Here is a 56,206-nt window from a genome sequence, read left to right as displayed (position 1 = left end):
CCTCGCCGCCGCCGTGGCGCTGAACGGCAGCTACCAGGACGTCCTCGACTTCCTGGCGACCGGCCAGTACGCCGCCCGCGCCGAGGACGAGGACCGCGCCAAGGTCGAGGCCCTGGTGGCCGACCCCAAGACCGGCCCCGGCGTGCGCGAGGGCGCCGAGCAGGCCCTCAAGGGCGGCGCGGCCGACCTGCGGACCTTCCTGACGACCAAGCTGCCCAGGCTGCGCAGCGACGACAACCGGGTCAAGCTCAGCCAGCTCATGGACCAGGGCGGCCCGGGCGTGCGCGAGGCGGCCAGCAAGGCGCTGGACGCCGGCACCGACGCGGCCGTCGAGGCCTTCCTCAACGAGGGCTTCGCCAAGGCCCAGTTCGAGGACGACCGGGTCGAGGTGCTGCGCGTCATCGCCGACAAGGAGACCGGCCCGCACACCGCCGCGGCCGCCCAGAAGGCCATGGACGGCAACGCCGAGGACGTGCGGCGCTTCCTGACCGTCGAGCTGCCGAACCTGCGCTTCAGCGACAACCGGCTGAAGGTCTCCCAGATCATCGAGACCGGCGGCCCCGCGGTGAAGAAGGCCGCCATGGCCGCCTACGAGGGCAGCTACGCGGACCTCCTGGCCTTCCTCAAGGACGGCTGGGCCAAGGCCCAGGCCGAGGACCAGGCCGCGGCGGCCAAGCAGGGCAACGGCGCGGGCAACGGTACGGGGACGGGCGCGGGCACCGGTGGCACCGGGCAGCAGCCGCAGACCGTGCAGCCGGCCGGCCTCACCACCGGCACCGGGATCGGCACCCGTACGGGCGGCGGCACCACCGGCACCACCGGTTCCGGCGCGCTCGCCGCCACCGGCACCGACGGGCTCGGCTGGGAGGCCGGCGGCGCCGCCGCGGCCCTCGCCGCGGGCGCGGCGCTGGTCGTGGCCGCCCGCCGCCGCTCCACCGAGAGCTGACACCCGGGAGCAGAACCCGGGAGCTGAATCCGGAAGCAGAACCCGGGGGCTGACACCCCCTCGCGTTCCCGTCCACCGCCCACCCGGGCGGCGGCCGGGGACGCGCTCGCGTTCAGCGGTCAGGGCCGTCCGATCGCCAGGCAGCCCGGCACCCCGCCCCCGGCCGACGCGGCGGCTGGCGCGCCGCCTCGAAGACGGCCCGGCGCCGGTCCCGCCCGGACGCCGACGGCTCAGTTGCCGTCCCCGCCACCGTCCCCGCCGTTGTCCCCGCCGTTGAAGCCCACCTGGCGGCGCCGGCGGCGCTGTGCGCCGCGCAGCGCCTTCCCGGCGCCGAGGGTGAGGGCGGCGGCCGCCCGGGTCCAGCGCGGCCCGCCGCGGTCGGCCCACACCACGCAGCCGCACCCCGCGACCACCAGGACCAGAATCCCCACCAGAACCGCACCGACCATCACGGCCACCCGCCTTTCCCTCGACGCCCTACTGCCTGGTAGGACGTGCGGACCGTCCCACCCGGTTCGGCCACGAGGCCGGACGCTGTGCCAGGATGCGGGTGCCGAACGGCCCAGGTCACCGTACCGGTCGTACGGGAACCGTACCGACCAGCACCACCCGCCACCCACCCGTCAGCCGTACCCCGAGGAGTCACCGTGGCCACTGCCCGGTTCGCCACCCTGCACACCACGGCGGGCCCGATCCGCCTGGAGCTGTTCCCGTTCCACGCGCCGAAGACGGTCCGCAACTTCGCCGAACTCGCCGAGGGCACCCGGGAGTACACCGATCCGCGCACCGGCGAGCCGGGCCAGGGCCCGTACTACGACGGCACGCTGTTCCACCGGGTGATCAAGGGCTTCATGATCCAGGGCGGTGACCCGACCGGCACCGGCACCGGCGGCCCGGGCTACGCCTTCGCGGACGAGTTCCACCCGGAGCTGTTCTTCACCAAGCCGTACCTGCTCGCGATGGCCAACGCCGGCCCGGGCACCAACGGCTCGCAGTTCTTCATCACGGTGGGCACCCCCGCCCACCTCAACCGCAAGCACAGCATCTTCGGCCAGGTCGCCGACGCCGCCTCCAAGGCCGTGGTCGACGCGATCGCCGCCGCCCCGACCGAGGACGAGCGCCCGGTCGAGGACGTGGTGATCACCTCCGTGGAGATCGAGCAGTCCTGACCCGCAGCCCGCCGGCCCTCCCGTCCGGCCGGCGGAAACGCGAAGCCGCCGCCCGGCGCGGTGCGCGGGCGGCGGCCGTGGAGCGGGCGCGGTGTCAGGAGCAGCTGTTGAACGTCGCGCTGGTGTTGGCGATGTAGAGGGTGGCGCCGCCGTTGGGGTCGGAGGTGACCGGGATGGTGATGGTGTCGTCGGCGGTCCACGGGAAGCCCTGGGCGTCGAAGGTCCAGGTGCCGGTGACCTTGCGGGCGAGCTCGGCGAGCGTCACCCAGCCGTACTGCTGCTGCGGGACGGTGACGGTGACGGAGTTGTTGACGCTGCGCGAGCCGCTCCAGACGTTCTGGAAGCTGATGCCGGTCTTGACCGAGGCCTTGAACACTCCTTCGGCGCCGCCGCCGATGTCGCTGCCCAGCTCGGTGCCGATGGTGTTGGACCAGCCGCTGGTGTCGGTGACCGCGAAGGACTGCTGGACGGTGCTGCTGGTGTTGTTGAACCAGATCGCGGAGGCGCACACCCGCGGCAGCGGCGCGGCGGGGGCCTCGCTCTTCGTGGCCCAGGAGCAGGCGGAGATGTTCTTCTGGCACTGCTTGGCGGCGTGGTCGACGGCCAGGTTACGGGCGGCCTGGGCGAAGCCGGTGGCCCACTGCTGGTTGGCGGTGCCGTTGCAGGCGTACTGGTCGGTCCAGGCATCGTCGTAGTTGCCGCCGAGCAGCAGGTCCAGGCAGGTGTTGTCACCGGCGTGGCGGATCATGAACGCGTCCGCGCCGCCGGCCGCCGCGGGCTGGAAGTACCAGCGCTGGCTGGCCTGCCCGGCACAGCTCTGCTGGCGCAGCGCCGGGGTGAAGAAGGCCAGGTCGATGCACTTGCCGGTGTCGTTGTTGACGATGGTGAAGGTGTAGTCCGAGGGGTCGACGTTCAGCCGCCAGGACTGGTGGTAGCCGGGGGCGGAGTTGGTGACGATGTAGGCGCCGTCGCCCATGTTGCCGTTCTGGACGTCGAGTTGGCGCCCGTTGCTGAGCGACTTGATGGTCAGGCACTGCTGCGGCGAGGCGCAGGCGGCGAGCGGGGCGCCCGGCGCGGGCGCGGCGGCGCGGGCGGGGGCGGCGGCCAGGCCCAGGGCGGCGCAACAGGTCACCAGGAGGGCCGCGAGCAGGCGCAGCCAGGGCGCGGTGCGTCCGAGGGGCAGGGTGGGCAAGGGGTGTCCTTTCGTCGGGGGAGAGGGTGGGGAGAGGAGGTCAGAGGTCAGGAGGCGGCGGCGAAGGCCGCCTCCAGGCGCGGGACGTAGTCCACGAGGTCCTGCGCCCAGCAGCCCGCGGTGTGGCCGCCGTGGCAGTCGGCGCCCCAGCCGGTGCCGTCGCCGTAGTCGGTGAAGCGGTACGGCAGGCCGAGCGCGTCCAGGCGCTGCTTGAGGCGCTTGGCGGTGCCCTCGGCCCAGAACTCCATGTCGCCGGGGCTGTTGTTGCCGTTGCCGGTGTAGACGGCGATGCCGGTGTGGTCGAGCACGGCGGCACGCGCGACGGGGTCGGCGGCGTTCCAGCGCCAGTCGGCGTTGAACACCGGGTACGGGCTGCCGAAGATCGCGTCGCTGGAGACGGTGGGGCCGAAGTCCAGGCCGCAGGGGTGGCCGTCGCTGGGGCCGCAGAGCACGGTGCCGGCGTTGACCAGGGTGGCGACCACGGCACCGCGGATGATCATCTCGTCGGTGGACAGGTCGTTGGCGCCGGACATGGTGAGGACCTGGCCGAACAGGTCGGGGCGGTCCTGGGCGTAGTGCAGGGCGCCGAAACCGCCCATGGACAGCCCGCCGACGGCCCGGTGGGCGCGGTCGGTGCGGGTGCGCAGGTTGGCGTCGACGAACGGGAGGACCTGGGTGAGGTGGAAGGTCTCCCAGTTCTGCGCGCCGGCGGCGGTGCCCTGGTCGAGCCAGTCGGCGTACCAGCCGCGCAGGCCGCCGTCCGGGATGACGGTGATCATCGACTGGGCGGCGGTCAGCGCGGGGTAGGCCAGCGCCGGGTCGCTCGGGTTGTCCGAGGCGCCGTGCAGGAAGTACAGCACCGGGTAGCGCTTGTCCGGCCGGGACGCGTAGTCGGCGGGCAGCAGGATGCGGATGGTGTGCGGTCCGGCGACCTGCGGGGTGGTGACGGTGATGACGAAGTTGGTGGCGCTGCCGGTGGGAGTGCCGACCTGGGTGAGGCCGAAGCCGTCGGTCAGCGGGGGCGGCGCGTCGGCCCCTGCCCCGGCCCGTACGGAGGCGGTTGCCGAGGCGGACGCGGGTGCGGTGGGTGCGGCGAGCGGGAGCAGGCAGGCGGCCAGGGCGGCGAGAGCCGCGCGGGCGCGCCGGAGCCGGGCAGGGGGCATGGGCGTCCTCGGCCTTCCGTCGTGTCTTCCGTCGTATGACTGATCGCCGTCAACTCTTGCCAGGGGCCCCGCCCGGACGCCAGAGCCCCCGGTGGCGCACCTGGGCCACCGGCGCATGTGCGCCGCCGCTGCGGGTAGGCTCCCCCGGCTCCGCCCGGGGCGGGTACGAGGGGCGGAGTACACCGTGACATTGGGGGGTGTCGTGCACGACGTACTGGAACCGGACTCCGAACGCGGCCGCGTCTACCACTGCCTGGTCGGCCGGCCGCGCGCCCGCGTACCCGAACTGGCACGGGAGGCGGGCCTGGACGAGGAGGCCGTCCTCGCCGTGCTCCGCGACCTCGCCGACGAGGGCGTCGCGGTGGCCTTCGACACCACCGACAGCGCCGACGACCGCGACCACGCCTGGGAGGCGCTGCCGCCCGCCCGGGTGGTCGAGGCGGTGCTGCAGCACGACGCGCTGCGCCAGGCCGCCGCCCGCCGGGCCGGCGCCGAACTGGAACGGCTCTACCGCTTCGCCCGCCGCGACACCGGCAGCTACGGCGCGCTGGAGGTCGTCGACGACCCGACCGAGGTGCTGGCCGCCAGCCACCGCCTCCAACTCGCCGCCCGTCACCAGGTGCGGGTCATCGACGTGCCGCCGTACTCCGGCAGCCGCGCCCACTACCTCGACCAGGAGGTGCTGCAACGCCGCCGGATGGCCGCGGGCGTCGTCTACCGCGCCATCTACCAGGGGTGCGCGTTCCAGGACCCGGTGGCCGGGCCCAACATGGCCCGGATGATCGAGGCGGGCGAGCAGGCGCGGACACTGGACGAGCCGCCGCTCAAACTCGCCATCGGGGACGACGACCTGGCCATCGTCACGCTGCGCGCCGACGACGGGCCGGGCGTCGTCTCGCTGCTGATCCGGCCGTCCGGGCTGCTGAACGCGCTGAGCGCGGTCTTCGAGACGCTGTGGCGCCTGGCCGTGCCCGCCTCCATGGCCGGCGTCGACCCGCGCATCGACGAACGCGACCGGCGGATCCTCACGTTGATGGCCGGCGGTGCCACGGACGACGCGATCGCCCGCCGGCTGGGGCTGGGGCGGCGCACGGTGGTGCGGCGGGTCTCCACCCTGCTGGCGCACCTCGGGGCCACCACCCGTTTTCAGGCGGGGGTGCAGGCCGCGCGGAGGGGGTGGCTGTAGGCGGGGCGCCGGCCTGACGTCTGACGCGGCGCGTCGGCGCGGAGGGGCGCGAGAAGTCGGATCGGCCGACTTCTCGCGGTGGGCGGCGACGCGGCCGTCGTCGAAGTGGAGCGGGGAGTGGACGGGCCGGTGCTGAGGCGGCGGTTCGGGCTGGGGGCCGGCCGGGTCTCAGCGCCGGACGTGGTCGATCACGTGGGCTGCTGGGCGGGGTTGGCCCAGCTGATGCGGATCTCGCGGTCGCCGGCGGGGATGACGAGGACGGGTTCGTCGGCGAGGTCGCGGATGATGTCGCGCCGGGCGCAGGGGCCGGTGAGGCGGCGCTCCAGGGCGTAGTGCTGGAAGCGGGACATCGGGCGGTAGCGGACCGAGTCCCAGAACCGGCGGAGGAGGTCGTCGCTGAGGGTGTGGACGGCGGGCGGCTGGTGGTCCGGGATCTCCACGAGGACGTCGTGATCGGCCCTCACGCGGCCACCTCCGACCAGACGATCTTGCCGGTGTGCTCGCGCGGGGAGCAACCCGTGCGGGTGGAGAGGGACTTGACGAGGTGAAGGCCGCGTCCGGCCTCGCCGTCGAGGGTGAGGGCGCGCAGGACCGGTTCGCGGTTCCGCCGGGCGTCGTGCACCTCGATGCGGAGGCGGGCGGGGTCGAGGTCGAGGGAGAGGTAGATGCGGTGGCCGGGCGGCGTGCCGTGGACGAGGGCGTTGGTGACGAGCTCCGAGACGATCAGGAGCCCGGAGTCGCGGTACGGCTCACCGGCGGGGGTGGAGGCGAGGAGCGAGGCGAGGAGGGAGCGCCCCTCGCCGGGGGAGCGGCGGCTGCGCGGCAGCCAGGTGGTGGAGGAGTGGCAGGACATGGCGAATCCACCTTCCAGGTGCGGAGTTTGAAGCCATGTGGAGGCATAGGGATGCCCGGCAGCAGGTCAGGATCAGTCACTCAAGAGACCCGAAGGACTACTCCCTGTAGCATGCTCTGCAATGGCTTCGTTGTGCAAGCGCGCCATCACGCAATTGCGCGGAGTCGCAAGATTCTTGTGACCGCCAAGGGAGGTGGCAGACTGTGACCCGACGTCAACCAAGAGGGAGCGACGAGCGTGGACAGTCCAACCGTGCTGCGCCGTAGGCTCGGCTCCGAGCTGCGACGATTGCGCGAACGGACCGGGCGTCAGGCCAAGTCCGTTGCGGACGAACTCGGCTTCAGTGCAACCAAGGTGTCGCGGATCGAGTCGGGTCAGACGACCCTGAAGGAATCAGACATTCGCGCGATGCTCGAACTGTACGGCGTCAGCGACGAGGCCGAGTTGCGGCAGTTCATCTCGCTGACCCGCCGCAGCACGCAGCGCGGCTGGTGGCACGACTACGCGGACACCCTGCCGGACTGGTTCCAGACCTACGTGGGCCTTGAGGCCGACGCCGCGCGGATTCGCTCCTATGAGTCCGAGTTGATTCCTGGGCTGTTTCAGACCGCCGACTACGCACGCGAGGTATTTCGGGCCTTCCGGTCGGAGCGGAACGGTGACCAAGCCATCGAACGGCGGGTGAAGCTCAGGCTGCAACGCCAAGAGCTCGTCCGGAGTCCAGAACCACTAGCCGTTCACGCTGTGCTCTCCGAGGCCGTCCTTCGACGCGTGGTCGGGGGCGCTCACGTCATGACGGAGCAGGTCAGCCACCTGGTTACGACTTCGCAATTGCCCAACATCACCATCCAGGTGCTTCCGTTCAGCGTGGGTGCTCACGCGGCGATGGGGACGAATTTCCGCATACTTTCCTTCTCGGACGTGCCGGGCGAGGTCGTCTACTGCGAGTCGGTCAGCAGCAGCCTCTACATCGAGAAGGAGGCCGACATCCTTCGGCATGAGACTGTCTTCAACCAGCTAACGTCGTTGGCGATGACTCCGGAGGACTCCGTCTCCTGGATGCAGAAGCTGATGACAGAAGGGTACGGAGTATGAACTGGCACAAGAGCAGCTACAGCAATCCCTCTGGCGGCGACTGCGTCGAGGTGGCCGATGGCGTCACCGGCGTGGTTCCGGTGCGGGACAGCAAGGATCCTCACGGGCCGGCTCTCGCTTTCACCGCTGAGGCGTGGCAGTCCTTCGTTGCGGGCGTCCAGGCCGGCGACTTTCCGGCCGGTTCCTGAAGCGTTTCTTGCCGGGCGGCCTGCGGAGCACGCAGGGCCGCCCGGTCTGCTTGATGCGCTGGGCCAACGTGAGGGCCCTTGGAGCGCCTCGACCTCGCAGCGGGGGGCGGGCGGAAAACCTGAAGCCTCCACGCCTCCGCGCGACTACTGTGCTGCCGGGTAGGCCGCCCCGACCGTTGGAGGCTGATTCGTGCTGACCAATTCGCACCCGCCGTAGGTACCTCTGGAGAGCCCGGAGGGCCCTACGGAGGCCCTGATGTCCCGAACCGTCCGCACGACTCCCCGACAACTCCGCGTCCAAGAAGGCGCATCGCACTCCATGTCCTTGTACGACCTGCGCTACACCCGCGCCGAACTGGCCCGGGCCGCCCGCGAAGGCCGTCGCCCCGCCCCCAAGAAGACGCGTCGCCGGATCACCTCCTGGCAGTGGCAGGTGCTCGACTGCAGGACGGGGTACTTCTCCACCGAGATCGCCACGGCCGAAGCCCGGGCCCGCCTTCAGGGCCGGCTCGCCGCCCAGCGGATCCGCGGACTGCACCGCGCCGGCCACGACCTCGACGGCGCGGACATCCCCCCGGTCCGCCACCGCCACGACGCACTCTGGCACGCCTGGTAGCCACGAAGCACCCTCTGCGGCCCGCTCCTCGGCTTCGCCCCGGATGCGTCGCGGTCCTTCGTCGAGGGCGTCCGGGTGGATGGCTTCCCGGTGGTCGGCTGGCCCAGTACCGTGGGCTGCCCCGCGCCGCGCGGGGCAGCCCACCACCGACTGAGGGCCCAGGAGGTCATCCGCGTGACAGCTGGCCTGGCATGGCGCAAGAGCAGCTACAGCGGCGGCGAAGGCGGCGACTGCGTCGAGGTCGCCAGCGGGCTTCTGGACTCCATCCCCGTCCGCGACAGCAAGGACCCCCACGGCCCGGCTCTCACCTTCGCTCCCGAGGCGTGGCGGTCCTTCGTCGCCGGTGTCCGGGCGGGCGATTTTCCGGCCGGTTCCTGAAGCGTCCTTGCCGGGCGGCCCTGCGGAGCACGCAGGGCCGCCCGGTCTGCCGTGGTGTGCGCAGGAAGTCGGCGGGTCGACTCTGCTGGCGAAGTCGGTTGGGTTGGGCGTGGGACGGTAAGTGTCTGCCGGTCGGGGCGGGTTGGCTGTCTGTGGGGGTGGGTCGTGTTGCGTCCTGGTGGTGTGTCGGGGATTCCGGCGGAGACGGTGGCGCTGGCTCGCCGGGTTCATCCGCGGGGGACGGACGAGATGCGGGTTCGGGACGCGCTGGGTCCGTTGTTCAGCGATGAGGACTTCACCACGGGTGAGTTCGAGGAGATGTACGCGGGCCTGGGACGGCCCGGGATCTCGCCGGCCCTGCTGGCGATGGTCACGGTCCTGCAGTTCCTGCACAACCTCTCCGACCGGGACGCCGCGGTGGCGGTGGCCGACCGGATCTCCTGGAAGTACGCGCTGGGACTGGAGCTGGAGTACACCGGTTTCGATGCCAGCGTGCTGTGCGAGTTCCGGGCCCGCCTGGCAGCCGGGAACCGGGCGGATGCCCTGCTCTCGCTGATGCTGGAACGTCTGAAGGCCGCCGGCCTGGTGCGGGCCGGCGGCCGTCAGCGCACCGACTCCACCCACGTGCTGGCCTGCGTGCGCGCACTGAACCGCGTCGAGTGCCTGGGCGAGGCCCTGCGCGCGGCCCTGGAGGAGATCGCCCGCACCGACCCGGGCCTGGTCGTGCCGCTGCTCGGGCCCGGCTGGGACGAACGCTACGGCCGCAAGGTCGAGACCGGCAGGCTCCTGCGCCGCAGAGGCGCCTCCGCCCTCAAGCTCGCCGAGCAGATCGGCGCCGACGGGCAGAGCCTGATCGCCGCCATCGACACGGACCCCGACGCCGTGCGGATGAACGGCCTCCCGCAGGTCAGAATCCTGCGCGAGCTGTGGGACCAGCACTTCGAGGCCACCGCCACCGGCCGACTGCGCTACCGGGACACCGAGGAACTGCCGCCCTCCGCACAGCGCGTGCGCTCACCCCACGACCCTGACGCCCGCTACAGCACCAAAGGCGCGCCCGGCGCCGCACGCATGGAATGGACCGGTTCCAAGGGCCACCTGACCGAGTCCTGCGACGAGGGCCTGCCGCACGTGGTCACCGACGTCCACACCACCCCCGCCACCGAACCCGACGTCACGGCCACCACCCCCGTCCAGGACAAACTCATCGCCCGGGACCTGAAACCCGGCGAGCACCTGCTCGACTCCGGCTACCCCAGCGGGCCCGGCATCGGCGCGTCCCTGGAACGCGGCATCTCCCTTGTCGCCCCCGTCACGGTCCAGACCGGCCGGGGCGCCCGGGGCGGCACGTTCACCCCCAAGGACTTCCACGTCGACTGGCACAGCGGCGTCACCCACTGCCCCGCCGGGGCCACCAGCATCTCCATGCGGCCGAAGAAGGACGGCCTGATCCGCGTCGCCTTCTCCCGCGCGGACTGCCGCCCCTGCCCGATCCGCGCCCAGTGCACCACCGGCGCCCCTCACCTCGGCCGGGTCCTGGAGATCCATCCCGAACCGATCCATACCGCCCGGACACGGATGCAGGCCGAACAGGACACCCCCCGATGGCGCGAGGCCTACCGGGCCCGCGCCGGCATCGAGGGCACCGTCTCACAAGCGGTCCGAGGCCCCGGCCTGCGACGATCCCGCTACCGGGGCCTCGCCAAAACCCACCTCCAGAACGTCCTCATCGGCATGGCCGTCAACATCCGCCGACTCGGCGCCCACTTCGACACCACCACCAGACCAAGCCGCCGCCCCACCCGCATCCACACACTCTGCACCCAACACGGCATCGCAACAACGGCCTGAGCCTGACCTAGATCGAATACTTCGCCAGCAGAGTCGCGGGGCCGACTTCCTGTGCAGGAGCGGCCCGTCGCCGCTTCGGCCAGGCTGGAGCGGCGACGGATGATGGGGTGAAGCGAGTGCTGCTCGGCGGTGGTTTCGGCGGCCCCGGCCATGCGTGGCCGGGGCCGCCGTTGCTCTTGCGGGTTCCTGAAAGGGACGGAAAGCGGGTAGCTTCCTTCGCCTTCTCTTGTCGTCGGGCGGGCCCGCCCGACGACATTGATCGGTCACCGGGCCCGCCCGGCGGGTCGCCTCGCCGCGCGCAGGAAGTCGGCCCGGCCGACTTCCTGCGCAGCGGTAGCGGCGCTGCGTGGTGGGGTGAAGCGCTATTCGGCTGTCGACCATCACCGTCCCCGAGATCCCGCAGGCCGTGGGGGACTTGGCCGCCGTCGGCATCCGTTCGGTGGAGGTGTTCGCCAACAGTCTGCGCCGCGACGAGCGGGCCGCCGGTGCCGTCGCGTCGGACAGCCTGATGGTGCGGGCCATCCGCGCCGTCAAGGACACCGAGCCCGGCATGGCCGTGATGACGGAGAACTGCCTGTGCGGCCACACCGACACCGGCGAGTGCCACCTGACCGTCGGCGCCCGGATCAATCTGGAAACGACGGCCGCGCTGACCGCCGCCCAGGCCGTCATCCAGGCCGGGGCCGGCGCCGACATCGTCGGCCTTGCCGCGATGACCCGGGGTACCACCCGGGCCGTGCGGCAGGCGCTGGACGAGGCCGGTCACCGGGACGTGGCGACCATGCCGCACCTGATCTTCGACTCCGCCCTCTACGAGGGCTACCGCACCACCATGCGGGCCGTCCCCGCCCCCGGCGCCCGCCGCCCGTTCCGGATCAGCCCTCGCAGCCCGCAGACCGCCGTCGACACCGGACTCGCCTTCCTCGGCGAGGGGGCGGACATGCTGCTGCTGGAGCCGGGGATGCCGTCAGTTCAAGCGCCTGCGCATCCGCTACGAACGCCGCGCGGATCTCCACCAGGGCCTACTCGAACCGGCCTGCAGTCTCATCTGCCTCCGACGACTCCGTGCAGCTTGAGTAGCTACGCATCCAGACCGCGTCAGCTTGGGACCACGCTCGTCGCCCACGTCCGATACCAGTCCCCGAAGGCTGGGCCGGGGGTCAACCTGTCGTCTATCCCCAGGGTGTCGAACCAGACCTGGCCACTGGCCGCTCCGGTGACCACCAGTCGGACGAACGCGCCGCACCCCATGTCCGAGATGATCATTGACCCCGGAACGATCCCGTCCTCGTCGTAGTCGTCTTCGAGGTCGTCCGGGCCCACCGCCCGGGTGAACGGAAACGGCGTCGAAAGGTATCCCGGCCACCAGGCTTCGTCCTTCGGGCCGTACGACCTGCTCAGCGCCCAGATGCCGTGGTAGGGCCCCGGGCCACCGTCGCCGATGGTCATCAAGAACGTTCGGTAATCCGCAGGGAGGGCCACCCCGTAGTCACGCTCGAAGGACCGAACTTCCGCCTCCGAAAGGACACTCCTCAGCGGACCACCAGGCACACGGTCCATCTCGTCCCCCATCACCCAGTTCTGCCGTCTCCGCGAGCATAGGGCTCCCACGACAAGTGAACAGGTGCCTCCACCCGGGACATCGAGCAGGCCGGGCCTCACTTTGAAACGATCAGTAAGCGGCGGCAGTGGGCCGGACCTCCGCCAGGATGCCCTCCGCGCCCTGGTCCAGCAGGAGGCCGGCTACGAGCACTCCCAGCTTCTCCGGCTCGCTCACCGGGCCGGAGAGCCGGGCCTCCACCTGCCGCCCGCCGTCCACGGAGGTGACCTGCCCGTGCAGGGTCAGCACGCCGCCGTCGGCCTTGCCGAACGCACCGACCGGCACCGAGCATCCGCCGTGGAGCTCCCCCAGCATCGCCCGCTCGGCCCGCACTTCCACGTCGGTCACGAGGTCACCGGCCCCGGCCAGGACCTCGCGGGCCCACTCGTTGTCCTCCCGGATCTGGATGCCCAGCGCGCCCTGCCCGGGAGACGGCGGAAACAGCCCGACCGGCAGGATCTCGCTAATCTCGTCGCCGCGGCCGAGCCGCTTGATCCCGGCGGCCGCCAGGACGACAGCGTCCAGCTGTTGGGTCCTGAGCTTGCCGAGCCTGGTCGGGACGTTCCCCCGGATCTCCACCGGCACCAAGTCCGGACGGACGTGCAGCAGCTGGGCGATCCGGCGCGACGCCGACGTCCCGATCCTGCCCCCGTACGGAAGGTCCGCCAGCGTCGAGCCGCACAGGGCGTCGTGCACGTCCGCACGGGTGGGTGGGGGCAGGAGGATCAGGCCGGGCGGGTTCGCGGTGGGCAGGTCCTTGAGCGAGTGCACGATCACGTCGACCTCACCGGATACCAGCGCGTTCACCTGGTTCACCGAGAACGCCGAGCCGCCGCCACGCTCCGAGACGTCCCTCAGGGCCGACCTGCGGTCCTGATCACCGGCCTCCGTGATCACTCGCCGGCGGAACACCACGCCGGGGAAGCGCTCCCGCAGCGGCGCCAGGAACTCCCTGACCTGAGCCCGCGCCAGGTGACTGGCCCGCGACCCCACCACCAGTGTGCTCATAAGCCAACTTCCAGCATCAGACGAGGCGTTGACCGCATGCTATCCGCGTCAAACACGCCTGGTTTCCGACGTTATGTCGGAAACCGGGAAAGAGTCACGGGGGACGTACACCACCCGAACCGTCGTCGGCCCAGTGCCGCATCAAGCAACGTTCGCCCTGTGTGACGCGCCGTCCGGATGGTGATCCGGGCGGCGCGTCGTGCGTCATGCCGAGTCTCGTGATCAGGGCCAACGCAGCCCGACTGTCGACGATTTCTCGAAGACCGGCTCTCCACGCCCCGGTACGGAGCATCGCTGAAATCGCGGTCGCGGACAGCCGGGGCTGATGGTCCCCTCCAGAGCGCGTGCTTCGCTCTGGCAGGATGCGCCGGTGATCAACTACAGCACCGATCTCTCCGGTCTTGCGGAGCAGGACCTTTCCGGGTTCTTCGTAGGCTGGCCCGCACCGCCGACGGCCGCGCAGCACCTTGCCGTGCTCAAGGGCAGTTACCGGGTCGTGGTTGCCCTGGATGCCGGGACGGGGCGCGTCGTGGGCTTCGTCAACATGATCAGCGACGGGGTCCTCACGGGCTTCATCCCGTGGCTGGAGGTCTTGCCCGAATACCAGGGGCAAGGCATCGGCGGGCAGTTGGTCCGGCGGGTCCTCGCCGAGGCGGAACATCTGTACTCCGTGGACCTGACCTGCGACGAGCCGCTGCGCGCGTATTACGAGAAGCTCGGAATGCTGCCGCTGAGAGGCATGGCCGTCCGACGGTGGCAGGTACTGGCCCCGGAGCGCCGAGTTCCGGCGGAGTCCTGAAAGCCACGCCCCGCCGACTTCCTGCGCAGGTGTGGCCCGTCGCCGCTTCGGCCTGGCTGCCGTTGCCTTTTGTGGTTCCTGGAAGGTGCGGGCGGGTGGGGCGCAGCCGTTGCCTGTATTCCGACCTGCTCTCTTCGGGCGGCCCCGCCGGCCGCTCCCCTCCTTCCCCGGGCCGGATCCGTCAGCGGTGTGAGAATGCCGGGACGGGGAAGGCGAGCCAGGGGAGGGCGAGCATGCTGACCGAGTCGGTGTACCGGACCGAGGACGTGGAACCGCGGGACCGCTTCGAGTACTGGCAGCAGCAACTCGTCCGGCTGATCGCACCGTTCGACGTCCGCACCGAGCACAGGGCCGACTTCCGGTCCGAGGTGCACATCCTGCCGCTCGGCGGCGTGACGCTCTGGACGATGGAGCACCCGCCGCTCGCCGCGAGGCGGTCACCACGCCTGATCCGCTCGTCCACCGACCCCGAGCTGTACCTGTTCTCGCTCCCGTTCGGCGACTCCGCCACCGCGGTCCGCTCCGACGGCCTCGGCGCCTACCGCCCGCACGACGTGGTCCTGCAGGACAGCGCCCGGCCCCTCCTCCTCCAGGCGAGCACCGACGATCCGCGCCAGCGGGTCCGCGGGGGCTGGCTGACCGTGCCCCGGCAGGCGCTGCCGCTGTCGCCGGACCGGATCGGCACGCTCACGGCCCGCCGGATGCCCGGGGGCACGGGCGTGGGCGCCCTGCTCGTCCAACTGCTCGCCGGCATCGCCGCCGACCCCGGCGCCTACCGGGCCGGCGACGCACCCCGACTGGGCACCGTCGCCCTCGACCTGGTGTCGGCGCTGCTCGCCCACCACCTCGACGCCGAGGACGCCGTACCGCCGGAGAGCCGGCGCCGGGCGCTGGTCCAACGGATCCGGGCCTTCATCCGCTCCCACCTGCACGAGCCGGACCTCGACCCCGGCGCCGTCGCCGCCGCGCACCACATCTCGGTCAGCTACCTGCACCGCCTCTTCGAGGGCGAGGAGGAGACCGTCGCCGCCTGGATCCGCCACCAGCGCCTTGAACGGGCCCGCCGCGACCTCGCCGACCCGGCCCTGGCCGCCACCCCCGTCCACGTCATCGCGGCCCGCTGCGGGTTCCCCCGCGCCGCCGACTTCAGCCGCGCCTTCCGCGGCGCGTACGGGCTGCCGCCCCGCGACTTCCGGCACGGCGCCGCCGCGACGGCCGCGGGTGGACGCTGAGCGAAGCGGACGTGGACCGGCTGCTAACGACAACCCCCTTGGGGCCTCGGCAAGCTGATGCTGTGTTCACCGCGGGGGATCAGGTGGTGGACGCGAACACACCGACACCCTCGAAGGGGGACCATCCATGTCCAGCAACGGACTCCGCAGGAACCCGCGCTCCGCCGCCGTCATCGGCCTCGCCGCCCTGGCGCTCGGGCTCACCGTCCTCGGCGGCGGTCAGGCCGTCGCCGCGCCGCAGGACGACCCGCGCACGATCGGGACGCCCGTCACCATGTCGGAGTCCGCGATCACGGCGGCCAGCCTGCCGTGCATCACCAGCCCCGGGGTCAAGACCTGCTTCGACAAGGCCGGCGACAAGGTGCTCGTGCTCGACACCGCAAAGGACGGCTTCTCCGCCGTCGGCCGGTGGAGCACCGACTACGGCCGCACCGGCGCGTGCCGCAACGCCCTCGGCGTCGGCCAGTGGGCGGAGTGCAACTACGACATGCGCGAGACGGGGCACATCCAGCTGAACAACGCCCTCTACGACGGCGACACCGGGCTGTTGGTGCTGACCGACACGTACTCGGGCTGGCTGTCGATCGGCTGACCTGCCGACGGCCCGGCCCGCTCCCCGCCCGTCGTCTCGCGGGCGGGGAGCGGGCCGACCGTCTACGCGTGGTCGGCCAGCACCTCGGCGATGACGTGGCGGGCGATGGCGGTCATCCTCGGGTCGCTGTCCCGGTAGTAGGCCACTTCCGACAGGGCGACGGACAGGGCCCAGCCGCGGGCGCGGTCCCAGGCCGCGTCGTCGGGGGCCGCGGCCTCGCGGAACGTCGCACGGGCGGCGGCGGGCAGGACGTACCAGGCGGGGATCAGGTCGACGGCCGGTTCGCCGAGGCCCGCGCAGCCGAAGTCGATGACGGCGCTCAGCCGACCGTCCGGGGACACCAGCAGGTTGCCGGGCTGGAGGTCCCCGTGGAGCCAGACCGGCGGGCCGTCGGGAGCCGGGGCCGCCAGGGCCCGCTCCCAGGCGGCGGTCGCGGCGGGGGCGTCGACGAGGTCCGCCACGGCCGCGATCGAGCTCCTGGTCCCGGCGTCCCGCGAGGCCAGCGACTCGCTGCGGTGGGCGGCCGGGGCACCGGTCGGGTCGATCCGGCGGATGGCCGTCACGAAGTCGGCCAAGTCCCCGGCCAGCGCCCCGGGTTCGGCGATCCGACCGGGCACCGGTGTGGTGCCGTCGAGCCAGCGCAGCACCGACCAGGGCCAAGGGCAGCCGTCGACCGGTCCGCCCACGGCCAGCGGGACCGGGACCGGGACCGGCAGCCGCGGGGCCAGCCGCCGCAGCCAGACGTCCTCCTTGGCGATCTCCTCGACCACCCCGGGGATCCGCGGGACGCGCACCACCAGCTCCGCCCCGAGCCGGTACATCGCGTTGCTGGTCCCGGCCGGTTCCACCGGCTCGACCGGCAGGCCGGCCCACTGCGGGAAGCACTCGGCGACCATCCGGCGCACCAGCGCCTCGTCGATGTCCAGTTCGTCGGCGTGCAACTTGTGGGAGGTGGCCATAGCGACCGACCCTGCCAGCCACGGGCCGCGCCCGGCAACCGAATTGCCGACGGACCGACGGCCGCCCGGAGGGCGGCCGCTAGCCCTGGCGGACCGCGCCCGCCGCGATCAGGGCGGGCAGCTCGCGCATGTCGTCGAAGACCACGGTGCCCGGCCCGGCCAGCCGTTCCGCGGCGGTGACGCCGCCCGCGTAGCCGAGTGCGCGCATCCCGGCGGCGCGGGCGGCCTCGACGCCGGGGCGGCTGTCCTCGACCACCACACAGGCGGCCGGGTCGACGCCCATCGAGCGGGCGGCGTGCAGGAAGAGGTCCGGTGCGGGCTTGCCGCGCTCGACCTCGGTGGCGCTGAAGATCCGCCCGGCGAAGTGGTCGTGGAGGCCGGTCCGGCCCAGGGTGTGGCGCATCTTCTCGTGGGTGCCGCTGGAGGCCACGCAGGTGGGCAGGGTGATCGCGGCCAGCGCCTCCGGCAGGCCGTCCACGGGGGTCAGTCCGGCGTCCACCGCCTCGGCGTGCAGTTCGACGAAGCGCTTGCTCCACACCGTCGCCGTCTCGCCGCCGAGCCGTTCGGTGACCGTGGCCCGGTTGGCCGCCTCGGACCGTCCGACGAAGAGCTCGATCGCCTCCGCCTCGGTCAGCGGCCAGCCGTACTCCTCGCCGAGCCGCACCAGCACCCGGACGGCGATCACCTCGCTGTCCACCAGGACGCCGTCGCAGTCGAAAATCACCAGCTCAATCGGCTTGATCATCCCACCAGCATAGGCCGGTGCCCGTGCCCGGGGGCCGGTGGCCGTCGAACTGGCCACCGGCGCCCGGGCGTTGGCGTCAGCTGGTCTGGATGGAGGTGTCGTCGATCACGAAGCTGGTCTGGAGCGAGGCGTCCTCGGTCCCGGCGAACTTCACGGTGACCGACTGGCCCGCGTAGGCCGACAGGTCGAAGGTGCGCTGCTGGTAGCCGGCCGCGGCGTCCACGTTGGAGTAGGTCTTCAGCGCGGTGCCGTTCACCGACAGAGTCAGCTTGTCGTACGCGGTGGTGCCCGACTCGGCGGTGTCGATGTGCAGCCAGAAGCTCAGCGTCGCCTTGCAGCCGGCCGGGATGCTCACCGTCTGCGACAGCGAGTCCGAGTGGGTGGAGCCGTAGCCGTTCAGCCACGCCTTCCAGGAGCCGCTGTGGGCCGCCTGCGAGGCGCTGCTGTCCACCACGCCGCTCGACGTCGTCCACGGCGTGGCCGTGCCCGACTCGAAGCCCTCGTTGCCCAGCAGCTGGGCCGGGGTGCAGCCGCCACCACCGGTGGAGACGGCCCAGGTGAAGCTGGTGGAGGCCGACTTGCCGGCGGCGTCCGTCACGGTGACGGTGACGGTGGAGCTGCCCGCCGTGGAGACGGTGCCCGTGATCGCGCCGGTGGAGGCGTTGATCGACAGCCCGGCGGGCAGGCCGCTCGCGGCGTAGGACAGCGGGGCGGTGCCACCGGAGGCGTTGATCTGGAGGTTGACCGCGCCGCCGACGGCGGTGGACTGGTTGCCCGGGTTGGTCACCGAGACGGCGCTGCCGGCCGGCTTGGTGAGCAGGCAGCCGGCCACGTTGAGGTCGATGGCCCGGGTCGAGGAGTTCAGGCAGGTGGTGAACCAGTACGTCTCCTCACCGTAGCTCTGGCCCTTGTAGGCCTTGGTGGTGCCGTCGGCGGCCACCTCGCACGGGTTGTTGAGGGTGCACATGCCGCCATCGTCGTTGCCGGTGTTGTTGATGCCGACGATCCGGCCGCTGGCGGAGTCGACGATCGGCGAGCCGGAGGTGCCGTGCGTGGTGTTGCAGCCGGAGCTGTAGCGCAGCGAGTCGTGCCAGGTCCAGGCGTCCTCGCGCAGGGTCGGCACGAAGCCGTTGACGGAGCAGTTCCAGACCTGCTTCCAGTACGACGAGGGTATGTACATCGACGCGCCGTCGGTCGGGTGGGCGTCGCTGATCGTCAGCGCGGTGGCGCCGTACTTGGAGCTGATCGACCCGTAGGTGTCGGTGAGTTGGTAGAGGGCGACGTCGGTGCCGGTCATGGTCGCGTAGAGCAGCTTGTCGGCCTGGACGGTGCCCAGGCTGTTGCCCGCGCCGTCCAGCAGGGTGCCGCTGCGGCTGGCGGTGGTGTTCTGGATGACCTGGCCGGCCGAGGGCATGGTCGGCAGGCAGTGTCCGTTGGTGAGCATCAGCGCCCGGTCGCCGGCCGCCGAGGTGGGGTAACGGACCAGCGAGGCCGAGCAGTTGCTCAGGGCGATGGTGGACGTCAGGTCGGCCGCCTGGACGGCGTGCGCGGGGGCGGCGGCGAAGGCCAGCCCGCCCGCGACGACGGCACTCGTACCGGCCACCGCGACAAGTCTCTTGAACATGGCTCTCCTTGTGGGGGATCGCGGGGTGTACGACTGGTCGCCGACGCCCGCGCCGCATGAAAGTGCCATGGCCACTTCAAGAGGTCAAGGAGTGTGACCGAACTCGCCACTGCCCGGCACGAGCCGTGCCATCCGACGGCAACGACCCGTCCCGGTATGCCCGTTACGGGCCGGGGCAGTGGATACGGCTGCGGCTGCGGTCGCGGTCGCGGTCGCGGTCGCGGCTACGGCTACGGCTACGGCTACGGCTGCGGGAAGGCGTTCGGGTCCACGTCGTTGGTCTTGGCGTTGCCGTCGGCCACCGGCTGGAGGGTGATCTCCCAGGAGGTCGCGGTCCGGCCGGTCTCGAACGGGAAGGTGTCCTCGAACTTGGTGAACTGGCAGTTCTGGGTGAAGCCCTTGGCATCGGAGTCCCAGTCCGCACCGCCGGAGACATAGACCTCGTACGTCCCGTCCTCCACGCCGTCGACACTGGCGTGCTGCCCCTTGCCGACGAACACCGAGTGCACGGCCTTGCCGTTCAGCGCGAGCGACACCACGGCGTCCACCTTGCCGCCGTTCTCGACCTTGAACACGCCCTCGCCGCGCAGCTTCCCCTTGCGGACCATGGTGCCGTTGTCCAGCGCGCGGGACTGCTGCTGGGGCAGCGACGGGACGGCGAAGGTGGTCTGGTAGCCGGCCGCGGTCATCGTGACGAGGGCCGCCGACACCGCCGCCAGCCCCTGGGAGGCGCCCAGTTCGGCCTCGGCCGAGCTCAACGCGCAGACGTCGTGGAACTTGATGTCGCTGCGGACCTTGCCGGCGTCGGTGGCGAGCGAGGTCAGCGCCGCCACCAGTTCCTTCCGCGCCGCCGTCACCCCGGGCGGCTCGTCCGCCACGCTCAGGGACTTGGCGGCGCCCTGCGCGCTGGTGACGATGCCGCCGAGCACGGTGTCGAGGTCGCCCAGGTCCTTGGCGCCGGCCACCTGGGCGAGCGCGACGGTGACCGGGTCGACGCTCGCGCTGAGCACCGGGCCGTACGGCGCCCGGGTCGGGGTCGGCGTCGGCGTCGCGGTCGGCTTCGCCGAGACCCCCGTCCCCGCCGCCCCGGGCGCGGACGAGCCGCCCGCCGAACCACCGCCCCCGCCGCCGGAGCAGGCAGCCAGCACCAGCGCCGTGCCGACGGCCAGACCGGCCTTCCCCACGAACCCCTCGGACCCCGTGAACCTCATGCCCCACCCCCGGGTAGCCGGACCGCGCGCACACCGCGCAGCCGTGCGGTCACACATGGTCCCGAGCACGAACGACCCCGTCAACCCATTACCCGGCGGTCACCTCCGAGGGGCCCTCCGAGGCCGTCTCCGGAGGTCAACTACGATCGGGCCCGTGCTCAGTCTCACCGGACTCCCCCTCCAGATCATCGCCTCGCTCCTCGCGATCGCCGTCTTCGCCGCCACCATGTGGCTCTGGCCGCGGTTCGGCGGGAAGGGCTGGAAGGCGTGGCTGGGCCGGCTCGGGGCGTTCCTGGCCACCCAGGTGTCGGTGCTGGCCGCGATGGGCCTGATCGCCAACAGCTACTTCGGCTTCTACAGCTCCTGGACGGACCTGCTCGGCACCAGCGGCGGGCTCGGCACGGTGGTCGACCACCAGCCCAACGCCTCCGGGGTGGCCGTCACCGGCGAGCAGAAGTTCTACTCCGCGCAGGGCTCGGACCCGGAGCGCTCCGGCCTGATCCAGAAGGTCGACGTCAAAGGAGCCGGCAGCGGCCTGACCACCGAGGCGTACGTCTACCTGCCGCCGCAGTACTTCCAGCCGGACTACGCCAAGCAGCGCTTCCCGATGGCCCTGGTGCTCACCGGCTACCCGGGCACCCCGGAGAAGCTGATCTCGCTGATGCAGTACCCGGCATCCACGCTGAACGCGATCGAGCAGAAGAAGCTGCCGCCGACCGTCCTGGTGATGACCCGGCCCACCCTGGTCGGCGACCGGGACACCGAGTGCGTGGACGTGCCGAACGGCCCCCAGGTGGAGACCTTCTTCACCAGCGACCTGCCCAAGGCCCTCGCCACCACCTACCGGATCGGCACCGACCCGGCCAGCCGGGCGGTGATCGGCAACTCCACCGGCGGCTACTGCGCGCTCAAGTTCGCGCTGCGCAAGCCCGACGCCTACCGCTCGGCGGTCGCGCTCTCCGGCTACTACGACGCGGCCCACGACGCGACCACCGGCGACCTGTTCGGCGGCAACGACCGGCTGAAGCAGGAGAACGACCTGCTGTGGCGGCTGAAGAACCAGCCGCCCGCCCCGGTCAACCTGCTGCTGACCACCGCGTACGACGAGAACAACTACGACGAGACCAAGGCCATGATCGCGGCCTTCAAGGCCCCCACCACGATGTCCTCCATCACCCTGGACACCGCCGGCCACAACTTCCACACCTGGACCAGGGAGATCCCCCCGGCCCTGGAGTGGCTGGGCAAGCACCTCGCCGTACCGCCATCCGCCTGACGTTCCAGATCACACGCGCCTCACACTCCCGTCTCACGGTTCTCTCAGGCACGCCACCGACGGTATGGCGCATGACCACGAGCAGCTACTCCCCTCCGGCCGGCGAACCGTGGCCCGAGGCCGCGCACTACCCGCCGCCGGAGGTGCCGCGGCCGGACCCGGTCCGGCCGGACCCGGCGCCGCTCTTCCCCGAACAGCCCCTGCCGCCCGCCGGCCCCAAGGGGTTCGCCAGCTGGCCCGACCGGCTGCGCACCCTCCCCGCCCGCGCCTGGCGCGGGCGCGCTGACGACCCTCGCTGGGTGCGCCCGGCCCTGCTGGCGCTGCTGGCCGCGACCGCCGTCCTCTACCTGTGGGGCCTGAGCGCCTCCGGCTGGGCCAACTCCTTCTACTCGGCCGCCGTGCAGGCCGGCTCGCAGAGCTGGAAGGCCTTCTTCTTCGGCTCCTCGGACGCGGCGAACTTCATCACCGTCGACAAGCCCCCGGCCTCGCTGTGGCCGATGGCGCTCTCGGCGCGGATCTTCGGCCTCTCCTCCTGGTCGGTGCTGGCCCCGCAGGCGCTGATGGGCGCGGCCACCGTCGGCGTGCTGTACGCGACGGTGCGCCGGCGCTTCTCCCCGCTCGGCGGCCTGCTGGCGGGCGCCGCGCTGGCGCTCACCCCGGTCGCGGCGCTGATGTTCCGCTTCAACAACCCGGACGCGCTGCTGGTGCTGCTGCTGACGCTGGCCGCGTACGGGATGGTCCGGGCCGTCGAGGCGGCGGGCACCCGGTGGCTGGTGTTCACCGGGGTGATGTTCGGCCTCGCCTTCCTCACCAAGACCCTGGCGGCCTTCCTGGTGCTGCCCGCCTTCGCGGTGATCTACCTGGTGGTGGCGCCCACCGGCCTCTGGCGGCGGGTGCGGCAGACCCTGCTCGCGGGCGTGGCACTGCTGGTCTCGGGCGGCTGGTGGGTGGCGGTCGTCGAGCTGATGCCCGCCTCGGCCCGCCCGTACATCGGCGGCTCGCAGGACAACAGCTTCCTCTCGCTCACCTTCGGCTACAACGGCCTCGGCCGGGTCGACGGCAACGAGCGCGGCAGCGTGGGCGGCGGCGCCCGGATGCCGGCCGGGGTCGACCTGCCGGGCGGCGCGGCGCCCGGCGGCCGCGGCTGGGGGCAGACCGGCCTGACCCGGATGTTCGGCACCGACATCGGCGGGCAGATCGCCTGGCTGCTGCCGGCCGCGCTGATCCTGCTGCTGGCCGGTCTCTGGGCGACCCGCCGCTACGGCCGCGCCGACACCGCCCGCGCGGCCTTCCTGGTCTGGGGCGGCTGGCTGCTCTCCACCGCGCTGGTCTTCAGCTTCATGTCCGGGATCTTCCACCAGTACTACACGGTGGCGCTGGCCCCGGCCGTCGCGGCGCTGGTCGGCATGGGAGTGGACGGGCTGTGGCGGGCCCGGCACCGGGTGCCCTGGGCGCTGGTGCTGGCCGGGACGCTCGCGGTGACGGCGGTCTGGGCGTTCGTGCTGCTCGGCCGCAGCTCCGGCTTCCTGCCGTGGCTTCGCTGGGCGGTGCTGGTGGGCGGACTGCTCGCGGCGGCCGCGCTGGCGGCCGGGCCGTTCGTCGGGCGGGTCTCCGGCCGGACCGGCGCGCGGATCGCCTCGGTGGCGGGCCTGGTGGGCCTGGCGGCGGCGCTCGGCGGTCCGGCCGCGTACGCGGTGGACACCGTGGACTCCCCGCACACCGGCTCGATCGTGACCGCCGGGCCGGGCGTGAAGGGCGGGTCCGGGCCGGGCGGCATGGGGCACCGGGGCGGCAAGGGCTTCCCGGGCGGCACCGGCAACGGCAACGGGCACTGGTTCGGCCAGGGCGGCCCGGGTGCTCCGGGTGGCCAGGGGGGCTTCGCGGGCGGTCAGGGCTTCGCGCCCGGGCAGGGCTTCCCGGGCGGCGGCACCGGCAACGGCGGCGACCGCGCCAACGGCCGCCACGAGCGCGGCACCGGCGGCGGCACCGGCCTCCCCGGCACCCAGGACCCCGAGGGCACCGGCACCGACGGCACGAACAGCACCGGCGGCACGGCCGGCGGCCCGCCCCCCGGCGGCATGGGCGGCCTGCTCGACGGCCCCAAGGTGACCGACGAGGTCGCCGCCATGCTCAAGGAGAACGCCGACCACTACACCTGGGCGGCCGCCGCGATCGGCTCGCAGACCGCGGCCGGCTACCAACTCGCCACCGGCGAACCGGTGATGGCCCTCGGCGGCTTCAACGGCACCGACCCCTCGCTGACCCTGGCCGGCTTCCAGAAGTACGTCCAGGAGGGCAAGGTGCACTGGTTCATCGGTGCGGGCGGCTCCCGCCGCGGCTTCGGCGGCGGCGCGGGCGGCGAGGGCGGGCAGCAGAGCGAGTCCGCCCAGATCGAGTCCTGGGTGACCGCCCACTTCACCGCGAAGACCATCGGCTCGACCACCTTCTACGACCTGACGGCCCCCACCTCCTGACCGGGGGGGCCGCGACCCCGGAGGGGGCGTGCCGCGCGAAAGTGGCACGCCCCCTCCGCGCTGTCCCCGGCCGACCCCCGCCGAGCTCATCCGGACCCTGGCGCCCTCAGTCCGACCCGCAATGGGTGCCCGCCGCCGGCAGCCGCCCGTCCACCAGGAACGCCGTCACGGCCGCCCGGACGCAGCCGCTCTTGTCGTACGCGGTGTGCCCGTCGCCCTCCCTGGTGAGCAGCACGCCGTGCTCCAGCCCGGCGGAGAGCCGCTCGGCCCAGGCGTACGGGGTGACCGGGTCGGCGGTGGAGCCGATCACCAGGAGCGGGGCGCTGCCCGGCGCCCGGACCGGTCGCGGCGGCTCGGCCGGACGGTACGGCCAGGGGCGGCAGTCCGCTTCGAGCAGGGTGCCGACCGGGTCGTGCCCGCTGGTCAGCGGGGCGCGGGCGGCGAGTTCGGCGAGGGCCGGGCGCAGTTCCGCCTCGGTGGGCGGCGGCGGGCCGTCCGCGCAGGAGATGGCGGCGAAGGCGTCGGCCGGGGTCCGGTAGCGGCCGTCCTCGCCCCGGCCGTCGGCGCCGTCGGCGAGGGCGAGCAGGCCGTCGGCGTCGCCCCGGGTGACGGCCGGTTCGAGGGCCTCGCGCAGCCGGGGCCAGGAGCGGCGGCCGTCGGAGAGCACGTCCAGGGCGGCGACCCAGCCGAGCGCGGCGGTGAGGGTCCGGCCGTCGGCGGCGCGCAGCGGGTGGTCGCGCAGGCCGTCGAGGAAGCGGGCGAGGCGCTGCGGGGCGGCGGCCGGGTCGGCGCCGAGCGGGCAGGCCGGCCCGTCCTCGGTGGCGCAGGCGGCGGCGAAGGCCCGGAGCCCGGTCTCGGCGGCGACGGCGGCTTCGATGCCGAGCCGCGCCGCGGGGGCGCTGTGGTCGACGGCGCCGTCGAGGACGAGCCGGCCGGTGCGCTCGGGGAACTCCTCGGCGTAGCGGGCGCCGAGGTGGGTGCCGTAGGAGAAGCCGAGGAAGTCCAGCCGGCGTTCGCCGAGGGCGCCGCGCAGCACGTCGAGGTCGCGGGCGGTGTCGCGGGTGCCGAGGTGCGGGAGCAGGTCGGCGTACCGGGCGCGGCAGGCCTCGGCGAGGATCCGGGCGTGGTCGTAGGCCGGGTCGTCGGTGGCGTTCCACTGGTCGCGGGTGCGGTCGTCCAGGCAGTGGACGGGGGTGGTGTCGCCGGCGCCGCGCGGGTCGAAGCCGACCAGGTCGTACCGGTCGTGCAGCGGCCCCTGGTAGCTCTGCCAGCCCCAACGGACCATGTCGACACCGGAGTTGCCGGGGCCGCCGGGGTTGAGCAGCAGGGCGCCGAGCCGCCGCTTCGGGTCGGCGGCGGGCACCTTGGCGAGGGCGACGTCGACGGTGCGGCCGCCCGGGTCGGCGTAGTCCAGCGGGACCTTGAGGGTGGCGCACCGCACGGCGGCCGCGTCCTGGTCGCCGTCGTCCTCGCCGGGGCAGTTCCGCCAGTCGATCCGCTGGTCGTAGAGCGCGCGCAGGGCGGGGGCCGCGGTGGCGGCGACCCGTTCGTCCAGCGGCGGGCGGACGGCCGGGCGGGCGGCGCCCGTGCAGCCGCTCGACAGGGCGAGGGCGAGGGCGGCGGCGAGGGCGGGCACGGCGCGCCCGGCCGACCGGGGGAGCGGGGAGATCATCGGGGCCACCGCCCACGAATACCACCCGGCCCGCGCCCGGCCGTCACCGGGGGCACACCGCGCCCGCCCTTCGACGGCGGGGATTGACGTTTCGTCAGCCGCCGCACAGCTGGAGCATGGTCTTCTTGTCGGCCTCGGTGACGGGCAGCTGGTACTTCAGCGAGACCTGGGCGAAGCGCACCGCGTAGGAGCAGCGGATCTCGGTGTTGGCGGGCAGCCAGGAGGCCGGGCCGGAGTCGCCCTTGGAGGCGTTCTGCGAGCCGTCGGCGGGGATCAGGTTCAGCGGGTCGTTGGCGATCTGGACGCGCTTGGCCTTGTCCCACTTGCTGGCGCCCATCTGCCAGTCGTAGGAGAGCGGCATCACGTGGTCGATCTGGATCTTGGAGGCCTGCTGCTTGGTCCACTGGACGCTCTTGCCGGTGTACGGGTCCCAGATGGTCATCGCGGTGACCGTGCAGTCCGAGCCGTCCTTGTGCTCGACGGCGGTGCCGTCGCGGGCCAGCAGGTCGTTGCGGGTGTCGCACTTGTTGCCGCCGAACGGGACGCCCTCGACGTTGTCCGTCCAGGCGGGGCCGAACTCGTTGCGGTCGTAGCCGTCCTTGGTGCCGACGGCGGCGGTGGTGACCTTGGCGATGACGTCCCGGCCGGCCTTCTGCTCCTCGGGGGTGGCCAGCGGCGCCAGGCCGGGCTTGGTGCCGTCCGGGTTCTGCAGCGGGCTGGTGCCGGTGGCCCCGGCGGCGGCGGTGCCGCCGTTGGCCTTGGGGCCGGTCGACTTGTGGTCGCGGCCGCCGATCAGCCAGCCGACCAGCGCGAGCGCGCATATCAGGAACACGGTGGCGGCGGACAGGGTGGAGCGGCGGGCGGGCACGGGGAACTCCGGAGGTCAGGGGCGGGTTGACGGCAAGCCAGCAGACCAGCCGCCCGGGGGCAGGTCAAGCCGACGCCACGCGATCCCGCCGAGCATGTCGAAGCTCACACCCGCTCACCCCCTGGTCCGGGCCCCAGCCCCGGCCGCGCCGTCAGCCGCCGATGGCGGACATCGGGCGGTCGGGCCGGACGAACTCCGCGCTGCCGACGGCGTGTCCGGGCCCCTTGCCCGCCACCGCGGCCCGCCAGGCCGCCTCGATCGCCGCGTCGTCCGCCCCGCCGCGCAGCAGCGCCCGCAGGTCCGACTCCTCCGTCGCGAACAGACAGGCGCGCAGCTGCCCGTCCGCCGTCAGCCGCACCCGGTCGCAGCCGCCGCAGAACGGCCGGGTGACGGAGGCGATCACGCCGACGACCGCGTCCGTACCGGCGATCCGCCACTCCTCCGCCGGGGCGTTGCCGGACCGGCCGACGGGGACGAGGTCGAACCGCTCCCCCAGCGCCGCCAGGACCTCCGCCGCCGTCACCATCGCCGAACGGTCCCACGCCCCTTGCGCGTCCAGCGGCATGGACTCGATGAACCGCATCCGGTACCCGTGCCCGACGGCGAACTCCACCAGCTCCACGATCTCGTCGTCGTTGACCCCGCGCACCGGCACCGCGTTCACCTTCACCGGCCCCAGCCCGACCGCCCTCGCCGCCGCCAGCCCCGCGAGCACGTCACCGATGCGGTCCCGCCGGGTGATCGCGGCGAAGCGCTCCGGACGCAGCGTGTCCAGGCTGACGTTCACCCGCCCCAGCCCCGCCGCCGCCAGCCCGGCCGCCGCGCGCGCCAGCCCGATCCCGTTCGTGGTCAACGACAACTCGGCCCCCAGCGGGGCGATCCGCCCGACCAGCCCCGCCAACCCCCGCCGCAGCAACGGCTCCCCGCCCGTCAGCCGGACCGACCGCACCCCCAGCCGCTCCACCGCGATCCGCACCAGCCGGACCACCTCGTCGTCCCCCAGCAGCCCGGCGCGCCCCAGCCAGGGCAGCCCCTCCGCCGGCATGCAGTAGGTGCAGCGCAGGTTGCAGCGGTCGGTCAGCGAGACCCGCAGATCGGTGTGGACCCGGCCGAAGCGGTCCACCAGCGGGGGCGGGGCGGGGTCGCGGGCCTCGGTGTCGTGCGGTCGCGTGTCGTACGGAGGCGCGGTGCGCGGGGCGGGGCTGTGCGGGGCGGTGTTGTACGGGGCGGTGTTCATCGGCCCAGTACAGGCGGGCCGGGCCCGCCCCGGCCAGCGGCCGAACCGCCGGTGCGCGGCCGCCGCGCACCGCCTCCGCTTGTGGCTTCCCACAATGCGCGCCCCGGCCCCGACCGGGCAGGCTGGCCCCATGCAGACAGCGCCGACACCCGCCGGACCGGGCCCGGTCGCCGCCCTGGTCCTCGCCGCCGGCGGCGGGCGGCGCCTCGGCGGGCGGCCCAAGGCGCTGCTCCGGTACCGGGGCCGGCCGCTGGTGGAGCACGCGGTGGCGGTGGTCCGGGCCGGCGGCTGCACGGAGGTCACGGTCGTGCTGGGCGCGGCGGGCGAACGGGTCCGGGCCACCGCGCACCTGCCGGGCTGCCGACTGGTCGGCAACCCGGACTGGGCGCAGGGCATGGGCTCCTCGCTGCGGGCCGGCCTGGCCGCGCTGCCGCCGCACGCCTCGGCGGCACTGGTGATGCTGGTGGACACCCCCGGCGTCACCCCGGCCGCGGTGGCCCGGCTGCTGGCCGCCCACCGGGCGGGCGCCGAACTGGCCGCGGCGGCCTACCAGGGGCGGCGCGGACACCCGGTGCTGATCGGCGCCCGGCACTTCGCCGAGGCGGCGGCGGGCGCCCTCGGCGACGCCGGGGCCCGCGCCCTGCTGGCGGCGCACGCGGCGGAGCTCGTCCTGGTCGAGTGCGCCGACGTCGCCGCCCCGGACGACCTCGACACCCCCGCCGACCTGGCCCGCTGGTCCGCCGGCTGAACGTCCCGGTCCGCCGCGCCGGGCATCCCCCTCCGGAAGGATTCCTTCCCTACCCGAGCAGGCAGGATCCCCTGATCCGTCCCTGAGGATTGCCCCATTCCGCGTCCTGCGCCGGACATTTCGGGGAGCATGGGAGACGTCCCACCCACCCGACACCGACGGACGGAGCCCGCGATGGCCGGACTGCCCGACGACTTCACCGGACACGACCCCGCTCGGACGGGGCCCGGCGGTGGCGCCCGGGCGATCCGCTGCCCCGCCTGCCGCCGCGAGCACCTCTACGAACCGCCCTCCCTCCCCTGTCCGTGCGGGGCCTCGCTCAAGGTGCCGCTGCTGCGCGGCGGAGTGCCGGTGCAGGTGCGCTTCCGGTCCTGGGAGGACTCCTGGCTGAGCATGCGCTGCCCGCACTGCGGCCGCTCCGACCAGTGGCCGCAGCCCGAGTTCACCTGCAACTGCGGCGCCACCGTCCGGCTGCCGGTGGACCGCGCCACCCGCCTGGGCACCGGCACCGCCGCCCCGCTCGCCGCCCCCGGCCCGCAGGCCGCCCGCCCGCTCCCGGCCCACCCGGCGAACGCCCCCGCCCCGGCCCCGCCCGCACCGTCCCCGACCGGCCGCTCCCGCCCGTTCCGCCACCGCGCGCCGTTCCGCCCGCACCCGGTGCGCACCTCGCAGGACGCGGTGTTCACCGCCGCCCGCTACCTGGAGTGGCTCGGCTTCGACGACCTGGAGCTCACCGAGTCCCAGGAGCGCGACGGGGTCACCCTGCTGGGCGGCCGGATGGTCGCCCAGGTGGACACCTGGACCGAGCCCGCCGACGTGAAGTCGGTCGAGTGCCTCTGGCTCCAGACCCTGCACGCCGAGGAGATGGCCGCCGCGATGTTCACCCTCGCGGGCTATTCGCACCAGGCCACCGTGCGCGGCGAACAGCTGCTGGTGGCCCTGTTCAGCCTGGACCTGGCGGGCGTGCCGCAGCCCGCGAACGGCGCCGCCGAGGCCCTGATGGAGACCGGCTGGACCTCCTGACCCACCGGGCGGCCCCGCCGGGCCGCCCCACCGGCCCCCTCCGGCCCCTTTCCCTCGCGCACCCCTAGATCATTTCTCTTCCAAAAGCAACAACCTTCGCTCGTGATCTGGTGCACAAGCTCACCCCCGTGTTGAATTGCCGCCACAGCGCGGGCCTTTCGCCCTGTCGTCGCCATGCGTGCGGGTCGTGGCGACAGGGCCTCAGGGGCAGGTCCGTGCCCATGCCGGATGGCGCACACAAGGAGGTGGCGTTGTCGGAGCACGGATGGGACCCGAGCAACCCGGAGGGGCGGGGGCGGGCGGCAGCGGAGGAGCCGGGTGACACCGTGTGGCGGCTGAGGTCCCGGGGGTGCTGGCAGGAGGCCGCCGAACTACTGCGACCGACCGCCGAGCACGACCCGGACGCGGCCCTGGGGCGGGCCGAACTCCTCATCGAGCAGTGCCTGTTCACCGCCGCGAACTGGACCCAGGCGGAACAGGCGCTGCGCCTGGCGGAGGCCCTGGCCTCCGGCACCGAGCAGCGCGCGGCCGCCGCCTGCGCCCGCGGCTTCCTCGCGTACGTGGCGAGCGTCCTCGGCCCGCGCGACCGGCTGGACGAGGCACAGGCGGCGCTCGGCCGCACCTCGGCCCTGCTGCCGCCGGACGCCCCGGGCCGCCCGCTGCTGGACTTCCGGCGCGGACTGGTCGCCGAGAACCTGCTGCGCGACCGCAGCGCCGCCTGGATCGCCTACCGGCGGGCGCACGAGGGCGCCGGCGAGCGCGGGGACGAACTGCTGCGCTCGTACACCTGGCGGCACCTGGCCGCGCTGGCGCTCTCGCGCGGGGAGCGCGGGAACGCCCGGGAGGGCTTCGACGCCTCCCTGCGGCTGCGCGAGCAACTCGGCTTCACGGTGGGGGTGGCGCCGGCGCTCGCGGCGCTCGCCGAGGTGTCCGAGCCGCCCGAGGCCGCGCGGCTGCGGGCCGAGGCGACCCGACTGGTGGACGCCCTGGGCGGCGTGCCGGTCTGGCTCGCGCGCCAGCTGAACGCCCTCCGCACAACCGGTGCTCCCCCGGACGGGCGCATCACCAGCGAGACCGGGGGGACGATCAGCTAAGGTGAGGCTAACCTGGCTGGGGGGAGCAGTACCCCGGCCAGGTCGCCTTGCCGTTCCCCGGGCACCGCCATGCCCCGGTCCGGCCGCGTCCGGCGCCGCCACCACCCGGCCGGGCACCGCCGGGCGGACCATGGGCGCCCCGGTCGACCCGATGGGGCCGTCCATGACCGCGAGCAGCACCCGGCCCGGCCCCAGGCCGCGCGTCCCCCGCGCCACCGGGGCGCGCACCCCCGCCCCCACCGCCCCGGGCGCCCCCTCGTACCACCGGCTGTCCGGGCTCACCCCCGTCCTGACGGTGCGCTGCGCCCCGCCCCGGCGCGGCGGCGGCTGGCTGCCCGTCGCCGACCTCGCCGCCCGCCCCGAGGCGGTGCGCGAGCTGATCGCCCACGACGCCCGGCAGGGCCTCGCCCGCTACGGGCAGCCGCTGCGCCCGGACGTCGCGGCCGGCTTCGGGCTGCACCGCTTCGTCTGGCCGGTCTCGCTGCTGTTCACGCTGCCGTGGTTCCTGGAGCGGCGCGTCCCGCTGCTCAGCCTCGGGGACGTCGCGCTGCGCCGGCGCCCCGACGCGGTCGAACTGACCGTCCGCCCGGCGGAGTTCGCCTGCCTTCCGGACGACCCGGCGGCCGGGTCGGGGGCGGGTTCGAAGCCCGGGACGGCCGTCGGCCCGGAGTGGGCCCGGACGGTGCCGGACGAGGCGGCGCTGGCCGCCACCCTGCGGTCCGCGCTGGGCGCCTTCCTGGCCCCGGTGCTCACCGCCTTCGGCCCGGAGGCGCGGCGCGGGCCCCGGGTGCTGTGGGCGATGGCCACCGACGCGGTGGTGGAGGGGCTCTGCTACGCGGGCGGGCTGCTCGGGGAGCGGGAGCGGGCGCGCGCCGAACTGTCCGCGCTGCTGGCGCCCGGCGGGCCCCCCGACCCCGCGCGCACGCCCGGCGCGGGCGACCGCCCCGCTCCGGCCCCCTTCATCCCGGGCGCCGGATTCACGCCCCCGGCGCCCGGGGGCGGCGGCGCTCCGGCCCTGGAGCGCTCCCGGGCCAGCTGCTGCCTCGTCTACACCGCCGATCCGAAGGGCATGTGCGGCGGCTGTCCGCGCGTCACGCGGCGTTGACGAAAACCTGTCCGATATCAGGTCCGAAAAGCCCGCGATTCCGGGAAAAGCCCGCTTCATATTCGCATGACAATGCGATGGCAACCGGGTCAGAAATCCCTCTCCTCAGCGCATTGACGGCGAATCGGCCATTTCCTCGCCGCGCGTCCGCCATGATGGTCCCCGCCGTCACGACGCAGAAAAGCGACGCAGGAAAGCGAGGCTGGTTTCGGCGATGAAATTGTCCGACATACCGCTCGGATGGGCGATCACCGTGGTCGTGGGGCTGCTGGTCAGCGCACTCCTGGTGGCCCTGCTCCGCAGCCGGGGGTCCGCCTCCTCCACCGCCGGCACGGATTCCTGGGAGCGCTCCGAGGAACGGCGCCGCCGCAAGGAATCCCTGTACGGCGGCGCCTCCTACACCCTGTTGTTCTGCTGCGCGGGCGTCGCGGCCGCCCTCTCCTTCCACGGCCTGGTCGGCTTCGGCGTGCAGAACCTGGGCCTGTCCGGCGGCTGGGAGTACCTCGTCCCGTTCGGCCTGGACGGCGCCGCGATGTTCTGCTCGGTGCTCGCCGTCCGCGAGGCCAGCCACGGCGACGCCGCGCTCGGCTCCCGGCTGCTGGTCTGGCTCTTCGCCGGCGCCTCGGCCTGGTTCAACTGGGTGCACGCCCCGCGCGGCCTGACCCACGCCGGCGCCCCGCAGTTCTTCTCCGGCATGTCCCTCTCCGCGGCGATCCTGTTCGACCGGGCGCTCAAGCAGACCCGCCGGGCCGCGCTGCGCGAGCAAGGCCTGGTGCCGCGCCCGCTGCCGCAGATCCGCATCGTCCGCTGGCTGCGCGCCCCGCGCGAGACCTACGCGGCCTGGTCGCTGATGCTGCTGGAGAACGTCCGCAGCCTGGACGAGGCGGTCGAGGAGGTGCGCGACGACAAGCGGGAGCGCGCCGACGAGAAGCAGCGCCGCAAGCTGGCCGGGCGCCGGGAACGGGCCGAGATCCGGGCGATCAACCGCTCCCACAGCGCCTGGCGGCGCGGTGGCGGCACGGCGCGGCGGCTGGGGTCCGGCGCGGAGCCCGCGACGGCCGCCGCGACGGACCGCCCCGGGGTGGAACGCGTCTCGACGGAGCGGGTGTCGACGGAGCGGGTGCCGGCTGAGCGCGTCGGGGCCGAGCGTCCCGAGGTGGAGCGCCCCGCCGGTCCGCGCGAGGTGGAACCGGCCGAGGGCACGGTCGTCCAGCCGGGCCTGCCGGCCCGTCCGGAGCGGCGCACCATCGACCTCACCCTGGAGGAGGACACCGTCACGCTGCCCCGGCTGGACGAGATGGAACGCAAACTGAAGGACCTGGAGCAGCAGTTCGGCTGACCGCTCCCCCGTCGACGCCCCGGGAGCCCAGGCCCCGGGCCGGCGCTCAGGCCGCCGACGTCCCGCTGAGCTCGAACCACATCCGCTTGCCGGAGCCGCGCGGCTCCACGCCCCAGGAGTCCGCGAGTGCCTCGACCAGCATCAGACCCCGCCCGGAGGAGGCCTGCTCCCCCGGCGTCCGGCGGGTCGGCCAGAGGTCCGACTCGTCCTCCACCTCGACCCGCAGCCGGGCCCGGCCACCGTCCGCCTCCGGCTCCCGGTAGAGCCGGGCGGTGAACATGGCGTCCCGGTCGGTGTGCCGGATGGCGTTGGTGACCAGCTCGGAGGAGAGCAGCTCGGCGGTGTCGATGAACTCGGCCACGCCCCAGCGGCGCAGCGCGTCGCGCAGCTCGGCCCGGACCTCGGCGACCCGCGCCAGGTCGGCCTGGCCGATCCGGCGGCGCAGCTGCTGGGCGGCCAGCCCGCCGGCCGGGCCGTCCCAGCGCAGGAGCAGCAGCGCTATGTCGTCCTCGCGCTCGCTGGAGTCGGCGGCCTGGGAGGCGATCCGCTCAGCCAGCTCCTCCAGCGGGTCGCGGGCGGCCTGCCCGGCGTCCGGCAGCGGGCGGGCGAGCGCCCGGGCGAGCCGGGCGATGCCCTCGTCCAGGTCCATGCCGCGCGCCTCGACCAGGCCGTCGGTGCAGAGCAGCACGGTCTCGCCCGGGTCCAGGCTGAACCGGGTGACCCGGTACTCCTGGTCCGGGTCGATGCCCAGCGGCAGCCCGCCGGCCACCGGCACCACGGCGGCGGTGCCGTCCGCGCGGCGCACCAGCGGGTCGAGGTGACCGGCCCGGACGGCGTAGACCACGCCGTAGTCCACGTTGACCTCGGCGTAGGTGCAGGTCGCGAAGTGGTCGGTGTCGAGGTCGGCGAGGAAGCGGGAGGCGCGGGCCATCACGGCGGCGGGCGGGTGGCCCTCGGCCGCGTAGGCGCGCAGCGCGATCCGCAGCTGGCCCATGATCCCGGCGGCGTGCACGTCGTGGCCCTGGACGTCGCCGATCACCAGGCCGACGTGTCCGCCGGGCAGCGGCACCACGTCGTACCAGTCGCCGCCGATCTGGAGGCCGGAGCCGGCCGCGATGTAGCGCACGGCGGTGGTCACGCCCGGGACGGACGGGACGGTGCGCGGCAGCATCACCCGCTGGAGGCCGGCCGCGAGCTCGTGCTCGGCGTCGTGCAGCCGGGCCCGGGCCAGCGACTGGGCGACCAGCCCGCCCAGGGTGGTCAGCAGGGTGCGCTCGTCGGCGTCCAGCTCGCGCTCGTCGTCGAAGCTGACCACGCAGACGCCGATCGCCCGGCCGCTGGCCACCAGCGGCAGGTACGCCCAGGAGCCCCGGCCGGTGCGGCTGGTCTGCTCCCACACCTCGGGGTAGCCGTCGCGGAAGTCCTCGCGGGTCGAGACGAAGACCGGCGCGCGGTGGCGCAGCGCCTCGGCGGCCGGGTGGCCGGGCGGCAGCACGGTGCGGTCCCAGACCGCCAGCGAGTCGGAGCGGTAGCCGGAGGCGCCGAGGATCTGCGCCCGTCCGGCCTCGAAGGAGGCCAGTACCAGGCCGTCCGGCGGCAGTCCGGGCAGCGGCAGTTCGGTGAACACCCGGGCCACGTCACGCACGGTGACGGCTTCGGAGAGGGCGCGCGCCGCCTCCTTGATGAACCGGGAGCGCTCCTCGCGCAGCAGGGCCATCCGGTCGGCGTGGTCCCGCTTGTGCAGCTCGACGGTGGCGTCCCAGACGAAGCCGACCATCCGGGAGGCCCGGCCGAAGGCGTCGGCGAGCACCCGGCCGCGGAAGCGCACCGCGCGCATGCCGCCGTTCGCCCCGACCGTCCGGTAGTAGGCGCCGCACTGGCCCAGCTCGGACACCGCGCGCTCGACCCGGCGGCGCACCACGGGCGCGTCCTCGGGGTGCAGCATGGCCAGGAAGGAGGCGGCCGTGCGGTCGAAGCGGCTCTGCCCCAGGGCGTCCAGTCCGACGATCGCACAGGCCCGCTGGTCGCCCTCCAGGACGTCGCGGCGGATGTCCCAGTCGAAGGAGCCGATGCCGTTGGCCGCCATCGCGGGCTCCAGCCAGTCCGGCATGGTGTCCGCGGAGGACGGCGGCAGGCCGCCCGACAGCACGGGCGCCAGCCGGGCGGCGGCGAGGCTCGGGGACGGGCGCACCGCGGAGCCGCGGCGCGAGGACTGGGCGGGCGGCCGGGCCCGGCCCGTCCCGGTGGTGGTGGGGCCGGCGGCGGGCTGCCCGGAGGTGCGCGGCTCCGGGGCGCCCGGCTGCTCGGCGACACGCGGCTCGACGGCTCTCGGCCGGGCGGTGCGCGGCTCCACGGTCCTCGGCTCTACGGCTCGCGGCGCCACCGTCCGCGGCTCGACGACGGGCGCCGCGCCGGGAGGAAGCGCCGGCCCCGGCGACTCGGGCTCAGTGGGCATGCTGCTCCTGCCGCTGCCGTGGCGGACCGCGCCGACCGTCCGGACGGGCCGCGTGGCGTTGTGATGGGTCGTGCTGGATAGGACGGTGCGACGGACGGTCGCCAGTCGAGGTTCGGTCTCCCCGCTGCTTCCCGCACGTGGACACACATTCCCACCATCCTGGCCAATGTTCGGCCGAGCGGCAATGCCAACGGGCCGGAAATCTTCCGTTCCGCCTTCTGTTCTGGGCTTCCTTCGACAGCGAATCAATCGACGGCGAACAATCGTACGTCCTGCCGCCGACCCGGAACACACGGCCCGGAACGCACGGCCCGGAGCACGCCGCCCGGAGGCGGGACTCAGGGCATGGCGAGCTCGAACCAGGTGACCTTGCCGTCGCCGCGCAGCTGCACGCCCCAGGAGTCCGCGAGCGCCTCCACCAGCAGCAGGCCGCGCCCCGAGGTCGCGTACTCGCCCTCCGGATCGCGCCGCCGCCCGGGCAGTCTGCTGGTGCCGTCCTGCACCTCGATGCGCAGCCGGTGGTCCGAGCCGAGCTCCGCGTCGAACACCGCGCCCTTGCCCGTGTGCAGCAGCGCGTTGGTGACCAGCTCGGAGGAGAGCAGCTCGGCGGTGTCGGACAGCTCCGGCACCCCCCAGTGGCTCAGCGCCGAGCGCAACCGCCGCCGCACCGCGCCCACCCCGACGAGATCCGCCGGATCGAGCGTGAGGTGCAGTCTCCGGTGCACGGCACACCCCGGTGCCGGCGCACCCGGCAGGGTCGTCCCGGTGCCGGCGACCGGCGCCTGGACCGGCCCGGACCGGTAGGCGTCGCCGGAACTCGTCCGCTGCCGCGGGAATCGCGACTGACCGTCCATCAACACATGCCCCCGCCCTGAAATCCGGGCCCCCGCCTCCGGATCCCCCGCCGGCCGGGTGGCCCCCTCGTTCTGACCACTCATCCTCATGCCCAGTTGACGGCGTTTGCAACAGTGTGCGTCCGATCACGTGGGGTGAAAGGGGCACGGGGTGGTTCGCGTGATCCAACTGCCCGCGCCGGACAGGTTTGCGAAGCGCAGAGGCTGTTTTCGAAGAAGCCCCCACCCGATCCCGCGCACACCCGGCGCCCGTACCGACCGTGCGCCCGACCACGCGCCCCCCGCCCCGCTCCCGCCGCGCGCCGGGGTCCGGGCACCGGCCCACCCGGTCCTCTTCGCCCCCGCCCCCACTCCCGCCCGCTCACCCCCGTCCCCCGCCCGGCGGGCCGAACGCCCGCGGAACGGCAACGCTGGACAGGGCGGCCCGCTGCGGGTTCAATGACCCCGAGATGTTTGAACGCCGTTCTAACATCGACCCCGACAGCCCCGAGGCCCCGAGCAGACCCCCGTCCCCGGCGACCGCGAGCGAGGAACCGTGCGACTGACCCCCACCGAGCGGGACCGGCTGCTGATCTTCACGGCAGCCGAACTGGCCCGCGCCCGCCGCGCCCGGGGCGTGCGCCTCAACATCCCCGAGGCCACCGCCCTGATCGCGGACACCGTCTGCGAGGCCGCCCGCGACGGCCGCCGCCTCGCCGAGGCCATCGAGGCCGGCCGCTCCGTGCTCACCGCCGACGAGGTGCTGCCCGGCGTGCCGGACGTGGTCACCGTCGTCCAGGTCGAGGCGGTCTTCGAGGACGGCACCCGCCTCGCCGTCGTCACCGACCCGTTCAAGGGCGCCGGCTCGCTCGGCGACGACGCCCCCGGCGGCGCGCTGATCGGCGACGGCGCCGGCTACGACCCGGTCGAGGAGACGCTGCTGCTCCCCGTGCACAACACCTCCGGGGTGCCGATCTCGGTCACCTCGCACTTCCACTTCTTCGAGGCCAACCCCCGGCTGGCCTTCGACCGGGCCGCCGCCTACGGCACCCACCTGGCCGTGCCGGCCGGCTCCTCGGTGCGCTTCGACCCGGGCGCCACCGTCGAGGTCGGCCTGGTGCCGATCGGCGGAGAGCGGGTCGCGATCGGCTTCGCGGGGCTCGTGGACGGGCCGCTGGACGCGCCCGGCGCGAAGGAGGCCGCCCTGGCGAAGGCCCGCGCGACCGGCTACCTGACCGGCTTCGACGACGCGGAGGTGCCCTCGTGAGCGCGATCACCCCGCACGACTACATCGCCGTGCACGGCCCGCGCGCCGGGGACCGGGTCCGGCTCGGCGACAGCGGACTGATCGTCCGGGTCGAGTCCGACTCCCAGGCGCCCGGCGACGAGTTCCTGGCCGGCTTCGGCAAGACCGCCCGGGACGGCCTGCACCTCAAGCCCGCCGCCGTCCGCGACACCTGCGACGTGGTGATCAGCAACGTGCTGGTGATCGACGCGGTCCAGGGCGTCCGCAAGACCTCGATCGGCCTGATCGGCGGCCGGATCGCCTCGATCGGGCGGGCCGGCAACCCCGACACCCTCGACGGCGTCGACGTGGTCGTCGGCACCGGCACCACGATCGTCTCCGGCGAGGGCCTGATCGCCACCGCCGGCGCCGTCGACACCCACGTCCACCTGCTCTCGCCGCGGATCATGGAGGCCTCGCTGGCCTCCGGCGTCACCACCATCATCGGCCAGGAGTTCGGCCCGGTCTGGGGCGTCGGCGTCAACTCCCCCTGGGCGCTGCGGCACGCCTTCAACTCCTTCGACGCCTGGCCCGTCAACATCGGCTTCCTGGGCCGCGGTTCGTCCTCCGACGAGGCCCCGCTGATCGAGGCGCTGGCCGAGGGCGGCGCGTCCGGCTTCAAGGTGCACGAGGACATGGGCGCGCACACCCGCGCCCTGGACACCGCGCTTCGGGTCGCCGAGGAGTACGACGTCCAGGTCGCCCTGCACACCGACGGGTTGAACGAGTGCCTCTCGGTCGAGGACACCCTGAAGGTCCTCGACGGCCGGACCATCCACGCCTTCCACATCGAGGGCTGCGGCGGCGGACACGTCCCCAACGTGCTGAAGATGGCGGGCGTGCCGAACGTCATCGGCTCCTCCACCAACCCGACGCTGCCGTTCGGGCGGGACGCGCTCGGCGAGCACTACGACATGATCGTCTCCGCCCACGACCTCAAGCCCGACCTGCCCGGCGACGCCGCGATGGCCCGCGACCGCATCCGGGCCGGCACCATGGGCGCCGAGGACGTGCTGCACGACCTCGGAGTCATCGGCATCACCTCCTCCGACGCCCAGGGCATGGGCCGGGCCGGCGAGACCGTGCGCCGCACCTTCGCCATGGCCGGGAAGATGAAGGCCGAACGCGGCCCGCTCGACGGCGCCGGCTCGTACGGGACGACGGAGAGCGGCGACGACAACGAGCGCGTGCTGCGCTACATCGCCAAGCTCACCATCAACCCGGCCATCGCCCACGGCCTCTCCCACGAGGTCGGCTCCATCGAGATCGGCAAGCTCGCCGACATCGTGCTGTGGCGCCCCGACCACTTCGGCGCCAAGCCGCAGCTGGTCCTCAAGGCCGGCTTCCCCGCCTACGGCGTGGTCGGCGACCCCAACGCCTCCACCGACCGCTGCGAACCGCTCGTCCTGGGACCGCAGTTCGGCGCCCACGGCGCGACCGCCGCCGACATCTCGGTGGCCTTCGTCGCCCAGGCCGCCGCCGACGGCGCCTACCTCGACCAGGCCGCCGACGGGCTGCCCACCCGCCGCCGCCGGGTCGGCGTACGGAACACCCGCGGCATCGGACCGCGCGACATGGTGCGCAACGCCCGCATCGGCCACGTCGAGGTCACCGAGACCGGGCTGGTCTCCCTGGACGGCTCGCCGCTGCGCTCCGAACCCGCCGACAGCGTCTCCCTCAGCCGCCTCTACTTCCTCTGACCGCTTAGGACTTCACGATGACCACCGCCACGCCCGCCTCCCTCGGCTACCGGATGCCCGCCGAGTGGCACCCGCACGACCGCACCTGGATGGCCTTCCCCACCACCAACCCCACCTTCGACGGCCCCGAGCAGCTGCACGCCGCCCGCCAGGCCTGGGCCGCCGTCGCCGACACCATCGTCCGGTACGAGCCGGTGACGCTGATCGTCAACACCGGCGAGACCGAGCAGGCGCGCACGTACGTCTCCGAGAAGGTCGAGATCGTCGAGCGCCCGCTGAACGACGCGTGGATGCGCGACATCGGCCCCTCCTTCCTGATCGACGGCAAGGGCTCGCTGGCCGCCACCGACTGGATCTTCAACGGCTGGGGCGCCCAGTCCTGGGCCCGCTGGGACAAGGACCAACACATCGCCGAGCACATCAGCGAACTGACGGACGTCCAGCGCTTCGCCTCCCGGCTGATCAACGAGGGCGGCGGCATCCACGTCGACGGCGAGGGCACGGTCCTCGTCACCGAGACCGTCCAGCTCGGCGAGGGCCGCAACGCGACCTGGACCAAGGAGGAGGTCGAGGCCGAGCTGCACGCCTTCCTCGGCACCACCAAGGCGATCTGGCTGCCGCGCGGACTCACCCGCGACTACGACGAGTTCGGCACCCGCGGGCACATCGACATCGTCGCCTCCTTCGTGCGCCCCGGCGTCGTGGTCGCCCACGTCCAGCCCGACCCCTCGCACCCGGACCACGAGGTCTGCCGCGAACTGGTCGCCGTGCTGCGCGCCTCCACCGACGCCCAGGGCCGGCCGCTGGAGGTCCTCGAACTGCCCGCCCCCACCGTCCTGCTGGACGAGGACGGCGAGCCGGTCGACTACTCCTACATCAACCACTACGTGGCCAACGGCGCCGTCGTCCTGTGCGCCTTCGACGACCCGCGCGACCAGGAGGCCGCCGCGATCCTCGCCGAGGCCTACCCGGGCCGCACCGTCGAACTCGTCGACGCCCGCGAGATCTTCGCCAACGGCGGCGGCATCCACTGCATCACCCAGCAGCAGCCGAAGGCGCTCTGACGCCCCGCCCGGGTGGGGGCCGTACGCCCCCGCCCGGGCCGCCTTCCCGCGTTCCGCGCCGCCTTCCCGCGTTCCGGCCCACCGAGGAGAACCCCACATGGCCGACCCCCGCCCGCGCCGGCCGGCCCGCCCCCGCGAGGAGGTCTTCGCCACCGCCCGGGCCGCGATCGCCGAACACGGGCTCGCCAAGCTCACCATGGCCGGGCTCGGCAAACAGCTCCAGATGAGCGCCGGACACCTGCTCTACTACTTCGGCAGCAAGGACCAGCTGCTGCTGGAGACCCTCCGCTGGAGCGAGGACCAGCTCGGCGCCCGCCGCCGCGAGGCCCTCGCCGACCACACCCTCGACCCCTGGCAGCGCCTCGACGCCTACCTGCGCCTCTACCTGCCGGAGGGCGCGGGCGACCCGCGCTGGATCCTCTGGGTCGAGGTGTGGGGCCGCTCCCCCGCGAGCGCCGAGATCCGCCAGGGCCAGCAGGAGATCGAGGCCCCCTGGCAGGCCGACCTGGTCGCCCTCGTCGAGGAGGGCACCGCCACCGGCCGCTTCACCCCCGGCCCCGCCGCCGACCGCGCGGCCCAGATCCGCGCCCTGCTCGACGGCCTCGCCGTCCCCGTCGCCATCGGCCTCCCCGACGCCCACCGCGACACCGCCCTCACCCAGGCCACCGCCGTCACCGGCATCCTCCTGCGCACCTGAGCGGCCCCGCGGCCTGACCGGCTCCGGTTCCGACCCCGGCCCCGGCCCCGGCCCCGGATCCGGCTTCGGCTTCGGCTTCGGCTTCGGCTTCGGCTCAACCACCGGGTGGAGAACGGCGGGTGGAGAACCGGCCGCCGACCTCCACCCCCGCTCCGAAGCCGGGGCCGCCGAGCCGACCTACCGTCAGAGCATGACCGCGATCCTGCGCCGCACGGCCGCGACCGGTGGCCTGCTGCTCTCCCTCCTGCTCCTGCCCGCGGCCGTCGCCCCGCCGACGGCCGACGCCGACGCCGCGCCCACCGCCCTCCGTTGGGGGCCCTGCCCGGCCCCGACCCCCAACGCCAACGGCACGCCCTTCCCCCGCGACCCGCGCCAGCGGTGCACGACGCTGCGCGTCCCCCGCGACTACCGCCACCCCGGCGCCGGGACCCTCACGCTCACCGTCTCCCGGATCCGCACCGCCGACCCGGCCCACCGCCGCGGCGACCTCGTGGTGGTCCCCGGCGGACCGGGCGGCTCCGGCCTCGACTACCCCGGGGAGGCCACCGCCTTCCTGCCGCCCGACGTCCTGCGCTCCTACGACCTGATCGGCTTCGACGAGCGCGGCGTCGGGAACAGCACCCCCGTGCACTGCGATCTGCCCGCCGAGGAGCGCGCCGCCGAACTCAACTACCCCTTCCCCGCCCCCGACGGCTCGATCACCGCCAACCTCGACCTGGCCCGGCGGATCGCCGACGCCTGCGCCGCCGCGAGCGGCCCGTACCTCGCCGACATCACCACCGCCGACTCCGCCCGGGACCTCGACCGGATCCGGGCCGCCCTCGGCGTCCACCGGATCTCCTACCTGGGCTCCTCCTACGCCACCTACCTCGGCCAGGTCTACGCGAGCCTCTTCCCCACCCGCGCCGAGCACCTGGTGCTGGACAGCACGGTCGCCCCCGGCGGGGAGCAGCAGGCGATCGGCCTGTTCAGCGAGGGCACCGAGGAGGCCTTCCCGGCCCTCGCCCGGTACCTCGCCGCCCGCGACGACACCCTCCACCTGGGCGCCACCCCCGAAGCCGTACGGGCCGCCTACCTGCGGCTCGCCGAGGAGCTCGACCGCGCGCCGTTCGGCCTGCCCGACGGCCGGACCCTCACCGGCAACACCCTTCGGGCCGTCGTCTACGCCTCGCTCACCAAACCTCGCTACTACCCGCTGGCCGCCACGGTGCTGCGGATGGCCGCCACCCGCACCGCCCCGCCGCCGGGAGGCTCCCCCGGCAGCGGCCTCCCGTCGGTCATCCCGGACAACTTCGTCGCCGCCCAGTCCGCGGTGATCTGCGGCGACTCCGCCTGGCCCCGCGACCCCGCCGTCTACGCCGCCCGCACCGCGGCCGACCGGCAGCGCTACCCGCTCACCGCCGGCATGTCCGGCAACGTCTGGCCCTGCGCGTTCTGGCACTACCGCCCCGAGGAACCGCCGGTGCGCCCGAACCCGGACGGGCCGCGGAACATCCTGATGCTCCAGAACCGCTACGACGCCTCGACGCCGTACTCCGGGGCCCGTCAGGCCCGGTCGGCCTTCGGCCACCGGGCGGCGATGGTCACGGTGGACGCCACCGGGCACGGCGTCGACTTCACCGACCCCCGGATCCGCGACCCGCTCACCGCCTTCCTCCTCGACGGCCGGCTGCCGGCCTGACCGGCCCGGGACCGCACCCCGCCGCTCCGCATCCCGCCGCCGCCCTCCCCGGTCACTCGGTCCAGACGGCGGCGGCGGTGCGGTCGTCGGCGTAGCCCTTGGCGCGGACCTGGACCTGGCGGAGGAAGTCGACGGTGCCCGGGGGGTGGGGGTGGGTCCAGTGGGTGGAGAGGAAGTGGGCGACGGCCGGCTCGTCGGCGATGGGGCGGGCGAGACCGGGGGTGCAGAGCAGGAGGATGTCGCCCGGCGTCACGGGGACGAGCCGGAAGCGGAACGGGCGCGGACCGGGCACCGGGGCCTCGGGGACCGGCGGCTGGCCGTCCGGGTGGTGCAGCAGGCGGGCCGCGTAGGCGTCGATCCAGTGGCCGGAGCGCAGCAGGTAGAGCCCGCCCGGGCCGACGCCGAAGGCCGCCCGGTAGCCGGCCTCCGGGTCCAGCGACACCAGCAGGCAGTGCAGCAGCGCCGGGGACGGCGCGTCCTCCTCCTCCCGGGGCACCAGGGCGCGCAGCGGGGCGGCGGCACCGGTGGCCAAGCGCTGGAGGCCGTAGCGGAGCCGGTCGCGGGCGCCGGCGCGCAGGTCGGCGGCCAGGCCGGCCCGGCTGCGCCCGATCGCGGCCGCGAGCTGGTGGCACGCCTCCCCGGTGGCGGCCGCGACCGCCTCGGCGGTGAGCGCCTCCTCCTCGGGGCCGCCCGTACGGTCGAAGCCGCCGAGGACGGCGAGCAGCAGGCCGTCGGGGCCCTCGCCGAACCGGGTGACCAGCAGGGCGTCGCGGCGCGGCTCGCCCCGGTAGCGCGCGGAGTCACCCCGGACGGAGGCGGCGCGCAGCACGGACGGCCCGTACTGGGCGCCGTCCAGCACGGTGTCCGGTACGAGCGCGCGCAGTGCGCCCGGGTCCGCCTCGGGTACGGCCGTCGGCTCGGGTCCGTAGGTCGGCGGGCGCTCGCCGACGTGCGGGACGGCGGCGCCGCCGTCGGCGAGCGGTGCGCGGATGGCCAGGCGGGGATCGGGGACGGGCGCGGGGGCTTCCGGCTCCTCCGCCGTCTCCGGCTCGGCCGGCGCCTCGGCAGCGGGCTCCGGCTCCGGCTCCGGCTTGGGCTCCGGTTCGGGGGCGGGCGGCGGGGTGGGCTTCTCCAGCGAGACCGGGTCCGGGACCGGTACGGTCTCCGGCTCAGGTACCGGCTCGGGCTCGGGTACCGGCTCCGGCTGTACCTCCGGCTCCGGCGCGGGCTCCGGCGCGTCCTCGGCGAAGGCGGGGGCCGGGACGTGGTGGGTCTCGGAGGAGGTCCGCTGTCGCCCGATCCCCTCCGCCCCGCCGATCACGCCGACCGCGGTGTCGAACCAGTCGTCGATGCTGTCCCGGTTGTCCGCGCCCTCCGACCCGTCAGGCTCCGCGGGAGCCCCGGCCCCGACCTCCGGCACAGCCGCCGCAGCCGCCACCTCCGGCTCCGGCTCCGGCCGCACCTCCGGCTCCGCCGACCGCTGCTGCCCGATGAGCCCGACCGCCGTGTCGAACCAGTCGTCCACGCTGCCGTCCCCCGGGTCGGCGTGCGGGGTGTCCGGGAGGGTGCCCGCCGGACCGTCGTAGACGGCGTCCCACCAGCCGTCGTCCGGCCGGTGCGGCTGTGCCGGTGCACCCTGCTTGCTCATCTGGCGGCTCCTGGTCGTTCCGTGGTCGCGCCGCCCCCGGGCGGGCCGGGCTGACGACATTGTTCTCCACCCGCGAGGACCCTGTCCGGGTTTCGGCGACAACCGGTCACCCACCGGAAAGTCCCGGCCACCGCGCTCACCTGCCGGTTCGCGAGCCCGGTCCCGGGCGCGTCATCCGTTCGTCCGCTTCCGTTCCGTCCGTGCTTGCCGGATGTGTCCGGAGCAGGGTGTTTCCTGGTCATCCGGGCGTACGGGCCGCCGAAAATGGGGGCCGGTGGGGGGCATCGCATCACTCGTTCGGCTGATTAAATGTGCGCATGACCGCGTCGGCCCCCAGTTCGCCCCGACCGGGGAGGGCCGCATCCGCGGGCCGCCCGGCAGGTGGGCTGTTGGTCCTGCTGCTCGTCGCGCTGCTGACGCTGCTGCCGTGCGCGGGCCAGGCGAAGGCGGTGGACGGCTCCGGCCATCCGACGGCGGCCGCGGCCCCGGCCGGCTCCGTCACCGTGGTCAGCGTGGTCAGCGTCCAGGTCGCCACCGGGCACGCCTCCTACACCGGCCGTGCCGCGAAGGTCGCCAAGTCCGCGAACCCCTCGGACCACCACCGGACGGCCGAGGAGCAGGGGCACTGGATCCTCTGCACCGCCGACGGCCAGCCGCCGCGCAACAACGGCTGCTCCAGCCACCCGTACTGCCCGCAGGACGCCCAGCTGCCGAACCCGCCGCCGCAGCCGCAGCCCGCCGTGTCACCGCTGACCCCGACCGCGCCCGACGCGCAGCCCCGGGTGGTGCCCGCCGGCCTGCTGGACGGCGCGCACCCGGTTCCCGACCTGCACGAACTCCAGGTCCACCGGTCCTGAGCGGAACCCACCGCCGGCGCAGCCGCCGACGGATCCGTCCCTCCTCTCACTCCACCTGACCGCCGCCACCGACCGGTGCGGCGGGGACAAGGACGACCACCATGGGTTCCTCCTCCAAGCAGTCCAACAAGCCCGGCGGCAAGCAGGACGGCCTCGACCGCCGTGCCCGGATCGCCGAGCTGCGCGCCGCCGAGCAGCGCCGCGACCGCCGCAACAAGATCGTCGCCTCGGTGGTGGCCGGTGTGCTGGTGGTCGGTGCGATCGCCACCGGCACCTGGATCGTCATGGACCAGAACCAGAAGAAGAAGGACAAGCAGGCCGCCGCCAACGCGGACATCCCGGGCGTGAAGACCTTCGGCGAGCTGAGCCGCACCCACGTCAAGGACAAGGTCACCTACCCGATGACCCCGCCGGTCGGCGGCGACCACAACGCCATCTGGGCGGACTGCATGGCCCACGTCTACGACCAGCCGCTCGAGAACGAGCGCGCCGTCCACTCGCTGGAGCACGGCGCGGTCTGGGTGACGTACAACAGCAAGGCCACCCCGGACGACATCAAGACCCTCTCCGACAAGGTCAAGAAGACCCCGTACTCGATGATGAGCCCGTACCCGGACGAGCAGGGCACCATCACCCTGAACGCCTGGAGCACCCAGCTGACCGTGGACAGCGCCAGCGACCCGCGGGTGGAGGAGTTCTTCACCAAGTACGTCCAGGGCAAGCAGACCCAGGAGCCGGGCGCCTCCTGCACCATGGGGCAGATGTGACCGCCGACGCGGACCGCCCGGACGACCTGGACGGTACGGAGGAGGGCGCGGCCCCGCGCCGCCGCCGCCTGTGGTGGCCGGCCGCGCTGGCCGCCGCCGTGGCGCTGGCGCTCGGGGTGCCGGCCCTGGTGGCGAGCGGGACCTCGGCGTCCGGCTCCTCCACGCTGTCCGTCCCGGCCGACGACTCCCCCGAGGCCGGGTTCGCCCGCGACATGGCGACCCACCACCAGCAGGCGGTGGACCTGTCGTTCGTCGTCCGGGACCGCACCGCCGACGAGCCGACCCGCACCCTGGCCTTCGACATCATCAACACCCAGGCCAACCAGCGCGGGATGATGATGGGCTGGCTGGACCAGTGGGGGCTGTCCCAGCACTCGACCGCCACGCCGATGGCGTGGATGAAGATGGGCCACGAGTACCAGGCCCACGACGGTTCGCTGATGCCCGGCATGGCCACCAACACCCAGATCGCGAAGCTGCGCACGCTCAGCGGGCGGGACGCCGAGGTGTTCTACCTCCAGCTGATGATCGAGCACCACAAGGGTGGCGTCGAGATGGCCCAGGGCTACGTCGACAAGGCCCGGAACGACACCGAGAAGCGGCTGGCGCAGTCGATGGTGGTCGCCCAGACCTCCGAGCTCCAGCTGATGACCGACATGCTCAAGGAGCGCGGCGCCGAACCCGGCGTGCCCGCCTCCTGAGCGGTCGCCCCGCTCGGCCTGTCCGGTCTCTTCCAGCTGTTCCACCTGTTCCGCGCGTTCCGCGCGTTCCCCGGACGGCCGGGGCGCCGGCGGGGACGGTCCCGTACCGTCCCGGCCGCGCCCCGGCCGTCCGCCGTTCTTCCCCGCCCCCTTCAGAACCCCCTTCGGAGCACCCCCGCATGACCCCCGACGCCCCCTGGCTGATCGCCGGACTCGGCAACCCCGGCCCCTGGTTCCGGCTCACCCGCCACAACGCGGGCTTCCTCGCCGTGGACCGGCTCGCCGAACAGCACGGCGCCCGCTTCCGCCGGAGCGGGCTCGCCGGCCTGACCGCCGAGATCGGCATCGACGGCCACCGGGTGCTGCTGGCCAAGCCGCTGTGGTGGTCCATCAACCTGTCCGGACGCCCGGTGGCCGCGCTGCTGCGCCGCCACGGCGTCTCGGTCGAACGGCTGGTGGTCGTACAGGACGACCTGGACTTTCCCTTCGGCTCCGCCCGGCTCAAGCGCGGCGGCGGCCCCGGCGGCCACAACGGCGTGCGCTCGGTGGGCGAGGTGCTCGGCACCCGGGACTTCGTCCGGCTGCGCTTCGGCATCGGCCGCCCCCCGAAGGGCCAGAGCGTCGGGGACTTCGTGCTGAAGAAGTTCTCGGAGGAGGAACTGGCCGCCATGCCAGATGAGTTGGACCGCTGCGCGGACGCCCTGGAGACCCTGGTCCGGCGCGGCCTCAACCGCGCCCAGGACACCCTGAACGCCCGTACGGACGCCTAGGGTCCGGCCCTTCGGGTGCGGACGGGCCGGGTGAGCAGTGCGGCGGCGGCCGCGACGGCGGCGAGGGCGAGCAGCACCGTCCGCCCACCGGACGCGGCGCCCGCCAGGTGGACACCGAGGACGGACAACGCCATGCCGAGCGCCGTACCGAGGCTGCGGGCCATGTTCACCATGCCGCCGCCGACCGCCGAGCACTGGGCCGGGATCGCCCGCATCACCAGGGCGTTGTTGGCGGGCAGCAGCAGGCCCAGCCCGTAACCGGCGACCAGCAGCGGGAACGCCACCGCGTCCGAGGCCGGCAGCACGGCGAACAGCAGCAGCCCGACGGCCGTGAGCAGCGCGCCGAAGCGGCACCTGGTCACGTCCGACCAGCCCCGGGGCAGCCACCCGCCGCCGACGGTCGCGGCGAAGGCGAACGCGGCGGGCAGCAGGGTGACCACCAGGCCCGCGTGGGCCGTCGACACGCCCGCGCCGGTGAGCAGCACCGGGCCCAGCACCAGCGGGCAGAACAGCAGCAGGTAGCCGATCAGCGCCACCACCAGGCCGGAGCGCACGCCCGGGGTGTTGACCAGCCCGGGCGCCAGGATCGGCCGGGCGGCCCGCCGCTCCTGGCGCACCAGCGCCAGGGCCAGGACGGCGGAGGCGAGCAGCAGGGCGGCCACCGCCCAGCCGGGCAGGGGCAGTCCGGAGGCGGTGGACAGGGCGAGCAGCAGCGTGGTGGTCGCCCCGGTGAGCAGCAGCAGGCCGGGCAGGTCGAAGCGGGCGGCCTCGCGGGGGGCTGTCCGGTGGGTGCCGGTCCGACCCTCGCGGGGGCCCGGTACGGCGGCCGGGGCATCGGTCGGGGCATCGGTCGGGGCGCCAGCCGTCCGGGTGCGGGGCAGCAGGTACCAGCCGGCCAGGATGCCGAACACCGCGATCGGCACGTTGACCCAGAAAACCCAGCGCCACGAGGCGTGTTCGACCAGCATCCCGCCGAGGATGGGCCCGAGCGCCAGGCCGAGGCCCTGGGCGGAGGCCTGGATGCCGAGCGCGCGCCGCATCGCGTGCCCGGGGACGCCGCGCGCGACCAGGGCGACGCTGTTGGCCTGCATCATCGCGGCGCCGACCGCCTGGACGGCGCGGAGGCCGACCAGGACCCAGAGGCCGCCGGCGAATCCGGCGCCCAGCGAGGAGAGGCCGAAGACCGCGAAGCCGCCGATGTACATCGTCTTGCGGCCGACCAGGTCGGAGAGCCAGCCGATCGGGGCCAGCAGGGCGACCAGGACCAGCAGGTAGGCCAGGGCGACCCACTCGACGGCGGCGAAGCCCGCGCCGAAGTGGCGGCCGAGGGCGGGGAAGACCAGGGCGATGACGCTGGCGTCGAGCTGGCCGAGGAAGGCTCCGAGACAGACCGTGCCGACGGCGAGCCAGTGGGCGTGGCGCCAGCCGGCTATGCCACGCGGCCGGGGCCGCTCGGTGAGCAGCCTCGTGGCAAGGGCAGTGGCATTCATGACACGAATATATCGGATACAGATATGTTCTTTCTACGAGCAGCTCGCTCTGCGACAGGAGGCGTCCCACGGTACGGACGGTGCCGGAGGGACCCCCGCCGCGAGGCCCGCAACAGAGCCGCAACACCGTGCGGCCCCGAGGCCCGAACCGGCCGCCGAACCGCCCCGTACCAGGCGATACGCTGTCCGCCATGCCGTCGTCACCACACGTTCCCGACCCCGCCACCGGAAGTCCCGACCCGGCGGTCGAGCACGCCCGGCGGCTGACCGACACCGTCACCCGGCTGCGCCGCGCGCTGCGCAGCAGCATCCGCACCGACTACCCGTGGGAGTCCCTGCCGATGGCGCAGGTCGAACTCCTCCAGACGCTGGCCGCCGCACCGCTGCGGGTCGGCGAACTGGCCGCGCGGCAGCGGCTCGCGCCCAACACCGTCAGCGGACTGGTCGGCAAACTGCTCGACGCTGGCTTCGTCGACCGCCAGGCCGACCCCGGCGACCGCCGCACCGCCCGGATCGCCCTCACCCCGGCCGGGCGCCGACAGCTGGACGACTGGCAGCACGCCCACGAACGCCGGATCGCCGCCGCGCTCGGCACCCTCGACCCGGCCGACCGCACGGCGGTCGTCGACGCGCTGCCCGCGCTGGAACAGCTCGCCCGCGCCCTCGCCCAGCCGGGCACCGGGCCCGAGCAGGGGCCCGCCGCCGGCTAGGAAGCCACCGACGGGAAACCGGCCTGCGGGAAACCGCCCTGCGGGAAGCCGGCCGGCCGGAAATCACTGGTCGCCGGGGCCCGTCCGGCGCTACCGTCCCCGGCATGACCACCGCGGACGTACGCATCGAGCCCTGGACGGACGACGACCTCGCACTGCTGCGCCGGGTCAACACACCGGAGATGAAGAAGCACGTCGGCGGGCCGGAGAGCGAGGAGCGGCTGCTCGTACGGCACCGGCGCTATCTGGACTTCGTCCCGTCCGGACTCGGCTGCATGCACCGGATCACGCTGCTGCCCGAGGGCGAGGCGGTCGGGACGGTCGGCTACGGCACCCGGACGTGGGAGGGTCGGACCGTCCATGAGATGGGGTGGAACGTGCTGCCCGGCTTCCAGGGCCGGGGCATCGCGGTTGCCGCCACCCGCGCGGCGGTCGCGGCCGCCCGCCGCGAGGCCGCGCACCCCCACCTGCACGCCTTCCCCTCGGTGGACAACCCCGCCTCCAACGCGGTCTGCGCGAAGGCGGGGTTCACACTGCTCGGCGAGACGGACTTCGAGTTCCCGCCCGGGCGGTTCATGCGGAGCAACAACTGGCGGGTGGACCTTCGGAGTTGAGCCCTCGGGGTCTACTGGGGCAGGGGCCCTGGGGCGTCGGCGGTCAGAACAGGGTGCCGCCCTCCAGATCCAGCAGCCAGCGCTTGCGGTCCACGCCGGCGGCGAAGCCGGTGAGCGCGCCACCGGCGCCGAGCACCCGGTGGCAGGGCCTGACGATCAGCAGCGGGTTGGCGCCCACCGCGCCGCCGACCGCGCGGACCATGCGCGGCTCCTGCCCGGCCAGCTCGGCGAGTTCGCCGTAGGTGACGGTGGTGCCGTACGGGATCTCGTCCAGCGCGGCCCAGATCCTGCGGCGGAACTCGGTGCCCTCGGGCGCGAGCGGGAGGTCGAAGCCGGTGCGCTTGCCGGCGAAGTAGTCGGTCAGCTGGGCGACCGGCTCGGCGAGCGCCTCGGGGTCGCGCACCCAGTCGTCGGCGGGCTCGGCCAGCGCGTACTTCTGGCCGGGCACGGTGACGGTGGCCAGCGCGGCCGGTCCGCCGTCCTCCGGCAGCACCCCGCTGAGCAGCAGCCGGCCGAAGGGGCTCTCCATGGTGGTGTAGACGGTGGTGCTCATGCTCGTCCGATCTCCGTTCCGGTGCTGGTGCTACTGGTGTCGCTGGTACTGATGCTGGTGCTCATGTCGGTGTCGGTCCCGGTGTCGGTCCCGGTGCCTGCGGGGCCGGTGTCTGCGGTCCCGGTGTCTGCGGGGCCGGTGGTCGCGGGGCCGGCCCACAGCCGGTGGACGGCGTAGGAGCGCCACGGGGCCCAGGACTCGGCGGCGCGGGCGGCGGACTTCGGATCCCCGGCGGCGCCGAGGCGGAGCAGGCCGTGCTTGACGCCCACGTCGCTCGGGAGGAAGACATCGGGGTCGGCCAGGGCCCGCATCCGCAGGTAGCCGACCGTCCAGGGGCCGATGCCGGGCAGGTCCAGCAGGCCGGCCGCGGCCTCCTCGCGGTCGACCCCGCTGTCGAGCCGGACCGTGCCCTCGGACAGCGCGCCGCACAGGCCGATGAGCGCGCGACGGCGGGCGGCGGGCATCGCGAAGTCCTCCGGATCGGCGGCGGCCAGGGCCGCCGCGGTCGGGAAGAGCAGGCGCAGGCCACCACTGGGCTCGGGCAGCGCGGTGCCGTACTTCTCGGCGAGCCGTCCCGCCAGGGTACGGGCGGCGACGACGGTGATCTGCTGGCCGAGAACGGCGCGGACGGCGAGCTCGTGCGGATCCACGTGACCGGGCGAGCGCAGCCCGGGGCGCTCGCGGACCAGCGGGCCGAGCAACGGGTCGGCGCCGAGCTGCTCGTCGACCGCGAGCGGGTCGGCGTCCAGGTCGAAGAGGATGCGCAGGCGCTGGACGGCGGTCGGCAGGTCGCGCAGGTCGGCGAGCAGCAGGCGGCAGTCCAGCCAGCCCCGGGTGGGCGGCTCGCCCGGCGCCAGGCCCTCGACCTCGGCGATGCCGTGGCCGTACGGGAGCGCGAGGGTGCGACGGTACACGCGCACGCCGGGGCGCGCGCCGGGGACGACCTCCTCCACGCCGGGGACGGCGCGCAGGGCGAGGAAGTCGATCAGGTGCTCGCTGTCCAGCGCACCGCGGTAGGCCAGGCGCAGGGTGAGACCGCCGGCCGGAGTCGCGATGCGGCGACCGGCGGCGACCTCGGCGCGCAGGCCGCTGGGAGTGCGGTCGTAGACCTCGCGCACGGTGTCGTTGAACTGGCGGACGGAGGCGAAGCCGGCCGCGAACGCGATGTCGGTGACGGGCAGTTCGGTGGTCTGGAGGAGCAGGCGGGCGGTCTGCGCGCGACGGGCGCGGGCAAGCGCGATCGGGCCGGCGCCCAGCTCGGCGGTCAGCTGGCGCTGCAGTTGGCGGGAGCTGTAGCCGAGGCGGTCGGCCAGGCCGGCGACGCCCTCGCGGTCCACCACGCCGTCGCCGATCAGGCGCATCGCCCGGCCGACCAGGTCGGCGCGCTGGTTCCACTCGGGCGAGCCCGGCACGGAGTCGGGGCGGCAGCGGCGGCAGGCGCGGAAGCCGGCCCCCTGGGCGGCCGCGGCGCTGGGGTAGAAGACGCAGTTGACCCGCTTGGGGGTCACGGCGGGGCAGCTCGGACGGCAGTAGATGCCGGTGGAGGTGACCGCCGTGAAGAAGACCCCGTCGAAGCGGGAGTCGCGGCTGTCCACGGCTCGGTACCGGATGTCGTCGTCGATCACGTTGTCCAGTTTGCGGCACTGGGCGGGGGGTGACTGGCGGAAATCGGACATCACCGTTGATCGTCGCCGATCCCTGCTTCGGGGGCCCTCCCCCTCCCCCCGCCCCCACCCTCCCCCCATGGCCCATCGGCCCATGGCGCCTTGGCCCGGAGGCCTGCCGGCCTGCCCATTCGCCGGCCCGCGCCCGAGACCACCCGCACGGCACGGCACCCCTGCAAGCCCCGGGCCTGGGCACCTGGCACCTGACACCTGGGCTCCGGGCGCCAGGCACCGGGCACCTGTCACCTGGGCTCCGGGCGCCAGCGGCCGGGCACCGGGAGCCTGGGCTCCTAGGCTCCTAGGCTCCTGGCCCCCGGGCTCCAGCGGCCGGGCACCGGGCGCCGAGAGCCCCGGGCCCGAAATTCGCGGGCCCGCCAGCCGTCCCGCCGTTACCCTCGCGGCATGAGCGAGCAGCACTCCTACACCGGTCCGGACGACCCGCGCGTCGTCGCCCTGCCTCCGGCCGAGTTCGCGTTCCCCGGCCCGCTGCGGGACCAGCTGGTCGCGGCGATCCTCGACGGCGCCAAGACCAGCACCACCGGCCTGGTCGCCGACTACGACCACGAGGGCGAGCCCCTGCCGCTGCCCGGTGAGCTCTCCGCGGTCCTCGACTCGGACGGCCGCAGGGTCGCCGTGATCGAGACCACGGACGTCCGGGTGGTCCCGCTCGCGGAGGTCGACCTCCAGCACGCCCTGGACGAGGGCGAGGGGTGCACCAGCGTGGCCGAGTGGCGTGCGGTGCACGAGCGGTTCTGGCGCAGTCCGGAGATGCTCGACGCCCTCGACGACCCGGGTTTCACCGTGGACGACAGCACTCCGGTGGTCCTGCAGAGCTTCCGCCTGGCGGCCGACCTCCACTGAACCGGGTGGGCCCGGCGGAGGCCGGCGGCCGTGGCGCGACGGCCAGCCGGTGCCGGGGTTCAGCGCTTCACCGGACCTCCCGCGGCTCGCATCGACTTGTTGATCGTCTTCCACTTCTTCAGCCGCGCCTTGGCCACCCGGGCGTCCGACCGCGAGGCGATCCACTCGTTCTCACGCTGGAGCTTGAGGTAGCTGTCCATCCGGCGCTGCGGCAGGGTGCCGTCGGCCAGCGCCGCCCGCACCGCGCAGCCGGGCTCGGTGTGGTGGCCGCAGTCGTGGAAGCGGCAGTCCTCGGCCAGCTCGGCTATGTCGGCGAAGGCCAGGTCCACGCCCTCACCACCGTAGAGGCCGACTTCGCGCAGCCCGGGGGTGTCGATCAGCACGCCCCCGCCGGGCAGCGGGATCAGCTCGCGGGTGGTCGTGGTGTGGCGGCCCTTCTGGTCGACCTCGCGGGCCTCCTGGACGGTCATCACCACGGAGCCGGCCAGGGCGTTGGTGAGCGTGGACTTGCCGACACCGGACTGGCCGATCACCGCGGTGGTGCCGGGGGTGCAGGCGCGGAGCACGTCCATGCCCTCGCCGGTCTCGGCGCTCACCACGACCACCGTGACCCCGGGGGCGACCGCCTCGACGTCGGCCCGGATGAAGTCGGCGTCGTCGACGAGGTCGGCCTTGGTGAGGACGACCAGCGGATCGGCGCCGGACTCCCAGGCCAGGGCGAGGAAGCGCTCGATCCGGCCGAGGTCGGGATCGGTCGCGAGGGAGGAGGCGATCAGCACGGTGTCGACGTTGGCGGCCAGCACCTGGCCGTCGGAGCGCTTGCCGGCCACCTTGCGGATGATCGCGGTGGAGCGCGGCAGCAGCGCGGCGACGGAGGCCATCGGCTGGGCGTACAGGTCGACCGCCGCCCAGTCGCCCGTGCAGGGGCAGTTGATCATGTCGGCGTCGCCCACCGGCCGGGTGTCGAACCGGACGGTGCGCGGCTCGCCCGTCTCCGGGTCGGCGATGACGGCATCGCACTGGCCGCGGTCGACCCGGACGATCCGCGCCGGGAGCAGCCCGGCCTCGCCGAACGGGGTGAACAGCTCCGCGAGCTCGGCCGTCCAGCCGTAGCCGGTCAGCCCGGAGGCGTCAGCGGAGGTCGAGGAAGAGGAGGAAGAAGAGAACGACGGAACGGAGGCAGCGTTGAACAACGCAGTGGCCCTTCGGGAGGAGATGTCCCGGCGGGCTACGGCTGGCGCGAAGGGCTCAGCCGGCGGCCGGGAAAAGGAGGTGAACGCGAGTGCTGCCCTGGGCAGCTATCGGGGCGACAACGACCACGGGGTTCACCTCCTGCTCTCTACTCCTCGGGCGGCCCAATGGCCCCCGAACCGGATGTGTCACACGCTAGCGGAGCGGGGGATCCCGGCCAACCTATTTTTGACCTGCGGAAATGCGGGAAAGAGGCCGTCGGGAAGGCCTCGAAGGGCCACAATTGGCCCGCCGCAAACAGCCGCTCGGCCACCCCTGCCAGACCCGGCCACCCGGCTGCCCGGCCACCCCGCCAAACCCGGCCACCCCCGCCAGGCCCGGCCACCCCGCCACCAGACACCCGCCCCCGCCGCGCCCTACCCCCCGTACCGGTGCTTGAGGTTCGGGTCGTCCAGCCACCACGGCCGCATCCCGGTCTCCTCTTCCTCCGGCTGCCCCGTCTCCCGCGCCCGCTCGGCCGCCGCCGCGAAGCGGGCGTCCAGCTCGGCGTCCACCGCCTCGGTCTCCTCCCGCCCCTGCACCACCATCCGCCGCACCAGCGCGGCCAGGAACGGCAGCCCGACCAGGTCCCCCAGCACCCAGAACGCGTTGCCGCCCCAGGTCTGGTCCTGCGCCGGGCTCGGCCCCCACGGCCGCCCGAGCGCCAGGTAGTAGTGCTCGGCGACCAGGTGCCCGCCGTAGATCAGCACGATCCCGAGCCCCGCGTCGAAGATCACCTCGGCGAAGGTGATGAACAGCCCGACCAGGTGCGGGTACTCGTGCCCGACCGGGTCGAGCTGCAGGCGCGGCCAGAAGTACGCGAGGCCGAGCAGCACCAGCGCCAGGTGCAGCACCACGTTCCCGAGCCCGCTGGACACCGACCACTCGTACCAGGGCGTGAAGTAGAGCAGCCACGGCGGCGCCATCAGCAGCGCGGTGGAGACCGCCGGGAACATCAGCACCTTGGACGGCCGGCTGCGCAGCGCCCGCAGGACGCGCTCCCGCCGGGCCGCCGGCGCCGCCTCGACCAGCAGCGAGACCGGCGCGCCGAGCGCCAGCAGCAGCGGGACGACCATCAGCAGCAGCACGACCTGCACGGCCCGGTCGGTGAAGAGGATCCGGTCGTACACGCCGAGGCCGGAGCAGGTGCACCAGATCCACAGCAGCAGCCCGCCGAGGAACGCGACGGTACGGGTGGGCTGCCAGCGCCCGCCGGCGGACCCGGCCCCGCCCCCGACCCCGACCCCGGAACCAGCCCCACCCCCGCTCCCGGCCCCGCCGGCCCGGTTGACGCGGCGCACCGCCGCCAGGTACCAGGCGCCGAGCAGCACCGACAGCGCGAGCACCAGCGGCTCGGCCGTCCAGGAGGTCGCCAGGTCGGAC

At 73.9% G+C, this 56,206-nt stretch carries 51 protein-coding genes and 4 pseudogenes (2 of these 55 cut by a window edge); 32 read left to right on the top strand and 23 right to left on the bottom strand.

The features are described from left to right. Nucleotides 1-946: the 3' portion of an ALF repeat-containing protein gene (locus AMK13_RS03565; RefSeq protein WP_143204470.1), read on the top strand. It extends 698 nt beyond the left edge of the window; 946 of the gene's 1,644 nt are visible here — the last part of the coding sequence; its start codon lies beyond the left edge, outside the window; the stop codon is at nt 944-946. A 230-nt stretch (nt 947-1,176) separates the two neighbouring features. On the opposite strand, the gene AMK13_RS03560 is transcribed toward AMK13_RS03565, so the two are convergent. Continuing rightward, complete coding sequence (locus tag AMK13_RS03560; RefSeq protein WP_074001217.1) at nt 1,177-1,395, bottom strand: hypothetical protein; 219 nt, start codon at nt 1,393-1,395, stop codon at nt 1,177-1,179. A gap of 198 nt (nt 1,396-1,593) precedes the next feature. Between AMK13_RS03560 and AMK13_RS03555 the strand changes: the two genes are divergently transcribed. Then, nucleotides 1,594-2,115 carry a peptidylprolyl isomerase gene (locus AMK13_RS03555; protein WP_074001044.1) on the top strand — a complete coding sequence of 174 codons (522 nt, stop codon included), beginning with the start codon at nt 1,594-1,596 and terminating at the stop codon, nt 2,113-2,115. A gap of 94 nt (nt 2,116-2,209) precedes the next feature. Here AMK13_RS03555 and AMK13_RS03550 read toward each other — a convergent pair whose 3' ends face one another. Together AMK13_RS03550 and AMK13_RS03545 are read right to left on the bottom strand one after the other, a co-directional pair. Next, the gene (locus tag AMK13_RS03550) at nt 2,210-3,307 is read right to left on the bottom strand and encodes an RICIN domain-containing protein (protein WP_074001043.1); all 1,098 of its coding nucleotides are present in this window, start codon (nt 3,305-3,307) and stop codon (nt 2,210-2,212) included. Between the two features lie 47 nt (nt 3,308-3,354). Continuing rightward, the gene (locus AMK13_RS03545; protein WP_074001042.1) at nt 3,355-4,470 is read right to left on the bottom strand and encodes an alpha/beta hydrolase; all 1,116 of its coding nucleotides are present in this window, start codon (nt 4,468-4,470) and stop codon (nt 3,355-3,357) included. A gap of 202 nt (nt 4,471-4,672) precedes the next feature. Here AMK13_RS03545 and AMK13_RS03540 point away from each other — a divergent pair, with 202 nt between their 5' ends. Then, nucleotides 4,673-5,656: a helix-turn-helix domain-containing protein gene (locus tag AMK13_RS03540; protein ID WP_074001041.1), complete on the top strand. Its 984-nt coding sequence runs from the start codon at nt 4,673-4,675 to the stop codon at nt 5,654-5,656. A 188-nt stretch (nt 5,657-5,844) separates the two neighbouring features. On the opposite strand, the gene AMK13_RS03535 is transcribed toward AMK13_RS03540, so the two are convergent. After that, nucleotides 5,845-6,120 (bottom strand): hypothetical protein, encoded by a 276-nt coding sequence (locus AMK13_RS03535; RefSeq protein ID WP_074001040.1) that lies wholly within the window; start codon nt 6,118-6,120, stop codon nt 5,845-5,847. Next, on the bottom strand, nt 6,117-6,509 hold the full coding sequence (locus AMK13_RS03530) for an ATP-binding protein (protein ID WP_074001039.1): 393 nt from the start codon (nt 6,507-6,509) through the stop codon (nt 6,117-6,119). Before AMK13_RS03530 ends, AMK13_RS03535 begins: the two co-directional genes overlap by 4 nt. A 237-nt stretch (nt 6,510-6,746) precedes the next feature. Here AMK13_RS03530 and AMK13_RS03525 point away from each other — a divergent pair, with 237 nt between their 5' ends. The 7 genes and pseudogenes from AMK13_RS03525 to AMK13_RS43970 all read left to right on the top strand — a co-directional run. Further along, nucleotides 6,747-7,604 (top strand): helix-turn-helix domain-containing protein, encoded by an 858-nt coding sequence (locus AMK13_RS03525; protein ID WP_079271787.1) that lies wholly within the window; start codon nt 6,747-6,749, stop codon nt 7,602-7,604. Continuing rightward, on the top strand, nt 7,601-7,792 hold the full coding sequence (locus AMK13_RS03520; protein ID WP_074001038.1) for a DUF397 domain-containing protein: 192 nt from the start codon (nt 7,601-7,603) through the stop codon (nt 7,790-7,792). The genes AMK13_RS03525 and AMK13_RS03520 overlap by 4 nt, the downstream gene beginning before the upstream one ends. A 319-nt stretch (nt 7,793-8,111) precedes the next feature. Further along, complete coding sequence (locus AMK13_RS03515) at nt 8,112-8,408, top strand: hypothetical protein (RefSeq protein WP_079271786.1); 297 nt, start codon at nt 8,112-8,114, stop codon at nt 8,406-8,408. Nucleotides 8,409-8,582: 174 nt separating this feature from the next. Further along, nucleotides 8,583-8,786 carry a DUF397 domain-containing protein gene (locus AMK13_RS03510; RefSeq protein ID WP_241852730.1) on the top strand — a complete coding sequence of 68 codons (204 nt, stop codon included), beginning with the start codon at nt 8,583-8,585 and terminating at the stop codon, nt 8,784-8,786. A 249-nt stretch (nt 8,787-9,035) separates the two neighbouring features. Then, on the top strand, nt 9,036-10,637 hold the full coding sequence (locus tag AMK13_RS03505; protein WP_074001036.1) for an IS1182 family transposase: 1,602 nt from the start codon (nt 9,036-9,038) through the stop codon (nt 10,635-10,637). A gap of 364 nt (nt 10,638-11,001) precedes the next feature. After that, nucleotides 11,002-11,595 (top strand): annotated as a pseudogene (locus tag AMK13_RS44480) (hypothetical protein); the annotation flags it as partial. Between the two features lie 13 nt (nt 11,596-11,608). Then, nucleotides 11,609-11,713: pseudogene (locus AMK13_RS43970) on the top strand (IS5/IS1182 family transposase); the annotation flags it as partial. A gap of 22 nt (nt 11,714-11,735) precedes the next feature. Here AMK13_RS43970 and AMK13_RS46375 read toward each other — a convergent pair. Both AMK13_RS46375 and hemC read right to left on the bottom strand, forming a co-directional pair. Further along, entirely contained in the window at nt 11,736-12,197 is a 462-nt protein-coding gene (locus AMK13_RS46375; RefSeq protein WP_380718025.1) for an SMI1/KNR4 family protein, read from the bottom strand. A 112-nt stretch (nt 12,198-12,309) separates the two neighbouring features. Beyond that, the gene (gene hemC, locus AMK13_RS03490; protein ID WP_074001033.1) at nt 12,310-13,245 is read right to left on the bottom strand and encodes a hydroxymethylbilane synthase; all 936 of its coding nucleotides are present in this window, start codon (nt 13,243-13,245) and stop codon (nt 12,310-12,312) included. 370 nt (nt 13,246-13,615) lie between these two features. Between hemC and AMK13_RS03485 the strand changes: the two genes are divergently transcribed. The 3 genes from AMK13_RS03485 to AMK13_RS03475 all read left to right on the top strand — a co-directional run bounded on the left by AMK13_RS03485 (nt 13,616) and on the right by AMK13_RS03475 (nt 15,868). Further along, the gene (locus AMK13_RS03485; protein ID WP_074001032.1) at nt 13,616-14,044 is read left to right on the top strand and encodes a GNAT family N-acetyltransferase; all 429 of its coding nucleotides are present in this window, start codon (nt 13,616-13,618) and stop codon (nt 14,042-14,044) included. A 233-nt stretch (nt 14,045-14,277) separates the two neighbouring features. Then, on the top strand, nt 14,278-15,276 hold the full coding sequence (locus AMK13_RS03480) for a helix-turn-helix domain-containing protein (protein ID WP_074001031.1): 999 nt from the start codon (nt 14,278-14,280) through the stop codon (nt 15,274-15,276). Nucleotides 15,277-15,403: 127 nt separating this feature from the next. Continuing rightward, nucleotides 15,404-15,868: a hypothetical protein gene (locus AMK13_RS03475; protein WP_074001030.1), complete on the top strand. Its 465-nt coding sequence runs from the start codon at nt 15,404-15,406 to the stop codon at nt 15,866-15,868. Nucleotides 15,869-15,930: 62 nt separating this feature from the next. Here AMK13_RS03475 and AMK13_RS03470 read toward each other — a convergent pair whose 3' ends face one another. From AMK13_RS03470 to AMK13_RS43320, 5 genes and pseudogenes are all read right to left on the bottom strand, one after another. Continuing rightward, a complete protein-coding gene (locus tag AMK13_RS03470) occupies nt 15,931-16,827 on the bottom strand; it encodes an aminoglycoside phosphotransferase family protein (RefSeq protein ID WP_074001029.1) in 897 nt (298 codons plus the stop codon). 79 nt (nt 16,828-16,906) lie between these two features. Continuing rightward, entirely contained in the window at nt 16,907-17,572 is a 666-nt protein-coding gene (locus AMK13_RS03465; RefSeq protein WP_074001028.1) for an HAD family hydrolase, read from the bottom strand. A 76-nt stretch (nt 17,573-17,648) separates the two neighbouring features. Beyond that, nucleotides 17,649-18,374: pseudogene (locus tag AMK13_RS44475) on the bottom strand (putative Ig domain-containing protein); the annotation flags it as partial. Nucleotides 18,375-18,578: 204 nt separating this feature from the next. Continuing rightward, nucleotides 18,579-19,016: pseudogene (locus AMK13_RS45710) on the bottom strand (trypsin-like peptidase domain-containing protein); the annotation flags it as partial. 422 nt (nt 19,017-19,438) lie between these two features. Continuing rightward, nucleotides 19,439-20,407, bottom strand: coding sequence for a hypothetical protein (locus AMK13_RS43320; protein ID WP_158077662.1), 969 nt, complete (start codon nt 20,405-20,407; stop codon nt 19,439-19,441). A gap of 154 nt (nt 20,408-20,561) precedes the next feature. Here AMK13_RS43320 and AMK13_RS03450 point away from each other — a divergent pair, with 154 nt between their 5' ends. Both AMK13_RS03450 and AMK13_RS03445 read left to right on the top strand, forming a co-directional pair. Continuing rightward, nucleotides 20,562-21,683, top strand: a complete 1,122-nt coding sequence (locus AMK13_RS03450) for an alpha/beta hydrolase (protein ID WP_074001025.1) — start codon at nt 20,562-20,564, stop codon at nt 21,681-21,683. Nucleotides 21,684-21,754: 71 nt separating this feature from the next. Then, nucleotides 21,755-24,157, top strand: a complete 2,403-nt coding sequence (locus AMK13_RS03445; RefSeq protein WP_074001024.1) for a glycosyltransferase family 39 protein — start codon at nt 21,755-21,757, stop codon at nt 24,155-24,157. A gap of 106 nt (nt 24,158-24,263) precedes the next feature. Here the strand turns inward: AMK13_RS03445 and AMK13_RS03440 are convergent, their stop codons facing one another. From AMK13_RS03440 to moaA, 3 genes are all read right to left on the bottom strand, one after another. Further along, nucleotides 24,264-25,829 carry an alpha/beta hydrolase gene (locus AMK13_RS03440; RefSeq protein WP_074001023.1) on the bottom strand — a complete coding sequence of 522 codons (1,566 nt, stop codon included), beginning with the start codon at nt 25,827-25,829 and terminating at the stop codon, nt 24,264-24,266. Between the two features lie 94 nt (nt 25,830-25,923). After that, nucleotides 25,924-26,697 (bottom strand): HNH endonuclease family protein, encoded by a 774-nt coding sequence (locus AMK13_RS03435; RefSeq protein WP_074001022.1) that lies wholly within the window; start codon nt 26,695-26,697, stop codon nt 25,924-25,926. Nucleotides 26,698-26,848: 151 nt separating this feature from the next. Further along, a complete protein-coding gene (gene moaA / locus AMK13_RS03430; protein ID WP_079271783.1) occupies nt 26,849-27,934 on the bottom strand; it encodes a GTP 3',8-cyclase MoaA in 1,086 nt (361 codons plus the stop codon). 130 nt (nt 27,935-28,064) lie between these two features. Between moaA and AMK13_RS03425 the strand changes: the two genes are divergently transcribed. The 5 genes from AMK13_RS03425 to AMK13_RS03405 all read left to right on the top strand — a co-directional run bounded on the left by AMK13_RS03425 (nt 28,065) and on the right by AMK13_RS03405 (nt 33,243). Beyond that, entirely contained in the window at nt 28,065-28,682 is a 618-nt protein-coding gene (locus AMK13_RS03425; RefSeq protein WP_074001021.1) for a nucleotidyltransferase family protein, read from the top strand. A gap of 174 nt (nt 28,683-28,856) precedes the next feature. Then, the gene (locus AMK13_RS03420; RefSeq protein ID WP_241852729.1) at nt 28,857-29,705 is read left to right on the top strand and encodes a hypothetical protein; all 849 of its coding nucleotides are present in this window, start codon (nt 28,857-28,859) and stop codon (nt 29,703-29,705) included. A gap of 221 nt (nt 29,706-29,926) precedes the next feature. Beyond that, the gene (locus AMK13_RS03415; RefSeq protein ID WP_049660965.1) at nt 29,927-30,799 is read left to right on the top strand and encodes a hypothetical protein; all 873 of its coding nucleotides are present in this window, start codon (nt 29,927-29,929) and stop codon (nt 30,797-30,799) included. Between the two features lie 163 nt (nt 30,800-30,962). Further along, a complete protein-coding gene (locus tag AMK13_RS03410; protein ID WP_074001212.1) occupies nt 30,963-31,904 on the top strand; it encodes a (2Fe-2S)-binding protein in 942 nt (313 codons plus the stop codon). Nucleotides 31,905-32,118: 214 nt separating this feature from the next. Continuing rightward, nucleotides 32,119-33,243 (top strand): DUF2637 domain-containing protein, encoded by a 1,125-nt coding sequence (locus AMK13_RS03405; RefSeq protein WP_074001020.1) that lies wholly within the window; start codon nt 32,119-32,121, stop codon nt 33,241-33,243. Between the two features lie 46 nt (nt 33,244-33,289). Here AMK13_RS03405 and AMK13_RS03400 read toward each other — a convergent pair whose 3' ends face one another. Together AMK13_RS03400 and AMK13_RS03395 are read right to left on the bottom strand one after the other, a co-directional pair. Then, nucleotides 33,290-35,698 carry a SpoIIE family protein phosphatase gene (locus tag AMK13_RS03400; protein WP_079271782.1) on the bottom strand — a complete coding sequence of 803 codons (2,409 nt, stop codon included), beginning with the start codon at nt 35,696-35,698 and terminating at the stop codon, nt 33,290-33,292. Between the two features lie 338 nt (nt 35,699-36,036). Next, nucleotides 36,037-36,423: an ATP-binding protein gene (locus tag AMK13_RS03395; RefSeq protein WP_049658213.1), complete on the bottom strand. Its 387-nt coding sequence runs from the start codon at nt 36,421-36,423 to the stop codon at nt 36,037-36,039. 664 nt (nt 36,424-37,087) lie between these two features. Here AMK13_RS03395 and AMK13_RS03390 point away from each other — a divergent pair. The 5 genes from AMK13_RS03390 to AMK13_RS03370 all read left to right on the top strand — a co-directional run bounded on the left by AMK13_RS03390 (nt 37,088) and on the right by AMK13_RS03370 (nt 42,958). Beyond that, entirely contained in the window at nt 37,088-37,798 is a 711-nt protein-coding gene (locus AMK13_RS03390) for an urease subunit gamma (protein WP_049658208.1), read from the top strand. Further along, nucleotides 37,795-39,516: an urease subunit alpha gene (locus tag AMK13_RS03385; RefSeq protein ID WP_380718008.1), complete on the top strand. Its 1,722-nt coding sequence runs from the start codon at nt 37,795-37,797 to the stop codon at nt 39,514-39,516. The genes AMK13_RS03390 and AMK13_RS03385 overlap by 4 nt, the downstream gene beginning before the upstream one ends. Before the next feature lie 17 nt (nt 39,517-39,533). Next, the gene (locus tag AMK13_RS03380) at nt 39,534-40,580 is read left to right on the top strand and encodes an agmatine deiminase family protein (protein ID WP_074001019.1); all 1,047 of its coding nucleotides are present in this window, start codon (nt 39,534-39,536) and stop codon (nt 40,578-40,580) included. A 97-nt stretch (nt 40,581-40,677) separates the two neighbouring features. After that, complete coding sequence (locus tag AMK13_RS03375; protein WP_074001018.1) at nt 40,678-41,277, top strand: TetR/AcrR family transcriptional regulator; 600 nt, start codon at nt 40,678-40,680, stop codon at nt 41,275-41,277. Between the two features lie 190 nt (nt 41,278-41,467). Then, the gene (locus tag AMK13_RS03370; protein ID WP_074001017.1) at nt 41,468-42,958 is read left to right on the top strand and encodes an alpha/beta hydrolase; all 1,491 of its coding nucleotides are present in this window, start codon (nt 41,468-41,470) and stop codon (nt 42,956-42,958) included. Nucleotides 42,959-43,010: 52 nt separating this feature from the next. Here the strand turns inward: AMK13_RS03370 and AMK13_RS03365 are convergent, their stop codons facing one another. Next, nucleotides 43,011-44,606 (bottom strand): protein phosphatase 2C domain-containing protein, encoded by a 1,596-nt coding sequence (locus AMK13_RS03365; RefSeq protein ID WP_074001016.1) that lies wholly within the window; start codon nt 44,604-44,606, stop codon nt 43,011-43,013. A gap of 389 nt (nt 44,607-44,995) precedes the next feature. Here AMK13_RS03365 and AMK13_RS03360 point away from each other — a divergent pair, with 389 nt between their 5' ends. The 4 genes from AMK13_RS03360 to pth all read left to right on the top strand — a co-directional run bounded on the left by AMK13_RS03360 (nt 44,996) and on the right by pth (nt 47,701). After that, nucleotides 44,996-45,463 (top strand): hypothetical protein, encoded by a 468-nt coding sequence (locus tag AMK13_RS03360; protein ID WP_074001015.1) that lies wholly within the window; start codon nt 44,996-44,998, stop codon nt 45,461-45,463. A 101-nt stretch (nt 45,464-45,564) separates the two neighbouring features. Continuing rightward, nucleotides 45,565-46,230, top strand: a complete 666-nt coding sequence (locus AMK13_RS03355; RefSeq protein WP_074001014.1) for a DUF3105 domain-containing protein — start codon at nt 45,565-45,567, stop codon at nt 46,228-46,230. Beyond that, a complete protein-coding gene (locus AMK13_RS03350; protein ID WP_241852728.1) occupies nt 46,227-46,931 on the top strand; it encodes a DUF305 domain-containing protein in 705 nt (234 codons plus the stop codon). The genes AMK13_RS03355 and AMK13_RS03350 overlap by 4 nt, the downstream gene beginning before the upstream one ends. A gap of 179 nt (nt 46,932-47,110) precedes the next feature. Further along, nucleotides 47,111-47,701, top strand: a complete 591-nt coding sequence (gene pth, locus AMK13_RS03345) for an aminoacyl-tRNA hydrolase (protein WP_074001013.1) — start codon at nt 47,111-47,113, stop codon at nt 47,699-47,701. Here pth and AMK13_RS03340 read toward each other — a convergent pair. After that, a complete protein-coding gene (locus tag AMK13_RS03340; protein WP_074001012.1) occupies nt 47,698-49,191 on the bottom strand; it encodes an MFS transporter in 1,494 nt (497 codons plus the stop codon). The genes pth and AMK13_RS03340 overlap by 4 nt on opposite strands. A 191-nt stretch (nt 49,192-49,382) precedes the next feature. Here AMK13_RS03340 and AMK13_RS03335 point away from each other — a divergent pair, with 191 nt between their 5' ends. After that, nucleotides 49,383-49,901: a MarR family winged helix-turn-helix transcriptional regulator gene (locus AMK13_RS03335; protein WP_049656105.1), complete on the top strand. Its 519-nt coding sequence runs from the start codon at nt 49,383-49,385 to the stop codon at nt 49,899-49,901. Nucleotides 49,902-50,005: 104 nt separating this feature from the next. Continuing rightward, nucleotides 50,006-50,515, top strand: a complete 510-nt coding sequence (locus AMK13_RS03330) for a GNAT family N-acetyltransferase (RefSeq protein WP_074001011.1) — start codon at nt 50,006-50,008, stop codon at nt 50,513-50,515. Between the two features lie 43 nt (nt 50,516-50,558). Here the strand turns inward: AMK13_RS03330 and AMK13_RS03325 are convergent, their stop codons facing one another. After that, nucleotides 50,559-51,068 (bottom strand): methylated-DNA--[protein]-cysteine S-methyltransferase, encoded by a 510-nt coding sequence (locus tag AMK13_RS03325; RefSeq protein ID WP_049656108.1) that lies wholly within the window; start codon nt 51,066-51,068, stop codon nt 50,559-50,561. Beyond that, the gene (locus AMK13_RS03320; protein WP_079271781.1) at nt 51,065-52,744 is read right to left on the bottom strand and encodes a DNA-3-methyladenine glycosylase 2 family protein; all 1,680 of its coding nucleotides are present in this window, start codon (nt 52,742-52,744) and stop codon (nt 51,065-51,067) included. The genes AMK13_RS03325 and AMK13_RS03320 overlap by 4 nt, the downstream gene beginning before the upstream one ends. A 390-nt stretch (nt 52,745-53,134) precedes the next feature. Here AMK13_RS03320 and AMK13_RS03315 point away from each other — a divergent pair, with 390 nt between their 5' ends. After that, complete coding sequence (locus AMK13_RS03315) at nt 53,135-53,593, top strand: ASCH domain-containing protein (protein ID WP_074001010.1); 459 nt, start codon at nt 53,135-53,137, stop codon at nt 53,591-53,593. Nucleotides 53,594-53,652: 59 nt separating this feature from the next. Here the strand turns inward: AMK13_RS03315 and rsgA are convergent, their stop codons facing one another. Together rsgA and AMK13_RS03305 are read right to left on the bottom strand one after the other, a co-directional pair. After that, complete coding sequence (gene rsgA / locus AMK13_RS03310; protein ID WP_074001009.1) at nt 53,653-54,786, bottom strand: ribosome small subunit-dependent GTPase A; 1,134 nt, start codon at nt 54,784-54,786, stop codon at nt 53,653-53,655. A gap of 414 nt (nt 54,787-55,200) precedes the next feature. After that, on the bottom strand, nt 55,201-56,206 hold the 3' portion of the coding sequence (locus tag AMK13_RS03305) for a cytochrome c oxidase assembly protein (protein WP_158077661.1). 137 nt of this gene lie beyond the right edge of the window; 1,006 of the gene's 1,143 nt are visible here — the last part of the coding sequence; its start codon lies beyond the right edge, outside the window; it ends in the stop codon at nt 55,201-55,203.

This window comes from Streptomyces sp. CB02056 (genome assembly GCF_001905545.1).
Lineage (GTDB): Bacteria > Actinomycetota > Actinomycetes > Streptomycetales > Streptomycetaceae > Kitasatospora.
Note: the sequence above shows the minus strand (reverse complement) of the source record. Positions and strands in the feature narration are given on the sequence as shown.

Coding starts and splice junctions, on each gene's coding strand:
- AMK13_RS03560 (WP_074001217.1), bottom strand. CDS start 1,395: ATGGTCGGTGCGGTTCTGGTGGGGATTCTGGTCCTGGTGGTCGCGGGG.
- AMK13_RS03545 (WP_074001042.1), bottom strand. CDS start 4,470: ATGCCCCCTGCCCGGCTCCGGCGCGCCCGCGCGGCTCTCGCCGCCCTG.
- AMK13_RS03530 (WP_074001039.1), bottom strand. CDS start 6,509: ATGTCCTGCCACTCCTCCACCACCTGGCTGCCGCGCAGCCGCCGCTCC.
- AMK13_RS03520 (WP_074001038.1), top strand. CDS start 7,601: ATGAACTGGCACAAGAGCAGCTACAGCAATCCCTCTGGCGGCGACTGC.
- AMK13_RS03515 (WP_079271786.1), top strand. CDS start 8,112: ATGTCCTTGTACGACCTGCGCTACACCCGCGCCGAACTGGCCCGGGCC.
- AMK13_RS03505 (WP_074001036.1), top strand. CDS start 9,036: ATGCGGGTTCGGGACGCGCTGGGTCCGTTGTTCAGCGATGAGGACTTC.
- AMK13_RS46375 (WP_380718025.1), bottom strand. CDS start 12,197: ATGGACCGTGTGCCTGGTGGTCCGCTGAGGAGTGTCCTTTCGGAGGCG.
- hemC (WP_074001033.1), bottom strand. CDS start 13,245: ATGAGCACACTGGTGGTGGGGTCGCGGGCCAGTCACCTGGCGCGGGCT.
- AMK13_RS03480 (WP_074001031.1), top strand. CDS start 14,278: ATGCTGACCGAGTCGGTGTACCGGACCGAGGACGTGGAACCGCGGGAC.
- AMK13_RS03475 (WP_074001030.1), top strand. CDS start 15,404: ATGTCCAGCAACGGACTCCGCAGGAACCCGCGCTCCGCCGCCGTCATC.
- AMK13_RS03470 (WP_074001029.1), bottom strand. CDS start 16,827: ATGGCCACCTCCCACAAGTTGCACGCCGACGAACTGGACATCGACGAG.
- AMK13_RS03465 (WP_074001028.1), bottom strand. CDS start 17,572: ATGATCAAGCCGATTGAGCTGGTGATTTTCGACTGCGACGGCGTCCTG.
- AMK13_RS43320 (WP_158077662.1), bottom strand. CDS start 20,407: ATGAGGTTCACGGGGTCCGAGGGGTTCGTGGGGAAGGCCGGTCTGGCC.
- AMK13_RS03445 (WP_074001024.1), top strand. CDS start 21,755: ATGACCACGAGCAGCTACTCCCCTCCGGCCGGCGAACCGTGGCCCGAG.
- AMK13_RS03440 (WP_074001023.1), bottom strand. CDS start 25,829: ATGATCTCCCCGCTCCCCCGGTCGGCCGGGCGCGCCGTGCCCGCCCTC.
- moaA (WP_079271783.1), bottom strand. CDS start 27,934: ATGAACACCGCCCCGTACAACACCGCCCCGCACAGCCCCGCCCCGCGC.
- AMK13_RS03425 (WP_074001021.1), top strand. CDS start 28,065: ATGCAGACAGCGCCGACACCCGCCGGACCGGGCCCGGTCGCCGCCCTG.
- AMK13_RS03420 (WP_241852729.1), top strand. CDS start 28,857: ATGGCCGGACTGCCCGACGACTTCACCGGACACGACCCCGCTCGGACG.
- AMK13_RS03415 (WP_049660965.1), top strand. CDS start 29,927: ATGCCGGATGGCGCACACAAGGAGGTGGCGTTGTCGGAGCACGGATGG.
- AMK13_RS03410 (WP_074001212.1), top strand. CDS start 30,963: ATGACCGCGAGCAGCACCCGGCCCGGCCCCAGGCCGCGCGTCCCCCGC.
- AMK13_RS03405 (WP_074001020.1), top strand. CDS start 32,119: ATGAAATTGTCCGACATACCGCTCGGATGGGCGATCACCGTGGTCGTG.
- AMK13_RS03400 (WP_079271782.1), bottom strand. CDS start 35,698: ATGCCCACTGAGCCCGAGTCGCCGGGGCCGGCGCTTCCTCCCGGCGCG.
- AMK13_RS03380 (WP_074001019.1), top strand. CDS start 39,534: ATGACCACCGCCACGCCCGCCTCCCTCGGCTACCGGATGCCCGCCGAG.
- AMK13_RS03375 (WP_074001018.1), top strand. CDS start 40,678: ATGGCCGACCCCCGCCCGCGCCGGCCGGCCCGCCCCCGCGAGGAGGTC.
- AMK13_RS03370 (WP_074001017.1), top strand. CDS start 41,468: ATGACCGCGATCCTGCGCCGCACGGCCGCGACCGGTGGCCTGCTGCTC.
- AMK13_RS03365 (WP_074001016.1), bottom strand. CDS start 44,606: ATGAGCAAGCAGGGTGCACCGGCACAGCCGCACCGGCCGGACGACGGC.
- AMK13_RS03355 (WP_074001014.1), top strand. CDS start 45,565: ATGGGTTCCTCCTCCAAGCAGTCCAACAAGCCCGGCGGCAAGCAGGAC.
- pth (WP_074001013.1), top strand. CDS start 47,111: ATGACCCCCGACGCCCCCTGGCTGATCGCCGGACTCGGCAACCCCGGC.
- AMK13_RS03340 (WP_074001012.1), bottom strand. CDS start 49,191: ATGAATGCCACTGCCCTTGCCACGAGGCTGCTCACCGAGCGGCCCCGG.
- AMK13_RS03335 (WP_049656105.1), top strand. CDS start 49,383: ATGCCGTCGTCACCACACGTTCCCGACCCCGCCACCGGAAGTCCCGAC.
- AMK13_RS03330 (WP_074001011.1), top strand. CDS start 50,006: ATGACCACCGCGGACGTACGCATCGAGCCCTGGACGGACGACGACCTC.
- AMK13_RS03325 (WP_049656108.1), bottom strand. CDS start 51,068: ATGAGCACCACCGTCTACACCACCATGGAGAGCCCCTTCGGCCGGCTG.
- AMK13_RS03320 (WP_079271781.1), bottom strand. CDS start 52,744: ATGTCCGATTTCCGCCAGTCACCCCCCGCCCAGTGCCGCAAACTGGAC.
- AMK13_RS03315 (WP_074001010.1), top strand. CDS start 53,135: ATGAGCGAGCAGCACTCCTACACCGGTCCGGACGACCCGCGCGTCGTC.